56 protein-coding genes and 2 pseudogenes (2 of these 58 cut by a window edge) are annotated in these 54,580 nt (G+C 72.8%); 30 read left to right on the top strand and 28 right to left on the bottom strand.

Going from position 1 to position 54,580, the window contains the following annotated elements:
• The 5 genes and pseudogenes from ACH4TP_RS06345 to ACH4TP_RS06325 all read left to right on the top strand — a co-directional run.
• On the top strand, positions 1–238 hold the 3' end of the coding sequence (locus tag ACH4TP_RS06345; protein WP_398436073.1) for a ribulokinase. Its footprint begins 1,460 nt before the window's first position; 238 of the gene's 1,698 nt are visible here — the last part of the coding sequence; its start codon lies beyond the left edge, outside the window; the stop codon is at positions 236–238.
• On the top strand, positions 235–684 hold the full coding sequence (locus ACH4TP_RS06340) for a class II aldolase/adducin family protein (protein WP_398436071.1): 450 nt from the start codon (positions 235–237) through the stop codon (positions 682–684). Before ACH4TP_RS06345 ends, ACH4TP_RS06340 begins: the two co-directional genes overlap by 4 nt.
• A 54-nt stretch (positions 685–738) precedes the next feature.
• Positions 739–840 (top strand): annotated as a pseudogene (locus tag ACH4TP_RS06335) (hypothetical protein); the annotation flags it as partial.
• Positions 841–890: 50 nt separating this feature from the next.
• Positions 891–1,112 (top strand): annotated as a pseudogene (locus ACH4TP_RS06330) (L-arabinose isomerase); the annotation flags it as partial.
• Positions 1,113–1,173: 61 nt separating this feature from the next.
• Entirely contained in the window at positions 1,174–2,262 is a 1,089-nt protein-coding gene (locus ACH4TP_RS06325; protein WP_398436070.1) for an aldose epimerase family protein, read from the top strand.
• Between the two features lie 89 nt (positions 2,263–2,351).
• Here ACH4TP_RS06325 and xylA read toward each other — a convergent pair whose 3' ends face one another.
• Positions 2,352–3,524 carry a xylose isomerase gene (xylA, locus tag ACH4TP_RS06320; protein ID WP_389234276.1) on the bottom strand — a complete coding sequence of 391 codons (1,173 nt, stop codon included), beginning with the start codon at positions 3,522–3,524 and terminating at the stop codon, positions 2,352–2,354.
• A 96-nt stretch (positions 3,525–3,620) separates the two neighbouring features.
• On the opposite strand from xylA, the gene xylB reads away from it, so the two are divergent.
• On the top strand, positions 3,621–5,051 hold the full coding sequence (gene xylB / locus ACH4TP_RS06315; protein ID WP_398436067.1) for a xylulokinase: 1,431 nt from the start codon (positions 3,621–3,623) through the stop codon (positions 5,049–5,051).
• A gap of 71 nt (positions 5,052–5,122) precedes the next feature.
• Complete coding sequence (locus ACH4TP_RS06310; protein ID WP_398436065.1) at positions 5,123–6,295, top strand: ROK family protein; 1,173 nt, start codon at positions 5,123–5,125, stop codon at positions 6,293–6,295.
• Positions 6,296–6,466: 171 nt separating this feature from the next.
• Here ACH4TP_RS06310 and ACH4TP_RS06305 read toward each other — a convergent pair whose 3' ends face one another.
• The 4 genes from ACH4TP_RS06305 to ACH4TP_RS06290 form a co-directional block, all read right to left on the bottom strand.
• Complete coding sequence (locus ACH4TP_RS06305) at positions 6,467–6,955, bottom strand: universal stress protein (protein WP_398436063.1); 489 nt, start codon at positions 6,953–6,955, stop codon at positions 6,467–6,469.
• A gap of 21 nt (positions 6,956–6,976) precedes the next feature.
• The gene (locus tag ACH4TP_RS06300) at positions 6,977–8,233 is read right to left on the bottom strand and encodes an SLC13 family permease (RefSeq protein WP_398436845.1); all 1,257 of its coding nucleotides are present in this window, start codon (positions 8,231–8,233) and stop codon (positions 6,977–6,979) included.
• A gap of 149 nt (positions 8,234–8,382) precedes the next feature.
• Positions 8,383–9,663 (bottom strand): glycoside hydrolase family 6 protein, encoded by a 1,281-nt coding sequence (locus ACH4TP_RS06295; RefSeq protein ID WP_398436062.1) that lies wholly within the window; start codon positions 9,661–9,663, stop codon positions 8,383–8,385.
• Between the two features lie 107 nt (positions 9,664–9,770).
• Positions 9,771–10,736: a glycoside hydrolase family 6 protein gene (locus ACH4TP_RS06290; protein WP_398436060.1), complete on the bottom strand. Its 966-nt coding sequence runs from the start codon at positions 10,734–10,736 to the stop codon at positions 9,771–9,773.
• Positions 10,737–11,027: 291 nt separating this feature from the next.
• On the opposite strand from ACH4TP_RS06290, the gene ACH4TP_RS06285 reads away from it, so the two are divergent.
• From ACH4TP_RS06285 to ACH4TP_RS06265, 5 genes are all read left to right on the top strand, one after another.
• On the top strand, positions 11,028–12,041 hold the full coding sequence (locus tag ACH4TP_RS06285) for a LacI family DNA-binding transcriptional regulator (RefSeq protein WP_398436058.1): 1,014 nt from the start codon (positions 11,028–11,030) through the stop codon (positions 12,039–12,041).
• Between the two features lie 247 nt (positions 12,042–12,288).
• Complete coding sequence (locus ACH4TP_RS06280; protein ID WP_398180020.1) at positions 12,289–13,614, top strand: extracellular solute-binding protein; 1,326 nt, start codon at positions 12,289–12,291, stop codon at positions 13,612–13,614.
• Between the two features lie 121 nt (positions 13,615–13,735).
• Positions 13,736–14,740, top strand: a complete 1,005-nt coding sequence (locus ACH4TP_RS06275; RefSeq protein ID WP_398436056.1) for a carbohydrate ABC transporter permease — start codon at positions 13,736–13,738, stop codon at positions 14,738–14,740.
• Between the two features lie 13 nt (positions 14,741–14,753).
• Positions 14,754–15,662, top strand: a complete 909-nt coding sequence (locus ACH4TP_RS06270; protein WP_398436054.1) for a carbohydrate ABC transporter permease — start codon at positions 14,754–14,756, stop codon at positions 15,660–15,662.
• A 52-nt stretch (positions 15,663–15,714) separates the two neighbouring features.
• Entirely contained in the window at positions 15,715–17,154 is a 1,440-nt protein-coding gene (locus ACH4TP_RS06265) for a GH1 family beta-glucosidase (protein WP_398180029.1), read from the top strand.
• Between the two features lie 48 nt (positions 17,155–17,202).
• On the opposite strand, the gene ACH4TP_RS06260 is transcribed toward ACH4TP_RS06265, so the two are convergent.
• From ACH4TP_RS06260 to ACH4TP_RS06245, 4 genes are read right to left on the bottom strand one after another with little or no spacing between them, the layout of a single operon-like run.
• A complete protein-coding gene (locus tag ACH4TP_RS06260; RefSeq protein WP_398436052.1) occupies positions 17,203–19,593 on the bottom strand; it encodes a beta-glucosidase in 2,391 nt (796 codons plus the stop codon).
• Positions 19,590–20,408 carry a carbohydrate ABC transporter permease gene (locus ACH4TP_RS06255; protein WP_389234313.1) on the bottom strand — a complete coding sequence of 273 codons (819 nt, stop codon included), beginning with the start codon at positions 20,406–20,408 and terminating at the stop codon, positions 19,590–19,592. Before ACH4TP_RS06255 ends, ACH4TP_RS06260 begins: the two co-directional genes overlap by 4 nt.
• Positions 20,408–21,355, bottom strand: coding sequence for a carbohydrate ABC transporter permease (locus ACH4TP_RS06250; protein WP_398436050.1), 948 nt, complete (start codon positions 21,353–21,355; stop codon positions 20,408–20,410). Before ACH4TP_RS06250 ends, ACH4TP_RS06255 begins: the two co-directional genes overlap by 1 nt.
• A gap of 29 nt (positions 21,356–21,384) precedes the next feature.
• Positions 21,385–22,689, bottom strand: a complete 1,305-nt coding sequence (locus ACH4TP_RS06245; protein WP_398180041.1) for an ABC transporter substrate-binding protein — start codon at positions 22,687–22,689, stop codon at positions 21,385–21,387.
• Between the two features lie 151 nt (positions 22,690–22,840).
• Between ACH4TP_RS06245 and ACH4TP_RS06240 the strand changes: the two genes are divergently transcribed.
• Positions 22,841–23,875, top strand: coding sequence for a LacI family DNA-binding transcriptional regulator (locus ACH4TP_RS06240; protein ID WP_398180044.1), 1,035 nt, complete (start codon positions 22,841–22,843; stop codon positions 23,873–23,875).
• Between the two features lie 379 nt (positions 23,876–24,254).
• On the opposite strand, the gene ACH4TP_RS06235 is transcribed toward ACH4TP_RS06240, so the two are convergent.
• Complete coding sequence (locus tag ACH4TP_RS06235) at positions 24,255–25,406, bottom strand: P1 family peptidase (protein WP_398436048.1); 1,152 nt, start codon at positions 25,404–25,406, stop codon at positions 24,255–24,257.
• A gap of 99 nt (positions 25,407–25,505) precedes the next feature.
• Between ACH4TP_RS06235 and ACH4TP_RS06230 the strand changes: the two genes are divergently transcribed.
• On the top strand, positions 25,506–26,138 hold the full coding sequence (locus ACH4TP_RS06230; protein ID WP_398436046.1) for a TetR/AcrR family transcriptional regulator: 633 nt from the start codon (positions 25,506–25,508) through the stop codon (positions 26,136–26,138).
• Between the two features lie 76 nt (positions 26,139–26,214).
• On the opposite strand, the gene ACH4TP_RS06225 is transcribed toward ACH4TP_RS06230, so the two are convergent.
• The 5 genes from ACH4TP_RS06225 to ACH4TP_RS06205 form a co-directional block, all read right to left on the bottom strand.
• Positions 26,215–26,625, bottom strand: coding sequence for a nuclear transport factor 2 family protein (locus ACH4TP_RS06225; RefSeq protein ID WP_398436045.1), 411 nt, complete (start codon positions 26,623–26,625; stop codon positions 26,215–26,217).
• Positions 26,626–26,774: 149 nt separating this feature from the next.
• Positions 26,775–27,470 (bottom strand): type 1 glutamine amidotransferase domain-containing protein, encoded by a 696-nt coding sequence (locus tag ACH4TP_RS06220; protein ID WP_398436043.1) that lies wholly within the window; start codon positions 27,468–27,470, stop codon positions 26,775–26,777.
• Between the two features lie 188 nt (positions 27,471–27,658).
• On the bottom strand, positions 27,659–27,889 hold the full coding sequence (locus ACH4TP_RS06215; protein ID WP_389234336.1) for a ferredoxin: 231 nt from the start codon (positions 27,887–27,889) through the stop codon (positions 27,659–27,661).
• Positions 27,890–27,918: 29 nt separating this feature from the next.
• Positions 27,919–29,193: a cytochrome P450 gene (locus ACH4TP_RS06210; protein ID WP_398436041.1), complete on the bottom strand. Its 1,275-nt coding sequence runs from the start codon at positions 29,191–29,193 to the stop codon at positions 27,919–27,921.
• Positions 29,194–29,275: 82 nt separating this feature from the next.
• Positions 29,276–30,520 carry a sensor histidine kinase gene (locus ACH4TP_RS06205; protein ID WP_398436844.1) on the bottom strand — a complete coding sequence of 415 codons (1,245 nt, stop codon included), beginning with the start codon at positions 30,518–30,520 and terminating at the stop codon, positions 29,276–29,278.
• A 231-nt stretch (positions 30,521–30,751) separates the two neighbouring features.
• On the opposite strand from ACH4TP_RS06205, the gene ACH4TP_RS06200 reads away from it, so the two are divergent.
• The 3 genes from ACH4TP_RS06200 to ACH4TP_RS06190 are packed head-to-tail and all read left to right on the top strand — an operon-like array spanning position 30,752 to position 32,410.
• Positions 30,752–31,306, top strand: coding sequence for a heme-binding protein (locus ACH4TP_RS06200; protein ID WP_398436040.1), 555 nt, complete (start codon positions 30,752–30,754; stop codon positions 31,304–31,306).
• Positions 31,307–31,343: 37 nt separating this feature from the next.
• On the top strand, positions 31,344–31,937 hold the full coding sequence (locus ACH4TP_RS06195; protein WP_398436038.1) for an ankyrin repeat domain-containing protein: 594 nt from the start codon (positions 31,344–31,346) through the stop codon (positions 31,935–31,937).
• A gap of 35 nt (positions 31,938–31,972) precedes the next feature.
• Positions 31,973–32,410, top strand: a complete 438-nt coding sequence (locus ACH4TP_RS06190) for a glutaredoxin domain-containing protein (protein WP_398436036.1) — start codon at positions 31,973–31,975, stop codon at positions 32,408–32,410.
• A 4-nt stretch (positions 32,411–32,414) separates the two neighbouring features.
• On the opposite strand, the gene sigJ is transcribed toward ACH4TP_RS06190, so the two are convergent.
• Positions 32,415–33,368: an RNA polymerase sigma factor SigJ gene (gene sigJ, locus ACH4TP_RS06185; protein ID WP_398436034.1), complete on the bottom strand. Its 954-nt coding sequence runs from the start codon at positions 33,366–33,368 to the stop codon at positions 32,415–32,417.
• A 168-nt stretch (positions 33,369–33,536) separates the two neighbouring features.
• Here sigJ and ACH4TP_RS06180 point away from each other — a divergent pair, with 168 nt between their 5' ends.
• Together ACH4TP_RS06180 and ACH4TP_RS06175 are read left to right on the top strand one after the other, a co-directional pair.
• On the top strand, positions 33,537–33,956 hold the full coding sequence (locus tag ACH4TP_RS06180) for a hypothetical protein (RefSeq protein ID WP_389234354.1): 420 nt from the start codon (positions 33,537–33,539) through the stop codon (positions 33,954–33,956).
• Positions 33,957–34,054: 98 nt separating this feature from the next.
• Positions 34,055–34,720, top strand: coding sequence for a hypothetical protein (locus ACH4TP_RS06175; protein ID WP_398436032.1), 666 nt, complete (start codon positions 34,055–34,057; stop codon positions 34,718–34,720).
• 22 nt (positions 34,721–34,742) lie between these two features.
• Here the strand turns inward: ACH4TP_RS06175 and ACH4TP_RS06170 are convergent, their stop codons facing one another.
• The 3 genes from ACH4TP_RS06170 to ACH4TP_RS06160 form a co-directional block, all read right to left on the bottom strand.
• A complete protein-coding gene (locus ACH4TP_RS06170; protein WP_398436030.1) occupies positions 34,743–35,648 on the bottom strand; it encodes an MBL fold metallo-hydrolase in 906 nt (301 codons plus the stop codon).
• A gap of 309 nt (positions 35,649–35,957) precedes the next feature.
• Entirely contained in the window at positions 35,958–36,443 is a 486-nt protein-coding gene (locus ACH4TP_RS06165) for an SRPBCC family protein (RefSeq protein ID WP_398436029.1), read from the bottom strand.
• A 110-nt stretch (positions 36,444–36,553) separates the two neighbouring features.
• Entirely contained in the window at positions 36,554–36,940 is a 387-nt protein-coding gene (locus tag ACH4TP_RS06160) for a VOC family protein (protein WP_389234366.1), read from the bottom strand.
• 193 nt (positions 36,941–37,133) lie between these two features.
• On the opposite strand from ACH4TP_RS06160, the gene ACH4TP_RS06155 reads away from it, so the two are divergent.
• Positions 37,134–38,684 (top strand): serine/threonine-protein kinase, encoded by a 1,551-nt coding sequence (locus ACH4TP_RS06155; RefSeq protein WP_398436027.1) that lies wholly within the window; start codon positions 37,134–37,136, stop codon positions 38,682–38,684.
• 23 nt (positions 38,685–38,707) lie between these two features.
• On the opposite strand, the gene ACH4TP_RS06150 is transcribed toward ACH4TP_RS06155, so the two are convergent.
• Positions 38,708–39,331 carry a histidine phosphatase family protein gene (locus ACH4TP_RS06150; protein ID WP_398436026.1) on the bottom strand — a complete coding sequence of 208 codons (624 nt, stop codon included), beginning with the start codon at positions 39,329–39,331 and terminating at the stop codon, positions 38,708–38,710.
• A 199-nt stretch (positions 39,332–39,530) separates the two neighbouring features.
• On the opposite strand from ACH4TP_RS06150, the gene ACH4TP_RS06145 reads away from it, so the two are divergent.
• Positions 39,531–40,067, top strand: coding sequence for a hypothetical protein (locus ACH4TP_RS06145; protein WP_398436025.1), 537 nt, complete (start codon positions 39,531–39,533; stop codon positions 40,065–40,067).
• A gap of 40 nt (positions 40,068–40,107) precedes the next feature.
• A complete protein-coding gene (locus ACH4TP_RS06140; protein ID WP_398436023.1) occupies positions 40,108–40,641 on the top strand; it encodes a GNAT family N-acetyltransferase in 534 nt (177 codons plus the stop codon).
• 24 nt (positions 40,642–40,665) lie between these two features.
• Here the strand turns inward: ACH4TP_RS06140 and ACH4TP_RS06135 are convergent, their stop codons facing one another.
• Entirely contained in the window at positions 40,666–41,859 is a 1,194-nt protein-coding gene (locus tag ACH4TP_RS06135; RefSeq protein ID WP_398180093.1) for an MFS transporter, read from the bottom strand.
• 100 nt (positions 41,860–41,959) lie between these two features.
• Between ACH4TP_RS06135 and ACH4TP_RS06130 the strand changes: the two genes are divergently transcribed.
• From ACH4TP_RS06130 to ACH4TP_RS06115, 4 genes are all read left to right on the top strand, one after another.
• Positions 41,960–42,688, top strand: a complete 729-nt coding sequence (locus ACH4TP_RS06130) for a hypothetical protein (RefSeq protein WP_398436021.1) — start codon at positions 41,960–41,962, stop codon at positions 42,686–42,688.
• Between the two features lie 285 nt (positions 42,689–42,973).
• On the top strand, positions 42,974–43,852 hold the full coding sequence (locus tag ACH4TP_RS06125) for a hypothetical protein (RefSeq protein WP_398436019.1): 879 nt from the start codon (positions 42,974–42,976) through the stop codon (positions 43,850–43,852).
• 91 nt (positions 43,853–43,943) lie between these two features.
• Complete coding sequence (locus ACH4TP_RS06120; protein ID WP_398436017.1) at positions 43,944–44,483, top strand: ArsR/SmtB family transcription factor; 540 nt, start codon at positions 43,944–43,946, stop codon at positions 44,481–44,483.
• Complete coding sequence (locus ACH4TP_RS06115) at positions 44,480–45,754, top strand: MFS transporter (protein ID WP_398436015.1); 1,275 nt, start codon at positions 44,480–44,482, stop codon at positions 45,752–45,754. Before ACH4TP_RS06120 ends, ACH4TP_RS06115 begins: the two co-directional genes overlap by 4 nt.
• Before the next feature lie 27 nt (positions 45,755–45,781).
• On the opposite strand, the gene ACH4TP_RS06110 is transcribed toward ACH4TP_RS06115, so the two are convergent.
• Positions 45,782–46,126: an ArsR/SmtB family transcription factor gene (locus ACH4TP_RS06110; protein ID WP_389234397.1), complete on the bottom strand. Its 345-nt coding sequence runs from the start codon at positions 46,124–46,126 to the stop codon at positions 45,782–45,784.
• A 130-nt stretch (positions 46,127–46,256) separates the two neighbouring features.
• Here ACH4TP_RS06110 and ACH4TP_RS06105 point away from each other — a divergent pair, with 130 nt between their 5' ends.
• Positions 46,257–47,234, top strand: coding sequence for a zinc-binding alcohol dehydrogenase family protein (locus tag ACH4TP_RS06105; RefSeq protein WP_398436013.1), 978 nt, complete (start codon positions 46,257–46,259; stop codon positions 47,232–47,234).
• A 35-nt stretch (positions 47,235–47,269) separates the two neighbouring features.
• Here ACH4TP_RS06105 and ACH4TP_RS06100 read toward each other — a convergent pair whose 3' ends face one another.
• The 5 genes from ACH4TP_RS06100 to ACH4TP_RS06080 all read right to left on the bottom strand — a co-directional run bounded on the left by ACH4TP_RS06100 (position 47,270) and on the right by ACH4TP_RS06080 (position 51,786).
• Positions 47,270–47,860 (bottom strand): hypothetical protein, encoded by a 591-nt coding sequence (locus tag ACH4TP_RS06100; RefSeq protein WP_398436012.1) that lies wholly within the window; start codon positions 47,858–47,860, stop codon positions 47,270–47,272.
• A gap of 116 nt (positions 47,861–47,976) precedes the next feature.
• Positions 47,977–48,552 (bottom strand): GNAT family N-acetyltransferase, encoded by a 576-nt coding sequence (locus ACH4TP_RS06095; protein ID WP_398436010.1) that lies wholly within the window; start codon positions 48,550–48,552, stop codon positions 47,977–47,979.
• Positions 48,553–48,620: 68 nt separating this feature from the next.
• Positions 48,621–49,118 carry a hypothetical protein gene (locus ACH4TP_RS06090; protein ID WP_398436008.1) on the bottom strand — a complete coding sequence of 166 codons (498 nt, stop codon included), beginning with the start codon at positions 49,116–49,118 and terminating at the stop codon, positions 48,621–48,623.
• Between the two features lie 81 nt (positions 49,119–49,199).
• Positions 49,200–50,693 carry an IMP dehydrogenase gene (locus ACH4TP_RS06085; protein ID WP_398436006.1) on the bottom strand — a complete coding sequence of 498 codons (1,494 nt, stop codon included), beginning with the start codon at positions 50,691–50,693 and terminating at the stop codon, positions 49,200–49,202.
• Positions 50,694–50,934: 241 nt separating this feature from the next.
• On the bottom strand, positions 50,935–51,786 hold the full coding sequence (locus ACH4TP_RS06080) for a helix-turn-helix transcriptional regulator (RefSeq protein WP_398180120.1): 852 nt from the start codon (positions 51,784–51,786) through the stop codon (positions 50,935–50,937).
• 103 nt (positions 51,787–51,889) lie between these two features.
• Here ACH4TP_RS06080 and ACH4TP_RS06075 point away from each other — a divergent pair, with 103 nt between their 5' ends.
• Genes ACH4TP_RS06075 through ACH4TP_RS06065 form a run of 3 tightly spaced genes read left to right on the top strand, consistent with a single transcriptional unit; the run spans position 51,890 to position 54,357 of the window.
• Entirely contained in the window at positions 51,890–53,368 is a 1,479-nt protein-coding gene (locus tag ACH4TP_RS06075) for an MFS transporter (RefSeq protein ID WP_398436004.1), read from the top strand.
• 42 nt (positions 53,369–53,410) lie between these two features.
• Positions 53,411–53,794: a VOC family protein gene (locus tag ACH4TP_RS06070; protein ID WP_398436002.1), complete on the top strand. Its 384-nt coding sequence runs from the start codon at positions 53,411–53,413 to the stop codon at positions 53,792–53,794.
• Positions 53,791–54,357: a GNAT family N-acetyltransferase gene (locus ACH4TP_RS06065; protein ID WP_398436000.1), complete on the top strand. Its 567-nt coding sequence runs from the start codon at positions 53,791–53,793 to the stop codon at positions 54,355–54,357. Before ACH4TP_RS06070 ends, ACH4TP_RS06065 begins: the two co-directional genes overlap by 4 nt.
• Positions 54,358–54,385: 28 nt before the next feature.
• Here the strand turns inward: ACH4TP_RS06065 and ACH4TP_RS06060 are convergent, their stop codons facing one another.
• On the bottom strand, positions 54,386–54,580 hold the 3' portion of the coding sequence (locus ACH4TP_RS06060; protein ID WP_398180132.1) for an ABC transporter substrate-binding protein. 906 nt of this gene lie beyond the right edge of the window; only the last 195 of its 1,101 coding nucleotides appear in the window; the start codon falls outside the window, past its right edge; it ends in the stop codon at positions 54,386–54,388.

Here is a 54,580-nt window from a genome sequence, read left to right as displayed (position 1 = left end):
GATCCACGCCGCCGTCGCCGCCGGGGCGTACCCGGACGTACGGACCGCGGCCGACGCCATGGGCCGGGTGCACCGGGACGCCTACCAGCCGGACCCGGCCGCCGCCGACACGTACGACCGGCTCTTCGCCGAGTACCGCGCCCTGCACGACCACTTCGGCCTCGGCGCCGACAAGCTCCTGCACCGCCTGCGCGACATCCGGAACACCGCCCTCACCGCATCGGGCGAGGTCATGTGAACGCCGGCGTCGACCCCGTTCGCCGCCAGGTCGGCGACCTGCACCAGGAGCTGGTCCGCTACGGCCTGGTGGTCCGGACCGCCGGCGACGTCTCCGCCCGCGTCCCCGGCGAGGACCTGCTCGTGATCAAGCCCAACGGCGTCTCCTACGACGAGCTGACGCCGCGGAACATGATCGTCCGCGACCTGGACGGAACCGTCGTCGAGGGCGACCACGCGCCCTCCTCCGACACCGCCGCGCACGCCTATGCGTACCGCCACCTGCCCGAGGTCGGCGGAGTGGTCCACACCCACTCCACCTGCGCCCGGGCGGCCCGCGGCGAGGACGTCGCCCGCACCGTCCACCTCTCCCGCCGGTTCGGCGAGCCCCTGCCGATCGCCCAGGCGGACGTCGACAGCCCCGACTTCCGCTACCGGAACGTCTACGGCCGGCCCCGGGCCCGGTGAGGAGCCACCCCATGAAGAAGCCGCTGGAAGGCCGCCAGGTCCGGTTCCTGACCGATGGACTTCATGAACCTGAACCAGGCCGCCCACGGCGACCGCGAGTCCGGTTTCGTCCGGTCCCGCCTCGGCGTGCCGCGCAAGACCGTCGCCGGACACGTCACCGGCCCGGCCGTCTCCGCCCGGATCGGCGCCTGGACCCGCGCCGCCGCCGGCCGCGTCCGGACCTCCGTACCTCCACCGAGGCCTGGCTGGCGGCCGGAGCACCGCACCACACCGTGCTCTCCGCCGCGCTCGGGGTCGAGGAACCGGAGGACCTCGCCGAGATGATCGGCGTCGAGCTGCTGGTGATCGACGCCGACACGAACATCCGCCGGTTCACCAGGGAACTGCGCTGGAACCAGGTCTGCCACCGCCTGGCCCAGGGGTTCTGACCCCACCGTCGCCGCTTCCCGCAGTCGCAGTCCCACAGTCCCACGAAGAACGGAGCCCCCCGTGCCGAAAGAGGCACTCGTCTCCCATGGCGAACCGACGGTCACCCAGGAGGTCGCCGCGACCCTGCCGGACGGGCGGCGCGTCACCCGCTGGACCATCGGCTCCCCCGAAGGCGTCACCGCGGAGGTGCTCAGCCTCGGCGCCCGTCTCCAGGCGCTGTACGCGCCGGACCGGGACGGGCGGCGGGAGAACGTCGTCCTCGGCTGCGACCGCGTCGAGGACCTGCTCGGCGAGGCCGCTCACCTGGGTGCCACGGTCGGCCGCTACGCCAACCGGATCGCCCACGGCCTCGCGCCGGTGGACGGTACGACCCACCGGCTGGCGACCCAGGCGGGCGGCCACACCCTGCACGGCGGCCCGGACGGCTTCGCCACCCGGCTCTGGGACGGCGTGCCGGTCCGGGAGGGCCGGCGGGCCGGGGTGCGCCTGCGCCTGCACAGCCCCGACGGCGACCAGGGGTTCCCCGGAACGCTGTGCGCCGAGGTCACGTACCTGCTGGACCCGGCCGGTGAACTCCGGATCGGCTACCGGGCGACCACGGACGCCCCGACGGTGGTCAACCTCACCCACCACGCGTACTTCAACCTGGCCGGCGAGGGCAGCGGAGCGGTGCTCGACCACTCGCTCCGGGTGGAGGCCTCCGGATACCTCCCCGTCGACGGGGAGCTGATTCCGATCGGCCCGATCGCCTCCGTCACCGGAACGCCCTTCGACCTGCGCGAGGCGGCGGTGATCGGCGAGCGCGTCGTCGACGCGGACCCCCAGATCGGCCGGGCCGGTGGGGGATTCGACCACAACTGGGTCCTCGACGGGAACGGACTCCGGCGGGTCGCCGTGCTGAGCCACCCGGCCGGCGGCCGGCGCGTCGAGTGCCTGACGACGGAACCGGGGCTCCAGGTCTACACCGGCAACCACTTCGACGGCTCGCTGACCGGCCGCTCCGGCCGCCCGTACCGGGCGTACGCGGGCATCGCGCTGGAGACCCAGCACTTCCCGGACTCGCCCAACCGTCCCGAATACCCCTCCACCGTCCTGCGCCCGGGCGAGGAGTTCCGCTCGACGACGGTCTACCGCTTCTCGGCGGAGTAGCCGGGACTTCGCCGACCGACGAACGGCACCGGCACGAGGCCCCGCGCGCTCGCAGGAGCGCGCGGGGCCCCGCCTCTTTCCGTCCGGGGTCAGCGGGCGCCGAGGAGGTGTTCGAGGGCCAGCTGGTCCAGCTGCTCGAAGGCCATGCCGCGCTGTGCGGCGGCGTCGACGTCGAACTCCTCGAAGGCGGAGCGGTCCGCGAGGAGCCCGGTCAGGCCGTCCTGCGCGGTGGGGAGGGCGAGCTCGGGAAGCCGGGAGGCGGCGAGAGCGGCCTGCACCTCCGGGTCGGACCGGAAGGCACGGGAGCGCTCGGCCAGCAGCAGGTAGTTGCGCATGCAGCCGGCCGCCGAGGCCCAGACGCCGTCGAAGTCCTCGGTGCGCGGCGGCTTGAAGTCGAAGTGGCGCGGCCCGTCGTAGCCTGCCGACTCCAGCAGGTCGACCAGCCAGAAGGCCTGCCGGAGGTCTCCCGCGCCGAAGCGCAGGTCCTGGTCGTACTTGATGCCGGACTGGCCGTTGAGGTCGATGTGGAACAGCTTGTCGTGCCACAGGGCCTGGGCGATGCCGTGCGGGAAGTTGAGCCCGGCCATCTGCTCGTGGCCCACCTCCGGGTTGACGCCGACCCGCTCGGGACGCTCCAGCTCGTTGATGAACGCCAGGGCGTGGCCGACCGTGGGCAGCAGGATGTCGCCGCGCGGCTCGTTGGGCTTGGGCTCGATCGCGAACCGCAGGTCGTAGCCCTGCTCCTCGACGTACTCGCCCAGCAGGTCGAAGGCCTCCTTCAGCCGGTCGAGCGCGGTGCGCACGTCCTTGGCCGCGCCGGACTCCGCGCCCTCGCGGCCGCCCCAGGCGACGTAGACCGAGGCGCCGAGCTCCGCGGCCAGGTCGATGTTGCGGATCGTCTTGCGCAGCGCGTAGCGCCGTACGTCGCGGTCGTTGGCGGTGAAGGCGCCGTCCTTGAAGACGGGGTGGGTGAACAGGTTGGTGGTCGCCATCGGGACCTTCAGCCCGGCGTCGTCCAGGGCGGCGCGGAAGCGCTTGACGGTCGCCTCGCGCGTGGCGTCGTCCGCGCCGAAGGGGATCAGGTCGTCGTCGTGGAAGGTGACGCCGTAGGCGCCGAGTCCGGCCAGTCGCTGCACGGTCTCGACCGGGTCGAGGGCGGGGCGGGTCGCGTCGCCGAAGGGGTCGCGCCCCTGCCAGCCGACGGTCCACAGGCCGAAGGTGAACTTGTGCGCGGGGGTGGGGACGAGCGGGGCGCTGGACATGGAGCGGCTCCGGATCCGTGTCGAGGGGGTGTTTGTCATGGCACTTAACAAATTAGTATGCGGGGACGTCAGAAGGAACCCCCAGGGGAGGAACGCATGACCGAGCAGCGTGTCGTGATCGGCGTCGACAGCTCGACCCAGTCCACCAAGGCCCTCGCCGTCGACATCGACACGGGCGCGGTCCTGGGCGAGGGACGCGCCCCGCACACCGTCAGCGAGGGAGCCGGCCGCGAGAGCGATCCCGAGCAGTGGTGGCGGGCGTTCGAGGAGGCCGCCGTACGGACGGGCTGGGCCGAGCGCGCGGCCGCCGTCTCGATCGCCGGCCAGCAGCACGGCCTCGTCACCCTCGACGCGGCCGGAGCACCGGTCCGCCCCGCGCTGCTGTGGAACGACGTCCGCTCCGCCCCCCAGGCCGCCGAGCTGCGGGCCGAGCTCGGCCCGACGGAGCTCGTCCACCGCACCGGCAGCCTCCCGACCGCCGCCTTCACCGCCACCAAATGGGCCTGGCTGCGCGCCCACGAGCCCGCCGCGGCCGACCGCGCCGCCGCCGTCCGCCTCCCGCACGACTTCCTGACCGAGCGGCTCACCGGAGAGGCGGTGACCGACCGAGGTGACGCCTCGGGAACCGGCTGGTGGGGCCCGGACGGCTACGACAAGGACGTCCTCGACCGCATCGGCCTCGACCCGGCCCTGCTGCCGCGGGTCCTCGCACCGGGCGCGCCCGCCGGCGAGGTCCGCCCGGGGACGGCGCTGCGCGAAGGGGCACTGGTGGCCGCCGGAACCGGCGACAACATGGCCGCGGCCCTCGGCCTCGGCCTGCGCCCCGGGCAGCCGGTGCTCAGCCTCGGCACCTCCGGCACGGTCTACGCCGTCGGCCGGACCCGGCCGGTGGACCCGAGCGGGACGGTCGCGGGCTTCGCCGACGCCCTCGGCGGCTGGCTGCCGCTCGCCTGCACGCTGAACTGCACCCTCGCCGTCGACCGCTTCGCCGCCCTCCTCGGACGCGGACGCGAGGAGGTCGAGGACGGCGGTTCCGCGGTGGTGCTGCCCTACCTCGACGGCGAGCGCACCCCCGATCTCCCGGGCGCCTCCGGACTGGTCCACGGACTTCGTCACGACACCACACCGGGACAGCTGCTCCAGGCCGCCTACGACGGCGCCGCCCACGCCCTGCTCACCGCCCTGGACGACGTCCTGCGCGCGGGCGGCGAGGACCCGGCGGGCGACGAGCCCCTGCTGCTGATCGGCGGCGGCGCCCGCGGCCGCGCCTGGCAGCGCACCGTCCTGCGGCTCTCGGGCCGGGCCGTCCGGGTGCCCGGCGCGCGGGAACTCGTCGCGCTCGGCGCGGCCGCCCAGGCCGCCGCACTGCTCACCGGCGAGCCCGCCGACGCGGTGGCACGCCGCTGGCGCACCGCAGAGGGCCCGGTCCTCGAGCCCGTACCACGGGACACGGACGCCCTCGAACGGATCGGCGATACCCTGCGTCGGGCCGGGGCCTTGCAGGGAGCCCCGGCCAAGAACCGGTAAGAGGGGCGCGCGTGGCAGTGGTCGGCAGAGCGAGGAACAGCCAGGGGAGCGGGCCCGCGTCGCAGCAGGACATGCGACGGCGGAACCTCTCGGTGGTCCTGGGCGCGGTCGCCGCGCACAGCACGCCCACCCGCCCGCTGTCCCGCGCGGACGTCGCCGGACGCGTCGGTCTGACCAGGGCGGCCGTCTCCTCGCTGGTCGACGAACTGATCGGGCGGGGCGCGCTGACCGAGGCGGAGACCGCGTCCGGCGGACGGGTCGGCCGCCCCGGACGCGCGCTGTCGGTGAGCGACGAGGGCCCCGCGGGCCTCGGCCTGGAGATCGGCGTCACGCACCTCGGCGCATGCGTCGTGGACCTGCGCGGAGAACCCCGGGTGTGGCGCCGGGTGGAACGGGCGAACGCCGGCCGCCCGCCCGGGCGGGTGCTGGCGGAGATCGCCGCGCTGGCCGCCGAGGCGGAGGCCGAGGCCCGCGACCTCGGGCTGCGCGTCGAGGGCCGGGTCCTGGCCGTGCCCGGAGCGGTGCCGAACGAAGCGGGCGGACGGGTCGAGCGCGCGCCCAACCTCGGCTGGCGCTCCGTCGGCGTCGCCGACCACTGGCCCGACCGGGACACCGTGCCCGAGCCGGAGAACGAGGCCAACCTCGGGGCCCTGGCCGAGTACTGGAACGCCGAGCAGGCCGAGGAGACCTTCGTCCACATCTCCGCGGAGGCCGGGATCGGCGCCGCCCTGGTCATCGACGGCCGGTTGTTCCGGGGCGCCCGGGGCTTCGCCGGCGAACTCGGCCACATCCCCGTCCACCCGGACGGCGTCCGGTGCGCCTGCGGCGCGCGCGGCTGCCTGGAGCAGTACGCGGGCCAGGCGGCCGTGCTGCGCGAGGCCGGCCTGGAGCAGCACGCCCGGCAGGACGACCCGGTCGCCCTGCTGGCCGAGCGGGCGGGCGCCGGGCATGCCCCGACCCTGGTGGCGCTGGACCGCGCGGGCCGCGCCCTGGGCCTCGCCCTCGCGTCCGCCGTCGACCTCATCGACCCGGACGGACTCGTCCTCGGCGGCACCTACGCCGAACTGGCCGAGTGGCTGCTGCCGTCCGTCCGCGCCGAACTGGCCGACCGGGTCATGGTCCGGCCCTGGGCCCCTGAGGCACTGCGCCCGTCCGCCCTGGGCCGGCGCGGACCCGTCCTCGGCGCCGCGCAGACCACGATCCGCCGGATCATGGCGGACCCCACCCTGCTTCCGGCGGGGTGACCCGCGGCCCGGGCGCGAAGGCCCGCCCGTCCTGACCGACCACGAGGGCCGGCCGGTCACGGCCGTCGCGGTCCCCGGCGACGCACGGCGCTTCCGGGGCCGCCTGTCGGCAGGCGGCCGGTACCGGCTCTCCTGCCCGGACCCGGACACCGGGCACTGAACGGGGCACCGCTACGGCTGGTCGGGCGGGGGAGGGATCGTGGCGGTGTCCGGTGCCGGTTCCGGCCAGACGAGCAGGACGGGACACGGCGCGTGGTCGACGACGAAACGGGTCGCGGGGCCGAGGCTGTGCGGTCCGAGGCGGGTGCGGTCGCCGTCGCGTGCGAGGACGAGCAGCTCGGCGCCCTCGGCCGCCGCGACGACCTCGCGCTCGACGCGCCCGGTGCGCTCCACATGGGCGCAGCGCCGGCCCAGGCGGTCGGCCGCGGCGTCCAGGAGGTGCTGGGCGGAGGCCGCCGCCAGGGTCTCCACCCGGGTGCCGGGGTCCCTCTCGCGGTGGCCGCGGCCGAGCAGCCCGGCGAACGCGCCGTGCGCGACGCCCGGCACCTCCTGGCCGCTGACGTGGAGCAGGACGATCTCCGCGTCCTGCGGCGCATGCGTACGAGCGGCGTCGACACAGGCGGGCCAGGTGCCTTCGGTGATCCAGACGACGACGGTCACGGGCTCATCCCCTCGGGCTTCTCATGCTCCGATGATCTGCAGTGAACCCCACAGTGCCACCACGGCCACTGCCAGGGCGGCGGGCACGACGAGCAGTCCGAGGCGGGTGAACTCGCCCAGGCCGATGTCGGTGTCGTGCTCGCGGACGATGCGCCGCCACAACAGGGTGGCCAGGGACCCGGCGTACGTGAGGTTGGGGCCGATGTTCACCCCGAGCAGCACCGCCAGGACCGCCCCGGCGCCGGACGGGACGGCCAACGGCAGCAGTACGAGGGTGGCGGGCAGGTTGTTGATGACGTTCGCGAGGACCGCGGCCAGCGCCGCCGTGCCGAGCAGCGCGGGCAGGGAGGTGCCGTCGGGGACGAGGTGTCCGAGCGCGGAGGCCAGTCCGTTGTCGACGACGGCCCGGACCACGATGCCGAGCGCCAGCACGAAGGCCAGGAACGGCACGGCGGCCGAGCGGACGACCGCGACCGGTGTGGTGCGGCGTCGGACCAGGGCCCGGACGGCGAGCGCGAGCGCGCCGGCCAGGGCCGCCCAGGCGGGATCGACACCGATGACCGAGGTCAGGACGAAGCCGGCGAGCGTGCAGGCGACGGTGACGAGGGCGAACAGCGGCATCTCCGGTGCCGTCACCTCGGCCGCGGGCGGGGCCCCGGCGTCCAGGTCGGCGGCGAAGAACCGGCGCAGCACCACGTACTCGACGGCGATGGCCGCCAGCCACGGGAGCGTCATCAGCGCGGCGAACCGGGTGAAGGTCAGCCCGCTGGCGGCGAAGGCCAGCAGATTGGTGAGGTTGGAGACCGGCAGCAGCAGCGAGGCGGTGTTCGACAGATGGGTGCAGGCGTAGACGTGCGGCTTGGGCCGGGCGCCCAGCCGGGCCGCGGTGACGAACACCACCGGGGTGAGCAGCACCACGGTGGCGTCCAGGCTGAGCACCGCCGTGATCACGGAGGCGACCGCGAACACCTGGGCGAGCAGCCGCCGCGGACTCCCGGCGGACGTCCGGGCCATCCACGCCCCGCAGGCGCGGAACAGGCCTTCGTCGTCACACAGCTGGGCCAGCACCAGGACGGCGGCGAGGAACCCGATCACCGGCCCGAGCCGTTCCGCCTCGGCCCAGGCGTCCGAGGGCGAGATCGCGCCGGTGGCGACGACCAGCCCGGCCGCGGGAACCGCGACCGCGGCCTCGGGCCAGCCCCATGGCCGCACCACCGCGCAGACCAGCACCAGTACCAGCAGTCCGATGGACAGAGCTTCCGCGAACGACGTACTCAGGGTCCCGCTCCTTGCGACCGACGATGAGGGCGCCGACCATCGAACCAGAACCCCGAGGCCGCGGCGCATCGGCGCGGCCCCACGATACGCCCTGGTCACCGGCGTCTCCGCGAGGCCGGGCGGACGGGGCGGAGCCCAGCGGTCGAACGTCAGCGGTTGAACGTCAACCGCGGCGCCGCGTTGCGGGCGAGCGAGTGGGCCTGCTCCGGCCACCAGGTGCCGGCGGGCGGGTCGACGATGCCGTACTCGGGATCGATCGTGCCGCCGGTGTTGCGGGTGCAGCTGCCGTCGGACTCGCCGGGGATCTTGATCCACAGGTAGGCGTCGACGAGCGGGACGCCGGTGTCGGCGGTGGGGCGCGGACCGAGGCCTCGGCCGGGCGCGTTGCACCAGATCTCCGGGTCCCCGCTGTACTTGCCGGGCTCCGGGGCCCAGGCCCCCAGACCGTTGCGGCTGGTGTCGATGACGAAGTGGTGCAGAGCGTCGGCGGACGGGGTGCCCGCGTTCCGGTCGAACCAGGCGTCGGTCCAGCGCCAGGTGGAGGGATCGGCGGAGTCGACGGCGTTGCCGGGGGTGCCGTCGTTGGGCGCGGCGGAGGAGTAGTACTGCGTGGCGCACCAGTCGGTGTGGCCGCGCGCCGCCTCGGGGCCCTCGGTGGCGTACCACATGCACTTCGCTATCCAGGTGCCGTACCTGGCGTTGTGCTCGGTGGGGTGGGTGTTGGACACGTTCAGGGAGAAGCCGTCGCCGTACTCGACGCCGGCGTCGAGGAGCCGCCGGGCCATGTCGCCGACGGGCCGCCACAGGACGTTGCCCGCGTCCAGGTAGACCGCGCTCCGGGTCTTGGACTTGAGAGTCCTGACCGCGTAAGCGAGATCGGCGACGCGGGCCGCCGTGAGTTCGCCGGTCGGGTCCACGGTCGGCCCGCAGTCCCGGGGGAGGAGGGCCAGGCCGTCGGGCTCGACCACCACGACCGCCTTGCCGTCGCCGATGCCGGCGGCGAAGGCGTCGATCCACTGCCGGTAGGCGGCGGAGGAGGCGGCCCCGCCGCTGGAGTACTGGGAGCAGTCCCGGCCCGGCACGTTGTAGGCGACCAGGACGGGGGTCCGGTTCACCGCGCGGGCCTCGCGGACGAGACCCTTGACCTTGAGCCGTACCTGGTCGGGCGTGCCCTCGGTGAACCACTCGGCCTGCGGCCAGCTGGCGAGCCTGGCCATGTTCACGGCGTTCGCGAAGTCGCCGTTCCCGAGGTCGGCGAGCGCCTGCTTGGCGGCCTTGCTGTGCGGGTCCACGTAGAACCTCGTGGTGGGGGCGATCCCGCCGCCGGCGGGGGCGGCCTGCGCCTGCCCCTGCGTCGCGGTGAGGGCGGCACAGGCCACGAGCGCCGCGAGGGCTGCGGTCGCGCGGCGCCGCAGGCTGAATGGCTTCATGATGCTCCTGGTCGAAAGGACGGTCGAAAGGACGGGGGACGGGCGGGTGGGTGGTGCCTGTGGCCCGGTCGCGGGGCGGGGAGGTACCGGGCCACAGGAGTCCGAGCTCAGTAGCCGTAGATCATCTTGTAGGCGACCTCGGGGAGGAACTGTCCGGCCGTGGATCCCGTTCCGACGCCGCAGTTGCCGTCGGACTCGCCCGGGGCCTTGATCCACAGCAGCATCTCGGCTCCGCCTCCCAGCTGGGTGGGGGTGCCGATGCGGCGGCCCGCCGCGTTGCACCACTCGCCGTTGGCGCCGTTGCCGTTCCGGCTGGTGTCGACGACGAACGGCTTGGTGTAGCCGTAGCGGGCGGCCAGTTCGCCGTTGACGGAGTTGCCGTACGCGGTGTTCTGCGCGGTGGTGTAGTAGTTGGAGATGTTGAGGGAGAAGCCGTGGGCCCGCTGGAGGCCGGCTTCGTGGAGGCGCTGGGCCATCGTCGCCGGACTCACCCAGCCGGGGTTGCCGGCGTCGAGGTAGACCCAGGTGTTGGGCGCCTGGCGGTTGAACTCGGTGACGGCCCCGCTGATCATGCCCTGGCGTTCGCTGATCTGCGTCTGGTTCATGCAGCCGTAGTCCGCGAGGGAGTCCGGTTCGAGGACGACGACGGCCGGACGGCCCGCGATCCCGCCGGCGAACTGCGCGATCCAGCTCGCGTACGCGGACGGGGAGGAGGCGCCGCCTCCGGACTGCCCGCCGCAGTAGTCGCGGTGGTAGATGTTGTACGCGACGAGGACCGGCAGCTTGTCCGCGTAGTCCGCCGCCCCCACGTACGAGCCGGTGGCGGTGCCGATGGTGCCGCTCCAGGAGCCGAACCAGTGGGCCATGGGGGTGTTCGCGAGGGACGCGTTGATCGCGGACGCCCGGCCGTCACCGGGGTTGGCGGCGACCCACTGCTTCGCGCTGGAGTTGGGGTCCACATAGAACCCGCTGGTCATGCCGGTCGGATCCGCCGCGTGGGCGGACGGCGCGACGGCGAGCGCCAACGGCAGTGCGGAAAGGGCTGCCACGAGGGTGCGGATTCGGCGGCGCATGGCTGTACCTCGGTTTCCTGACGGCGGACGCGCCGCCCGCTCTCGTCCGGAGCGGGCGGCGCACGGGGACCTCGGACCTGTGGAGTGATTGGAAGCGCTCCCACTGGAAGCGGTCCCAGTACACACTCCGTACGCTTGGGGTTGTGGCCGGTATCGTGTGATGCCCTGTTCAGCCTGTCAAGTGGTCCCGTTTAACTTGCACTTCACATGGCGGAAAGAAAGCTTTACAGTCCTGGAACTGGAAGCGCTCCCAGACTTCCGTGCGTTCAGCCCGTGACAGGAAGGCAGCTCATGGCCGAAGGTGTGCCACGCCGTCAGTCGACGCTCGACGAGGTGGCCGAACTGGCCGGCGTCTCGCGGTCGGTGGCCTCGCGGGTGCTCAACAACGCCCCGCACGTCAGCCGCGCCAAACGCGAGGCCGTCGAACGGGCCGTCCACCGGCTCGGCTACGTACCGAACCCGACCGCACGCGCGCTGGCGACCCGTCAGACCGGTGCGGCCGCCCTGGTCGTCTCGGGGGAGGATCCGTCGATCTTCGCGGATCCGTTCTTCGCCCAGGTGATCGTGGGGGCCTCGGCCGCCCTGGAGGACGCCGACCTGCACCTGATGCTGTGCCTGGCCGCCTCCGAACGGGGGCGCAGGCGGGTGGAGCAGCTCCTGCGGTCCAAGGGGGCCGACGGCGTGATGCTGATGGCGCTGCGCGAGGACGATCCACTGGCCCGCATGGCCCAGGAGGCGGAGATGCCCGTCGTGTTCGGCGGGCGCCCGGTCGGTTTAGACCCCCGATGGTACGTGGACGTCGACAACGTCGGCGGAGCGCGCGCGGCGACCGAGCACCTGATCTCCGCCGGCCGGACCCGCGTGGCCACGATCTGCGGACGCCTGGACACCGAGGTCGGGCGCGCCCGGTACCGCGGATACCAGGACGCCATGCTGGCGGCGGGCCTCGAACCGTACCCGCCGGAAGCCGGCGACTTCACCGAGTGCAGCGGGGCCGACGCCATGGCCGCCCTGCTGGTGAACCGCCCTGATGTGGACGGGGTGTTCGCCGCCAGCGACAACATGGCCGTCGGCGCGCTGCGCGCGCTGCGCGAGGCCGGCCGGCCGGTGCCCGGTGACATCGCCGTGGTCGGTTTCGACGACCTGGCCGTGGCCCGGATGGCCGACCCGCCGCTGACCACGGTGCACCAACCCATAGAGGGTCTCGGACGGGAGATGGCGCGCATGCTCGTCGCGCTCATCAACGGACAGGACCCCACCCCGCTGATCCTGCCCACGCGCCTGGTCACCCGCGCCAGCGCCTGACGGGCACCACCGCGAGAAGCGCCCGGCCGCCCCCTGATCACCGGCCTTGACAGGCCGCCGAAGGGGCGGCAGGGTTCCGGTCGCCACCTTTTGGGAGCGCTCCCAGTCCGGGAGGAAGCCCGCGGAGCGCGTTCTCCCCGGGCCTGCGAAGGCCGCCCCCGCACCCCCCCCCGCGCCGACCGCCGTCGAGGCGAGGCCGTGCCGCACCCCTCCCCCCTCACCCCCCTCAACGCATCGAGGAGATGCCATGTCCCGCTCGTCCGTGCCGCGTGTCCGCATCCGCTCCACCGTCCTCCGCCCCGCCGTCCTCCTCTCGGCGGCCACGGCCCTGACGCTCGCCCTCACCGGCTGCTCGTCCTCCGGCGGCGACTCCGTCTCCGCCGACGGGAACATCACCCTGACCGTCGGCACCTTCGGGACCTTCGGGTACAAGGAGGCCGGTCTGTACGACGCGTACATGAAGCAGCACCCCGGGATCACCATCAAGGAGAACCCGACGACCGTCGAGGGCAACTACTGGACCGCCCTGCAGACCCGGCTCTCCGGCGGCGGCCTCGACGACGTCCAGGCCCTCGAAGTCGGCCGCATAGCCCTGGCCACCTCCGAGGAACTCGCCGGCGCCTTCGCCGACCTGTCCGACGCCCCCGGCGTCGACAAGAAGGACTACCTGCCCTGGAAGTGGGAGCAGGCCACCACCGCCGACGGCAGGACGATCGGCCTCGGCACCGACGTGGGCCCGATGGCCATCTGCTACCGCCAGGACCTGTTCAAGGCCGCGGGCCTGCCCTCCGACCCCGCCTCGGTCGGCAAGCTGTGGGCGGGCGACTGGGCGAAGTACGTCGAGGCGGGCAAGCGGTACCAGGCCAAGGCGCCCAAGGGCACCTTCTTCATGGACAGCGCCAGCGGACTGTTCAACGCCGTCGTCTCCAGCAGCCCCGTCCAGTACTACAAGGACGGCAAGCTCGCCTACAAGGACTCGGCCGGCGTCAGGACCGCCTGGGACCTGGCCGTCAAGGCCGTCCAGGGCAGGACCACCCAGGGCCTGAAGATGTTCGACACCCCCTGGCAGACCGCCTTCTCCAAGTCCACCTTCGCCACCACCGTCTGCCCCTCCTGGCAGCAGGCCAACATCCAGCAGTTCTCCGGCCCCGCCAACAAGGGCAAGTGGAACATCGCCCAGCCCCCGGCCGCCGGCAACTGGGGCGGCTCCTTCCTGGCCGTGCCCGCCTCCGGCAAGCACGTCGACGAGGCCAAGAAGCTCGTGGCCTGGCTCACCGCACCCGAGCAGCAGGCGAAGGTCTTCCGGAAGGTCGGCAACATCCCCGCCAACCAGGCCGCCTACGGCCTGCCCGGCGTCGTCGACTACAAGAACGCCTACATCGGCCCCGACGCCGCCACCGGCCAGATCTTCTCCACCGCCGCCAAGGCCATCCGGCCCGCCGAGACCGGACCGCACGCCCAGGACCTGACCGGCGCGTTCGGCACCGGCGTCCAGCTCATGGAGCAGAACGGCAAGAGCCCGGAAGAGGCCTGGAACTCCACCGTCCGCCAGATCGACAGCACCGTCCAGTAACCCTTCCCACCCCTCCCCGGCCGTCGCTCGCGGAGGAGAAGAGGCGGCCGGTCACCGGGGGGCCGGCCGCCCCTTCCCCCGTACCGACGCGACCGGCCGTGACCACCGAAGGAACCCGCCCGTGGCCTCCACGACCGCATCCAGCCGCACCGGCCCCGCAGACCGCCAGGACACCCAGCCGCCCCCGGCCCGCCCCGCCGGACCCTCGGCCTGGCGCAGCCGCCTGCACCGCTGGGACACCAAAGGCACGCCGTACGCCCTCGTCGCGCCCTTCTTCCTCGTCTTCGCCGCCTTCGGTCTCTTCCCGCTGCTCTACACCGGCTGGCTCTCCTTCCACCGGGTGAGCCTGTACAACGTGGACCGCGCCGAATGGATCGGCCTCGGCAACTACACGGACCTGTTCACCGGCCAGGTCAGCCACTACTTCTGGAACGCGCTCCTCAACACCTTCACCCTCGGCGTCCTGTCCACCGTCCCCCAGCTCCTCATGGCACTGGGCCTCGCCCACCTGCTCAACTACCGGCTCCGCGCCCGCGGGTTCCTGCGCACGGCGCTCCTCGCCCCGTACGCGACGTCCGTCGCCGCCGCCACCCTCGTCTTCGCCCTGATCTTCAGCCCCGAGGGCGGCATGGCCAACTGGTTCCTCGGACTGTTCGGCGCCGGGCCCGTGCACTGGGAGGCCGGCCGCTGGAGTTCGCAGTTCGCGATCTCCGTCATCGTCACCTGGCGCTGGACCGGCTACAACGCCCTCATCTACCTCGCCGCCATGCAGGCCGTACCGCGAGAGCTGTACGAGGCCGCAGCCCTGGACGGCGCCAACCGCTGGCAGCAGTTCGTGCACGTCACGATCCCCGCCCTGCGCCCCACGATCCTCTTCACGGTCGTCGTCTCGACCATCGGCGCCACCCAGCTCTTCGGCGAGCCCTACCTGTTCGGCGGCCAGAGCGGTCACCAGGGCGGCACCGACCACCAGTACGAGACCCTCGGGATCCTCATGTACGACCAGGGATTCCACTCCAGCATGCTCGGGCGCGCCAGCGCGGTCGCCTGGACCATGTTCGGCCTGCTGCTGCTCATCGGGCTCGTCAACGCGCTGATCACCCGCCGCCTGCGCGCCTCCCAGTGACGTGGAGTACGACATGACCACCACCGCATCCGTCCCCGACCGCCGTCACCACGCACCGGCGGGGCCGTCCGCCCGAGCCGGCCGGGCCGGTGGCCAGCACCGGGCCGGGCGACTCGCCCACATCGTCCTCGGACTCGCGGCCCTGGCCTCGCTGTTCCCGCTGTACTGGACGCTGGTCGCCGCCTCCACCGACAGCCACGCCGTCGTCTCCAGCCCGCCGCCGATGGTGCCCGGCGGCAACCTCTTCGACAACCTCGGCTACGTGTGGCACAACGCCGGCGGGCGCGGCATGGGCGTCGCCCTGCTCAACTCCACGCTCGTCGCCGGGGCCGTGACCACCAGCACGGTGACCTTCTCCGTCCTCGCGGGCTTCGCCTTCGCCAAACTCCGCTTCCGGGGGAAGAAGGTCCTGCTCGGCCTGGTCCTGTCCACCCTCGCCGTGCCCGCGCAGCTCAGCGTCGTACCGCTGTTCATCCTCACCAAGAACCTGGGGCTGGGCAACCACCTCGGGGCGCTGATCCTGCCCGTCCTGGTCACCGCCTTCGGCGTCTTCTTCATGCGCCAGTTCCTCTCGCAGGCACTGCCCACCGAACTCCTGGAAGCCGCCCGCGTCGACGGCGCCAACTCCCTGCGCGTCATCTGGCACGTCGTCTTCCCCGTCGCCCGCCCGGCGATGGCGGTCCTGGGCATGCTCACCTTCGTCCAGTCGTGGAACGACTTCCTCTGGCCGATCATCGTCATGAACGGCTCCACCAACCCCACCGTCCAGGTCGCCCTCGCCGGCCTCGGCACCGGCTGGTCCACCGACTGGTCCGTCATCACCGCCGGAGCGCTCATGGGCACCCTGCCCCTGCTCCTGGTCTTCGCCCTCTTCGGCCGTCACATCGTCGGCGGCATCACCCAGGGCGCCATCAAGGGCTGACCCGCTTCCCCCTCCTCATCTCCGACCGCCTCCGCCCAAGGGAGACTCCGCCATGCCCGCAACCCCCGTCACCGCCCCCGCCGCCGTGGAGCGACTGCACTTCCCGCCCGGCTTCCTGTGGGGCGCGGCCACCGCCGCGTACCAGATCGAGGGCGCGGTGGCCGAGGACGGCCGCACCCCCTCCATCTGGGACACCTTCTCCCACACCCCCGGCAAGGTCGCGAACGGCGACACCGGCGACCTCGCCTGCGACCACTACCACCGCTACCGGACCGACGTCACCCTGATGTCCCACCTCGGCATCCAGGCCTACCGCTTCTCCCTGTCCTGGCCCCGCGTCCAGCCCGGCGGCCGGGGCCCCGCCAACCCCGCCGGCCTCGACTTCTACCGCCGGCTCGTCGACGAACTCCTCGACGCCGGCATCCAGCCGGTGGCCACCCTCTACCACTGGGACCTCCCCCAGGCGCTCGAAGACGAGGGCGGCTGGACCGTACGCGAGACCGCCGAGCGCTTCGGCGAGTACGCCGCGCTGGCGGCCGAGGCCCTCGGCGACCGGGTCGCGCTGTGGACGACCCTCAACGAGCCCTGGTGCTCGGCCTTCCTCGGCTACGGCTCCGGCGTCCACGCCCCCGGCCGCACCGACCCCGCCCACGCCCTGCGCGCCGCCCACCACCTCAACCTCGGCCACGGCCGCGCCACCGCCGCCCTGCGCGCGGCACTGCCCGCCCACGGCCAGGTCGCGGTCTCCCTCAACCTGCACCAGGTCCGCCCGCTCACCACGGATCCCGCCGACCTCGACGCGGCCCGCCGCATCGACGCCGTCGGCAACCGGATCTTCACCGGACCGATGCTCTCCGGCGGCTACCCGGCCGACCTCCTCGCCGACACCGCCCACGTCGTCGACTGGAACACCCTCGTCAGGCCGGGGGACGAGGCCGCCATCGGCGCTCCCGTCGACCTCCTCGGCATCAACTACTACACCCCCGCCGTCGTCTCCGCCCCCGCCCCCGGAGCCGCGGCGGTCGCCCACGCCCACGGCGCGAGCGACCACTCCCCGTGGCCCGGCTCCGAGGACGTCAACTTCCACCTCCCGCCCGGCGACACCACCGACATGGGCTGGGCCATCGACCCCACCGGCCTCTACGACCTCCTCATGGCCACCTCCCGCGCCCACCCCGGCCTCCCCCTGGCGGTCACCGAGAACGGCGCCGCCTTCCCCGACATCCCCACGGCGGACGGCCAGATCCACGACCACGACCGGATCGACTACCTCCACCGCCACCTCGCCGCCGTCCACCGGGCCCTCGCGGACGGTGCCGACGTACGCGGCTACTTCCTCTGGTCCCTCCTCGACAACTTCGAGTGGGCGTACGGCTACGAGAAGCGCTTCGGAGCCGTCCACGTCGACTACGCGACCCAACTGCGCACCCCGAAGCGCAGCGCCCGCTGGTACGCCAGGACCATCGGCGCGAACTCGGTCCCGGGCCTCTGAGAGGCCTCGAAGGTTTCACCGGTGCCGGCGCGGCGCGGGCCTTCCGGTTCAGCCGGAGGCCTGCGGGAGGACCTTGAAGTCGGCATGCAGACGCCGGCGGTGGTCCACCTGCCGCACCGGGCCGGTGAGACGCACCCGGGCGGTCAGCCGCGGGTCCGTGCTGGAGGCGCTGAGCCGCAGCTCCAGCTCGCCGGGCTCCACGACGCGCGTCCCCGTCCGGCCGGTGAAGGACGCGAGGTCCGCGGGGACGACCGCGTGGACCCGCTTCCTCTCGCCGGGGGCCAGGTCGACGCGTACGTATCCGATGAGTCTCCGCACGGGCTGGACCACGGAGGCCACCGGGTCGTGCAGATACAGCTGGACGAGTTCGGTGCCGGGGCGGTCGCCGGTGTTCGCGACGGTGAGGGCGAGTCGTACGGCTCCGTCCGTGGGCACCTCGGTGGCCTCGACGGCCAGGTCGCTCCATGCGAAGGCGGTGTAGGTGAGGCCGTGTCCGAAGCCGAAGGCCGGCGTCGGGTCGATGCTGGAGACCTCGCTGCGGTGGCCGAGCCGGGCGGCCAGGTACGTGGACGGCTGGGCGCCCGGGTGGCGGGGCACACTGACCGGCAGCCGGCCGCTCGGGTCGGTCCGCCCGCTGAGGACCGAGGCGATGGCCGCGGTCCCGGCCTCGCCGGGGAAGAAGGCCTGCAGGATCGCGGCGGACTCGTCGGCCGCGCGGCCGAGCGCGTAGGGCCGGCCGGCCAGCAGGGTCGTCACGACCGGTGTCCCCGTGTCGAGGAGCGCGTCGAGGAGCTGCTGCTGCGCCCCGGGGAGGACGAGGGACTCGGCGTCGCAACCCTCGCCGCTGGTGCCCCGCCCGAAGAGCCCGGCGCGGTCACCGAGGGCCGCCACGACGACGTCGGCGCGGCGGGCGAGCGCCAGGGCCTCGGCGAAGCCCTCGGTCCCGGCGTCGTCGATGCCCGTTCCCCGCGCCATGAGGATCTCGGCGCCGGGGAACTCCGCCACGAGGGCCTCGTACAGGGTGGGCAGGTCGATGCCCGGGGGGACGTCGGGGTGCTGTCCGCCGACGTGGACGGGGAAGGAGTAGCAGCCCAGGACTGCCGTGGGGGCCTCGGAGTTGGGGCCGATCAGGGCGATCCGGCGCGGGGTCCGGGGGTCGAGCGGCAGCGTGCCGTCGTTGCGGAGCAGGACGACGGCCCGTTCGGCGATGCGGCCCGCCAGCTCGCGGTTGGCGGCCGGGTCCAGGTCGAGCGTGCCCCGCAGGCGGTCGGGGCCCGCCGTGGTGTCGGCGCCGCGCAGGGCCGGGGGGACCGGGCTCCAGTCGGGGTCGAGCAGCCCGAGACGGACCTTCTGCAGCAGGACCCGCCGGACCGCGCGGTCCACCAGCTCTTCGGGGACGTGTCCCTGCCGGACCGCGTCCAGGAGCGGGGCGCCGAAGGTCTTCACGGTGGGAAGTTCCACGTCCACGCCGGCGGCGAGGGCGGCCCCGGCCGCCTCGCCGAACGTGCCGGCGACGCCGTGCAGGGTCTTCAGGAACGCGATGCCGAAGTAGTCGGCCACGACGGTTCCGGTGAAGCCCCAGGTGTCCCGGAGGAGTCCGGTGAGCAGCCGGTCGTCGGCGGCCGAGGGAACGCCGTCGGTGTCGGTGTAGGCATGCATCACCGACCGGACGCCGCTCTCCCGGACCGCCATCTCGAACGGCGGCAGGATCACGTCGGCCAGCTCTCTGGCGCCCATGCCGACCGGGGCGAGGTTGCGGCCGGCCCGGGAGGCGGAGTAACCGGCGAAGTGCTTGAGCGTGGCCACGATGCCGGCGGACTCGAGGCCCTGGACATAGGCGGTGGCGATCGTCCCGACGAGGTACGGGTCCTCGCCGATGGTCTCCTCGACGCGCCCCCAGCGGGCGTCGCGGACGACGTCGAGAACGGGGGCGAGTCCCTGGTGCACACCGACCGCGCGCATGTCGCGGCCGATGGCGGCGGCCATCTCCCGTACGAGCGCGGGGTCGAAGGTCGCTCCCCAGGAGAGCGGGACGGGATGGGCGGTGGCGCCCCAGGCCGCGAAGCCCGCGAGGCACTCCTCGTGGGCGACGGCCGGGATGCCGAAGCGGTTCGCGGCGGCGATCCGCGCCTGTGTCCGCATCAGGGAGAGGGCACCGAGCGCGGGGTCGACGGGGACGGTCCCGAAGGGCCGGGTGAGCTGGCCGAGACCGTCGGGCAGCAGCTCGTCGAGGTCGACCGGCTCCTCCATGTCGTGCTGGTGCGGGGCGACTTCGGCGCCCTCGTCGGAGGCGCCGACCCACACGCCGTACAGCTGGGCGGTCTTCTCCTCCAGGGTCATCTCACGCATCAGCGCGTCGACTCGGGCTTCCGCGCTCAGCGCGGGGTCGCGCCAGGCGGGGTACGGGGCTTGGGTCTTGGCGGCCACGGTGTCGGTCACTTTCCTCCGACCCCCATCAGACCCTGGACCAGGGCGCGACGGGCGAACAGATAGACGAGCAGGATGGGGAGCATGGACAGGACGACGGCCGCGAGGAGGCCGGGAATGTCGACGCCGTGTTCCGTCTGGAAGTCGTAGAGGCCCATGGTGATGACCTTGTTCTCCGAGGACTGGGTGAGCACGAGCGGGAACAGGAAGCCGTTCCAGGCCTGGAGCGAGGAGAACACGACGATGGTGGAGAGACCGCTCTTCGACAGGGGCAGCACGAGCCGGCGGAAGATCGTCCAGGGGGAGGCCCCGTCGACGGTCATGGCCTCGTACAGCTCGGGCGTGATGTCCCGCATGACGCCGGTGAGGATCAGGGCGCAGACGGGCATGGCGAAGGCGGCGGTCGGCAGGATGACGCCGAGCAGGTTGTCGTAGAGACCGGCCTCGTTGATCAGGTAGAACATCGGGACGATCACGGCCTGGGACGGGATGGCGAGGCCGAGGAGGAAGAGCCGGAAGACCCGGCCGGTGGCCTTGCCGTCGTTGCGCACGATGGCGTACGCGAGCGGCGGTACGAGGAGCAGGACGAGGCCGACGACCGCGGCCGTGACGACGACCGTGTTGAGGAAGTACTGCGCGAAGCCGCTGTCGAGGTCGTTGACGTAGTTGTCGAGGGTGAAGCGCTCGGGGAGGGCGAGGGGGCCGTTCGCCGCGTAGTCCGCACGGGACTGGAAGGTGGCGACCAGCATGGCGTACAGCGGCAGGCCGACCACGAACAGCCAGATCAGCGAGCCGAAACCGGCGAGGACGTTGGGACGGGTCTTCATCACACGCCCTCCATGGTGCTGCGCATCCTGTCGTAGCCGGTCAGGCGCACCATGACCAGGGAGACGAGGGTGGCGACGAGGACGAGGAGCAGCGCGATCGCGGAGGCGGAGCCGAAGTCGAAGCTCTTGAAGGCCTTCTGGTACATGTAGTAGGCGCTGTTGGTGGTGTCGGTGCCCGGACCGCCCTGGGTGAGGATCAGGATGGTGTCGAAGGTCGTGAGCCCGCCGACCACCATCAGGATCATCGAGGTCACGACGGTGTTGCGCAGCTGCGGCAGCGTGATGTGGAAGAACTGGCGGACCGTGCCGGCGCCGTCGATCCGGGCGGCCTCGTAGAGGACCGCGGGGACGGCCCGCGCGGCGCCCTGGTAGATCAGCGTGTGCAGGGGTGTGAACTGCCAGGTGCTGACGAAGACGAGGACGCCGAGGGCACCGGTCTGCGTGCCGAAGAGGTTGCCGTCGCCGAAGAGCCACTTCGCCTGTGAGGGGACCCCGAAGTTGGGGTCGAGCACCGCGCGCCACAGGACGGAGACGGCGGTGATGGACAGCAGGAGCGGGACGAAGTAGATCGCGGAGAGCACGGCGCGGTTGCGCTGCCGGCCGGCGGCCCAGACGCCGAGCAGGATGCTGATCGGCGTCTGGACGACGACGCCGAGGGCGGTGAGGAGCAGGCTCAGCCAGAGGCTCTTCACCATCACCGGGTCGTCGAGCAGCCGGCTCCAGTTGTCCAGGCCGGCGAACTCCGGGGAGCCGAGGCCGTTCCAGCGGGTGAAGGACAGGACGACGACCAGGACGAGTGGGACGAGGGCGAAGAGACCGAAGAAGACGGCGGCGGGTGCCGCCCAGGCGAAGCCCGGGCGGCCCACACCGGTCGCGGAGCGGCTGGACCGCCCGCGCCGGACGCTCTTCTCGGTGCCGTCCGCGGTGGGGACTGCGACAGTGGTCATGTCAGGCGTTCCGGAGGTCGGGCCGCGCATCAGGCCGCGGGCAGGCTCTGCATGGCGGCGATGAAGGCGTCGGGGCCGGTCTGGCCGTTGAAGAACTGCTGGACGGCCTGGTGGATGGTGGTGGTGGCCGCCGGGGGATAGGCCTGGTCCCAGGAGAGCTGGAAGTGGGGGGCCTTCTTCACCAGGTCGTACTGGTACGTCGAGTAGGCGGGGCTGGCGGAGCCGGCCAGGAACTCGGGGGTGTTGGTGGTGGTGGGCAGGTTGCCGATGCCCAGCTGGCCCTTGACGAACCCGTCCGAGTACATGAGCTTCAGGAACTCGGCCACGGCCTCGGGGTGTTCGGTGTTCTTCAGGACCGAGTAGTAGTTGTTGGTGTTGCCGGCGAGGTTGCCCGGGGCGCCCTTGCCGCCCTCGACGGTCGGGAAGGTGCCGTAGCCGAGGTCGCTCTTCACGAAGTCCGGATAGGCGTCCTGGAGCGTGGAGTACTCCCAGGAGCCCATGAGCTCGAAGGCGGCCTTGCCGGTGGCGAGGAGGGCGGGGGAGCCGCCGTCGGTGAACTTGACCGAGTCGTAGTTGGTGCCGAACGCGCCGGCGTCGATCAGCTCCTTGAGCAGGCCGAGGGCCTTCTTGCTGTCGGCGCTCGCCCAGACGCTCTTGTCCCCGTTCACCGCCTTCTGGAAGAGCTCGGGTCCGGCCACCCGGTCGTAGACGTACTGGAACCACATCTGGGTGGGCCACTTGTCGCCGCCGCCGAGGGCGACGGGGGTGACGCCCTTGGCCTTGAGGGTCTTGACCGCGGCCAGGAGCTCCTCCCAGGTGCGCGGTGCGGTGACGCCGGCGTCCGCCAGGACCTTCTTGTTGCTGAACAGCAGGACGGGCTGGGTGCCGCGCATGGGTACGCCGTACGGCTTGCCGCCGACGACCGCGGTGTCGAAGACCGACGGCAGGAAGTTGGACTTGAGGCCGGGGTCCTTGGCGATGAAGTCGTCGAGCGGCATGAGGAGGCCCGCGTCGACGAAGGGCTTGATGCTGCCGCCGCCCCAGTTGAAGAACACGTCCGGCGCCTGCTTGCCGCTGATGATCGTCTGCAGCTTGGACTGGTAGTCGGCGCCGGGGATGGTGTCGAGGACCGCCTTGACCTTCGACGTCTTGTTGAACGTGTCGACGAGCTGCTTCTCCACCTTGTTGGTGGCATCGCCGTACACCAGGACGTGGATCTCGTCCGAGCCGCCGGCGGAAGCCCCCGAGCCGCCGCAGGCCGCCAGGGAGAGGGCCATGGCCAGCGACGCCCCACCGACGACAGCGGTTCTGAGGAGCCTTGTGTGCAGCTTCATCGCCCCACCTTTCGAAAGAGTTTCGATCCTGACTTCGAAACTTCCTGGCGTCGGACGCTAGGGTGGGCGTGGCGAACCGGTCAACCCCCCGGTGTGGAGTTATCAAAGCGTGACTATGTCGCTGCGTGGAGTGGTGCTTTATGCTGCTCAGATGCGAGATGGCGAGGAGAGCCGGCGAATCACGCTGGCGGAGGTGGCCCAGCAGGCCGGGGTCTCACTGTCGACAGTTTCGAAAGTCCTCAACGGCCGGCAGGACGTCTCGCCCGCCACGCGCGTCAAGGTGGAGCGGCTCCTCGAAGAGCACGCGTACCGCCGCACCACTCGCGTCGCCAGGGAGGCGCCTCTCGTCGAACTCGTCTTCCACGAGCTCGACAGCGCCTGGTCGATGGAGCTGATCCGCGGAGTGGAGAACCTCGCCAAGGCCCACCAGGCGAGCGTCGTGCTCACCGAGAGCGGCACCCGCCACGCCCCCGCGCCGGACTGGATCGAAGGAGTGCTGCAGCGCCGGCCGATCGGCGTGGTCCTGGTGTTCTCCTCCCTCCCCGACGCCGTCAAGCGGCAGCTCGACGCGCGGTCGATCCCCTTCGTGATCGTCGACCCGGCGGGCGACCCCGAACCCGACGTGCCCTCCGTCGGCTCCGCGAACTGGTCCGGCGGCGTCGCCGCGACCCGCCACCTCGTCGACCTCGGCCACCGCCGCATCGGCATCATCACCGGCCCCGAGGACATGCTGTGCTCCCTGGCCCGGCTCGACGGCTACCGGTCCGCCCTGAGCATGGCCGGCCTGGACCACGACGCCGCCCTCGTCCGGTTCGGCGACTTCCACGTCGAGGGCGGGTACGAGCGGGCCATGGAGCTGCTGCGGGCGCCGGAACGGCCCACCGCCATCTTCGCCGGGAGCGACATGCAGGCGCTCGGCGTCATGGAGGCGGCCCGGGTGTGCGGGCTGCGGGTCCCCGAGGACCTGTCCGTCGTCGGCTACGACGACGTGATGATCGCGCGATGGTCGAGCCCGCCCCTCACCACGGTCCACCAGCCGCTGCGGGAGATGGGCGAGGAAGCCGTCCAGATGCTGCTCCGCCTCCGCGCCGGGGAGCCCTCGGTGACGCGCATGGAACTCGCGACCAGCCTCGTCGTCAGGAAGAGCACCGCCCCGCCGCCGGCGCGGAAGCGCTCCCCCAGGTGAGACGGACGACGACGAAGGGGAGCCGGGACCGCCCCGGCTCCCCTTCACGGTGCGGGCGCGCTGTGGCGGGTCAGGTGCGGATCCAGTGCTGGTCGGCGCGGTCGTTGCGGTCCCACAGGTTGACCCGGGTGCCCTCGACGGTCTCGGACCGACCGCCACCGCAGCCCGACCTTCGACGGCTACTCGCCGGAGAACCTCGAACTGGGTTCCTACGGATGGCGCGCCGGCCGCGTCCGGGCCGCGGGAATCGCCCTGCGGGAGGGACTGCTCGGGGTGGCGCTCGCCGACGTGTGACCACGTGACGTGGAGATCGGTCCACGACGGCCGACGGCCCCGGGCGTGCTGGACAGCACGCCCGGGGCCGGTCCGTGTTCTGGTGTCAGGCGAGACCGAGGAGGGCGCGGACGCGGTCGTGGGGGAGGGCGGGGGTGTGGTGTCCCTGTCGGCCGGTCATGGGTTCGTTGGTGACGAGGGCGTTGAGGACGGCTTCCTCGACGCACTGCACGGCCGCTTCGTAGAAGGGGTCGATGCGGCCCCAGGGGACGAAGCGGAGGTGGTCGTAGTCCTTCTCGGTGGGTTCGCCTTCGGGGAAGGTGCTGTTCAGGGCGCCGGCGTTGGCGGTGGAGAAGGCGAGGAAGATGTCGCCGGAGAAGTGGCCGCCGCTGGTGCCGGTGCGGCCCAGGCCGAGGGCGGCGCGGCGGGCGAGGGCCTTGCACTGGCCGGGGAGCAGGGGCGCGTCGGTCCCGAGGACGACGATGACGGAGCCCGCCCCGCCCGGTGCGCGGCCGGGTGCGCCGGCCAGGTCCCGCTGGAACCATCCGTCGTCTTCCAGCGGGTTGTCGTCGAGCAGGGAGCGGCCCACCGCCGTTCCGGCGATGACGAGTTCGCGCCGCTCGCCGAAGTTGGCCTGGACGAGGGCGCCGACGGTCCACGTGTCCGGCCCGTACGCGACCGTACGCGAGGAGGTTCCCGAACCGCCCTTGAAGCCGTAGCAGTTCATGCCGGTGCCGCCGCCGACCGAGCCCTCCTCCAAGGGGCCGGAGGCGGCCGCGTCGAGGGCGGCGACGGCGTGTTCGGGGCGGACGTGGCGGCCGTTGATGTCGTTGAGGTAGCCGTCCCAGGTCTCGGCGACCACGGGGAGCATCCACTGCGCGGCGAGCCGCGGGCGGTTCTCGGCGACCCACTGGTCCACGCCGGTGTGGACCGCGCCGACGGCGTGGGTGTTGGTGAGCGCGACCGGCAGGTTGAAGCCGCCGGACTCCTCGATCCAGGTGGTGCCGGTCATCTCGCCGTTGCCGTTGAGCGAGTACCAGCCGGCCGCGCAGGGCGTGCCGACTCCGTCACGGCCTCTCGGCAGCAGGGCGGTGACGCCGGTGCGGACGCCTTCGCCCTCGATCAGGGTGACGTGCCCGACCTGGACGCCGGGGACGTCCGTGATCGCGTTCCAGGGGCCGGGGGTGCCGTCGAGCGGGATGCCGAGGGCACGCGCCCGGGGACGGCCGGAGGGAGTGTGGTGGGCGGGGAGGGGCATGAGCGGGGCTCTCTTCCGAGAGGTGGCCAACTTGTTAAATCGGAATTTAAGAACTGCTCCACAAGGCTGTCAAAAGAAGGATCACGCTGTTTTAATGGAGTGATACTTCGCAAGGCGATCGAGAAGGCGGTGCTCGTGGGGAGCGGCAGGGGCAAGGGCAAGGAAGCCCGCATGGCGGAACTGGCCGGGGCGGTGGAGCGGGCGCTGCTCACGCGGGGGCTCGCATCGCTTCGGCTGCGGGACGTCGCGGAGGAGGCGGGCGTCACCCCGGCCGCGCTGTTGTACTACGGCGATCTGGACTCCCTGGTCCACGAGACCTACCAGCGGGCCATCGAGCGCTTCGCGCGTGAACGCGAAGAAGCCGTCGAGGCCCACCCCGACGCGCGGGACCGGCTGCGCGCCTGCATCGACAAGGGAGTGGCGACCGGACCGGACGACACGCTCACACGGCTGCTGTTCGAGTACTGGCCGCGCTGCCTGCGCGACGTCAGGGCCGCCACGCTCGACAGCTCCCTGACCGAGCGCCAGGTCGCGATCTACTACGGCATCCTGCTGCTCGGCCAGGCCCAGGGCCACTTCACCCTCCAGGACCCACCGCTCCAGCTCGCGGCCACCTTCCTCGCCCTGGAGGACGGCTTCCAGATGGAGGTCCTCGCCGGCCGCCGCTCCCGCACCCAGGTGATCGCCGCCCTCCACGCCTACACCCGGGCGGTCACCGGCTGGACCCCCTGAGGCCGGATCCGCCCTGCCCCGCCGTATGCCGGTCCCGTCGGTGAGGGGACTCCGGGAGCGGGGTCGCGCGTGCTGGTCACGCCTCGTCCGGCCGTGCCGCTCCGGATGCTTCGGCGGCGATGCGGTCGAACTGGGCCCCCATCGCCTCGGCCAGTGCCTGTGCGGCGGAGAGGGGGCGGACCATGACCATGAAGTCGTCGATGAGGCCCTGCTCGTTCACGTGGAGGAAGTCGCAGCCGGTGATCGCGCGGTCGCCGACCCGCGCCTCGAAGACGAGGGCGTGGTCGCGGCCGTCCTCGCCGGTCGTCGCCCGGACGTAGCGGAAGTCGGTGAAGACGCGGGAGGCCGCGCGGAGGACGGCCGCGGTGACCGCCTTGCCGGGATAGGGCTTGAAGGCGACGGGGCTGGTGAAGACGACGTCCTCGGCGAGGAGTGCCTCGATCGCCGCGTGGTCGTTCGCCTCGACGGCCTGACGGAAGGACTTCATGAGCATCTCCGCAACTAGTCAACTAAGTGAGTAGGTGAGGAGGAGGCTAGTGGTGGGGGACGGCCGCGTCCAGCCCCGACGGAAGGGCGGCCGACCGCCGGGCCCGCGCGCGTGCCCGGTCGTACGGGCGCGCGGCGGGCCGATCGGGGTCAGGACAGCTTCTTGAGGAGCTCCGCGGCGAGCGGGGCGGAGGAGGACGGGTTCTGGCCGGTGACCAGGTTGCCGTCCACGACCACGTGCGGCGCCCACGGCTCGCCGACCTGGACGTCGAGTCCGGCCTCGACGAGCCGGGTCTCCAGGAGCCACTTCGCCCTGCCGGCGAGACCGGCCTGGGTCTCCTCGGCGTTGGTGAAGGCGGTGACCTTGCGGCCGGCGAAGACGTTCGAACCGTCGGCGTCCGTGGCGGCGAGGAGCGCGGCCGGGGCGTGGCAGACGACGCCCAGCGGCTTGCCCGAGCGCAGGGTGTCGACGAGCAGCCTGCCGGAGGTCGCGTCGACGGCCAGGTCCTCCATGGGGCCGTGGCCGCCCGGGTAGAAGACGGCGTCGTAGTCGGCCAGACGGACGTCCTTCAGGTCGACCGGGTTCTTGATCTCGTCGATGGAGGCGAGCGCCGCGGCGACCTCGTCCGCGCCTTCCTGGCCGCCGTTGGCCTCGGGGCTGAGGCTGCCCGCGTCGACGGTCGGGACGACCCCGCCCGGCGTGGCGACGACGACCTCGTGGCCGGCGGCCTTGAACGCCCGGTACGGGGCGACCGCTTCCTCGGCCCAGAAGCCGGTCGGGTGCTTGGTGCCGTCGGCCAGCGTCCAGTGGTCGACACCGGTCATCACGAAGAGGATCTTCGACATGCGTGAGCTCCAGGGAAGGTGGGCCTGTGTGGCGATGTCTTCGACCCTAGGCAGGGAACCCATAGGTTTCCAATGAAGAAGCCAATGCCTCCCATAGGGAGGTCAATGGGTCCGGCGCCGGCCCGACCCTCCGCGGAGCGTGGAGTCGGCACCGCGGGCGCGGTGGTGCGGGCGGTGCCGACCCCTCGTCACGTACTCGCCCGGTCGGCGCCGTCCCGGAGGGTGATCGCCCGTACGGGGCAGGCGCGTACCGCCTCGCGTACCAGCGTGCCCGAGCCGTCCTCCCGGCCCGGGACCACCATCCCGAAACCGTCGTCGTCCTGGGTGAAGACGTCAGGGGAGGTCAGCGCGCACTGCCCCGCTCCGATACAGACGTCCGCGTCGATCGACACCCGCGTCCGCACCGCTTCCTCGGCCATGTTCCGCACCTCTCCTCTTGTCGGGTGACTCACCATGCGACGGGGAGCTCGAGCATCCCCTGAATCGTGTCGCCCGGTTTGAACGGGATCTCCTCGGCGGGCACGGCGAGCCGCAGCCCCGGCAGCCGGCGCAGGAGCGTCCCGAGCGCGATCTCCAGCTCCGCGCGGGCGAGGTTCTGCCCGAGGCACTGGTGGATGCCGAAACCGAACGCCACGTGGTGGCGGGCCGGCCGGTCCCAGTCGAGGGTGTCCGGATCGCTGTAGGCGGCCGCGTCCCTGTTGATGACCGAGGTCGAGAAGACCACGCCCTCACCCGCGCGGATCACCGTCCCGGCGACCTCGATGTCCTCGCATGCGATCCGCAGCAGCCCGTCGGCGATCGACAGGAACCGCAGCAGCTCCTCGACCGCGGCGGGCAGGAGCCCGGGGTCCTCCCGCAGCTCGGCCAGCCGCTCCGGGTGGCGCAGCAGCGTGTACGTGCCGAGCGAGATCATGTTCGCCGTGGTCTCGTGGCCCGCGATCAGCAGGATCGAGGCGAGCTGCACCAGCTCCTGGCGCCCGGGACCGCCGTCCTCGGACGCGCGTGCCACCAGGTCGTCGAGGACGCCCTCGCCGGGCTTCAGGCGCTTGCGGTCGATCAGGTCGCCGAGATAGCCCTCCAGCTGGTCCAGCGCGTCCCGGGTGTCCGCGCCCGTCGGGCCGCGCAGCAGCCGCCGCGACTGCTCCTCGAAGAACTCGTGGTCCGCGTACGGCACGCCGAGCAGGTCGCAGATGACGATCGAGGGCACGGGCAGCGCGAACGCGCTCACCAGCTCGGCCGGCGGCCCCTGCGCCTCCATCGCGTCGAGGAGCCGGTCCACGGTCTCCTGGATGCGGGGACGCAGGGTCTCGGCCCGCTTGAGGGTGAAGCTCGGGATCAGCATCCGGCGCTGGACGTTGTGCTCGGGGTCGTCCCAGCCGAGCAGCGCCGCGCGCCGGTTCCTGCGCGTGGCCGTGGCGCGTTCCGTGGGCATCGGGAAGCCGTCACGGGTGGAGTCGGTGGACAGGCGCCGGTCCGCGAGGAGCGAGCGGGCGGCGGTGTGGCCGGTCACGAACCACACCTGCTGCCCGTCCCAGAGGGTGACCCGCGACAGCGGGCGCTCCTCCTCGGTCCGGGGGTAGGCGGTGGGCGGGTGGTAGGGGCAGGTTCGGTCCTGGGGGAACGCCACGGCTTTCGTCACGGGGGCCTCGCTGGTCCGAATAGGTGGCAGGGGCGGTGGTGCGGTCTCCACTACATGCCTCAGGCATCTATTCGGTCTACACATAGTTCGGCCATTCCACCGGAACGGACGCATCCCCTACGACAGGGGCGTCACCCCCTCCCGCGACAGCGGCCGGAGTCCGGCGTCAGGACGGTGGCGACAGCGGGATGACGGCGGTCAGGACCGTCCCCTCGCCCGGTGCCGACTCGATGGTGAGGGTGCCGCCGAGCTGCCGGGCACGCGCGCGCATGGCGGGCAGACCGTGCCCGCGTACGCCGCCGGGCTTCTCGACCGGGTCGAAGCCGCGGCCGTCGTCGGCGATGTCCAGGACGACCTGATCGTCCAGGTGGCTGAGGGTCAGGGCCGCGGCGCCGGCGTCCGCATGCTTGCGGATGTTGGCCAGCGCCCCCTGGGCGATCCGCAGCAGCGCCGCCTGGACGCGGTCGGGGAGCGCGGTCGCGGGCGTGCCGTCCTGGTGGAAGCGGACCTGGAGGGTGTCGGAGGACTCCCGTTCGGCGAGGGCGCGCAGCGCCTCGGCGAGACCGCCGCCCCCGGCGAGGTCGGCGGGCGCGAGGTCGTGGACGAAGCGGCGGGCCTCGGCGAGGTTGAGCTCGGCGATGGACTCGGCGGTACGGATGTGCCGGCGGGCCGCGTCCGGGTCGCTGTCCCAGAGCCGGTCGGCGGCCTGGAGCAGCATCTGCTGGCTGGACAGGCCCTGCGCGAGGGTGTCGTGGATCTCCATGGAGAGCCGCTGGCGCTCGGCAAGGGTGCCCTCGCGCCGCTCGGTCGCGGCCAGTTCCCGGCGGGCGCGGACGAGGTCGATGATGACGGTCCGCAGCCGGTCGGCCTGCCGCTGGGAGTAGATGAAGACGGCGGTGGCGACGGCGGCCACGGCGGGCGGCGCGAACACCAGGTTCGGGTCGAAGCCGAACCGCAGCCGCAGCTTCACCTGCGCGCCCACGACGATCGCGGTGAGCAGGGCGACCAGGATGATCGCGGACCGGGTGCGCAGGGACCGCAGGCCCGTGTAGAAGAGCGGCACCGCACACCACCCGAAGCTCGGCGCCAGGGCCACGAGGGTGAGCCAGGCCCCGATGACGGCCGCCAGCCAGAGCCCGTGGGCCGTGGTGAGGGCGGTGCCGCGCCCCTCGGCCCGACCGCCCCGCCCCTCGGTCTGGCGGGGGCCGAGCACCGGACCGAGTACGTACAGCAGGGCCAGTACGACGGCGAGGGCGATCACCCACGGGGTGCCCGGGGCGCCGGGGTGGACGAGCAGGTACCGGGTCAGCGAGGAGCACAGCAGGACGAAGAACGCCACGTGCATCACGGTCGCGAGCCAGCCGGCGTCCGGGTCGGCCGCCTCCGTGTCGACCGGCGACCGCCTGTCCATCCGCACCGTCCGCTCCTCGCCACCGACTGTTCTTTTCTGGGCCCAGGCTAGTCGGACGCACCCGTTCCGCATCGACCGATCGGTTGACCCCCGTGTCGTCCGCCGGGTGCGCCGACCCCAGCCTGCAGGCCGACCGGAGAGGGCCGTGACCGGCACCAGGATGGATGTCAGAGCGGGAACGCGGAGCTTCCCGAGCCCCCGAGGGGGGTGATGCCCAAGGAGCTGATGATCGTGAAGAAGACGACCCTGCGCACCCGTGTCCTGACCGGTACCGTCGCCGCCGGCGCGCTCGCCGCGGGCCTGTTCGGCACCGTCTCCGCGAACGCCGCCGCCCCGGCCGCCGCTCCCGCCGCGGTCATGGCCGACGCGGACAACGGCAACACCATGACGTCGACGCACCTGACGATCGAGGCCGCCACCAAGGCCGCCCAGGCGACCCTGCACGCTGCGGAGAAGGAGAACCAGCGGGTGTCCGTCGCGGTCGTGGACCGCAACGGCAACACGATCGTCACCCTGCGCGGCGACGGCGCGGGCCCGCAGTCCTACGAGTCGGCCGAGCGCAAGGCGTTCACCGCCGTCTCCTGGAACGCCCCGACCTCGGTCCTCGCCGGCCGCCTGGCCAACGCGCCGACGCTGAAGGACATCCCCGGCACCCTGTTCCTCGCCGGCGGCGCCCCCGTCACCGCCAAGGGCGCCCCGATCGCGGGCATCGGCGTCGCCGGCGCCCCGTCCGGTGACCTGGACGAGAAGTTCGCCCAGGCCGGTGTCGCCGCCCTGGCGAAGTAACCCCCGATCGGCACGGATCACGAAGAGGGACGACAGGATGGACGACCCCAACAGCCGACTCCTCGCAGCTGCCCGCCGAGGCGACGCCGACGCGGTCCGGGCCGCCCTGGAGGAGGGCGCCGGGGTGGAGGCCCGCGACGAGGAACTGCGCTCCCCGCTGCTCCTCGCCGCGCTCGGCGACCATGTGGAGGCCGCCCGGGTCCTCGTCGAAGCAGGCGCCGACCCGAACGCCCAGGACCGCCGCCACGACAGCGCCTGGCTGGTCACCGGTGTGACCGGCAGCGTCGAGATGATGCGTACGCTGCTGCCGGCCGGACCGGACACGAGGCTGCGCAACCGCTTCGGCGGCATCTCGCTGATCCCCGCGAGCGAGCACGGCCACGTCGCGTACGTACGAGCGGTGCTGGACGAGACCGACACCGACGTCGACCACGTCAACGACTTCGGGTGGACGGCACTCCTGGAGGCGGTGATCCTCGGCGACGGCGGACAGCCCCACCAGGAGGTCGTGGAACTCCTCCTCGCCGCGGGCGCCGACCCGGACCTCGCGGACATGGACGGCGTCACGCCCCTGCGGCATGCGGAGCGACGCGGCTTCGACAGGATCGCCGCCCTGCTGAATCCCCGCTGAACCTCGACGAGTTCCAGCCGGTAACCTCCTGCCTCATGATGCGCGCCTGGATCTTGCCGGTACTGCTCGTCCTCAGCGGCTCACTCGTCGCGGCGGGTCAGATCGCCAGGGGCGGCCCCGGCGCAGGCGCCGTGCTGCTCCTGGTGTTCCTGCTGCTCGCGTGGATGAACTCGCCGCTGGTCTTCCCGAAGTCGATCGGCGCGCTGGAAGCGCGGCGCCGCAGCGCGGCCGACGGCCGGCCGATCGTCTTCTGGCGGCCGGGCTGCAAGTACTGTCTGCGGCTGCGCATTCGCCTGGGCCGCAGTGCCCGTCAGTTGTACTGGGTGAACATCTGGCGCGATCCGGACGGTGCGGCGGTCGTGCGGGCGGCCAACGACGGCAATGAGACCGTGCCGACCGTCGTCGTGGACGGCCGGCCGTTCACCAACCCCGATCCCGGATGGGTGCGCGAGAACCTCTCGCCCTCCGTGTGACGGGTCAGCTCGGTCCGTTCTCCGTCCACGGGCGGAGCTTCTCCGGGTTGCGGACCGCCCAGATGCGGGTGATCCGGCCGTCGGTGAGGTCGAACGCCGCCACGGTCGCGGTGACGCCCGCGTTCTGCGCGACCAGACCGGGCAGGCCGTTGACCGTCCGCTCCAGGAGGGTGAGCCCGGGGGCCTTGTCGGCGATGTGGACGAGGTACTGGGCGATGAGCCCGCTGCCGACGACCGGGCGGAGCGCGGCGCCGATCAGACCGCCGCCGTCGGCCGTCATCGTGGCGTCGGGGTCGAGCAGACCGACGAGGGCCTTGATGTCCTTGGCCTCCCACGCCTCCTTGAAGTGCCGTACCAGAGCGGCCTGTCCGGCCACCGGCACGGTCGGGGTCCGGGAGGCGTCGACACGTCGGCGGGCCGAGGAGGCGAGCTGCCGGCAGGCCGCCGGGGACCGGCCGACGATCTCGGAGACCTCGGCGAAGGGGTACCGGAAGACGTCGTGCAGGATGAACGCCACGCGTTCGGCCGGCGTCATCGACTCCAGGACGACGAGGAACGCCATGTTCACCGACTCGTCCAGGGTGACCCGGTCGGCGGGATCGTCCGGTTCGGATGCCGCACCGTCGGCCCGCACGCTGGACCACTCCGTACGGTCGGGCAGCGGCTCGGGTATCCACGGTCCGACGTAGCGCTCGCGCCGGACCCGCGCCGAGCCCAGCATGTCCAGGCAGACCCGGCCGGCCACCGTCGTCAGCCAGGCCCCGGGCGAGTCGACGGCCTTCCGCTGCCGCGGCGACATCGCGTACCAGCGGGCGTACGTCTCCTGTACGGCGTCCTCGGCCTCGGCCAGCGAACCGAGCAGCCGGTAGCCGATGTTGATGAGCCGGCGCCGCTCGCCGACCACCACGCTCAGGTCCGGCTCCGACCGGTCGTGCCCCGGCTCGGTGATGGTGCTCATGATGGCGACTGCCCCCTGGTTCGTCCCGCCTCGTCCGATCCGTCCCGTCGACGAACACCGCACCGGAGATCCGGGGCGGCCCCCGCCTCACATTTCACGGGCCTGTGTCGTCGGACGGACGAGACACTATCGAGCCACCGCCGCGAGGCAGAACAAGAGGACCGAGTCATGGCCACCACCGCACAGACCACGGCAGTCCGGAGCACCGGCAGCCGCACCTTCGTCCAGGTCTCGATCGCCCTGCAGACCCTCACCCTCTTCTTCCAGGCGACCACCGCCGGACTGCTGCTGGCCTCGCCCCACACCGAGGTGCTGCACAGCGTCGGCGCGCGCGTGACGTACGGCGCGACCATGCTGTACGTGCTGGCGGCGGTCCTGGCCTGGCGGCCGGGCGGCGGCTCGCCCCGCCCGATCCTGTACTCGACCGGCTTCCTCGTCCTCTCCTCGGTCCAGGTCGTGCTGGGCATCGCGCACAAGCCGGCCCTCCACGTCCCCCTGGGCGTCCTGATGTTCGGCCTGAGCGTGCTGGCGCTGGGCCAGACCCTCGTCACCCGTCGGCAGGAACGATCCGGCGCGGGACAGCGGTAGAGACCGCCCGGACCGCGCCCCGGCCGTCCCCACCCGCGCGGAGCCGCTCTACTGTGATCCACATGTCTGCCCCTGCCCCTGCCCCCGCCTCTGCCCCTGTGCCTGTTCGTGCCCTCGCCCACCGGCCGTTGACGACCGAGGCCGTCGCCGAACTCGTGGAGCTGCCGGCCGTACCGCCCGTCCCGGACGACTCCGACGCCGTCGACGAGGAGGTGGAACGGCGGGGTTGGGTCTGGGAGGACGGGCTCGTCTGCGAGTCCTTCCGCACCGCGCACGGCCATGTGCTCTGCACCGACGTCGTCAGCCCCTTCGGGTGCCCGGAGGCCAGGACCTTCCTGGTCTTCGGGGAGGTGTACCCCGTCGACCCGCACGACGAGGACATGGCCAACGCCTCGTGGCTGTACGGCCTCGTCGACCGCTGGCGGGAACAGCCCGGCTGGATCGGCAGCAGGCCGAGTACGGCCGAGGAGTGCGAGGCCGTACTCGCGCGGGCCGCGCGGGTGGTGACCGAGCACCTCGGCGCGGCGCCCGAGAGGACGGCCCCGTCCGCCGAGAGCCTGGTCACCGGGCCGCCCCTGACGCACCGCGTCTGGCGCACCGCCACCCACGCCCTGGTACTGGGACCGGCGCCCGACAACGGCCCGTACGGCTACCTCACCCACCTCCAGCTGTCCTCCACCCCTCTCGACTGCGGTCCCGAACTCCCGCCCGCCGAGGACGAGGACGGCCTGGCCGCGTGGATCGCCGACCACATCGACTGGTGATCCCGCAGCGGGCCTCCGGGCGTCAGCGGGGCTCCGGAGCCGGCCAGGCGCGCGGGTAGGGCACGCGCAGCGACTCGGCCGCCACGGGGGTGTGGTCGGCCGCCGCGCGCAGCCGCCCGTCGCGTCGGACGATGCCGCCGCCGGCGAGCATGGACGTCACCAGCTCGGTGGCGAGCGCCTCGGGCGTGAGGCGCAGGAGGCGTGCGGCGTCGGTGAGCCACGCGCGCGCATGGAGGTACGGTTCGACCTCCTCGGAGGGGATGCCGTCGCGGATCATGAGGGCGAAGGCGAAGATCCGGCGGATGCCGTACCAGACGGCCCCGTCGGGGTCGTCGACGAGCCGTCGGCCCCGGCGCAGGGCGGCGGCGAAAGCGGCCCCGGGGTCGGTCGGGACCGGCCCGTGGGACGGCAGGACCACCCGTGGACCGAGAGCGGCCATCCGCTGGAGCGAGGCCAGCGCGGTGGCGGCCGCGCCGGGCCCGTCGAGGGCGAGGTTGACCCAGCCGACGTCGTGGTCCGACAGCGCGTCGCCGACCACGAGCAGCCGTTCCTCCGGCTGCCACAGGGCCAGATGGCCCGGCGTGTGACCGGGCGTGCGGACGACCTCCCAGTCGGTGTCGCCGAGCCGGAGGACCTGCCCGTCGTCGAGCGGCACGTCCACGGTGTACGGGGCGACCGGCTGGTCCAGGTACTCCGCCGCGCAGCAGCAGGGGTCCCGGCGGGAGAGCGCCTCGGCCTCGGGGGCCCCGGCGGCGATGCCCGCGCCGGAGGCCTGGAGCAGGGCGTTGCCGCCGACGTGGTCGGAGTGCCAGTGCGTGTTCACGACCAGGTCGATCCTCCCGGCCAGGGCGCGGGCCCGGTCGGCGGTCTGCCGGGCGTGACCGACGAACCCGGAGTCGACCAGGGCAGGTCGCTTCCCTGGGAGCACGAGCGTGTGGGCATCGGGGAACGGCCTCTGCCACCAGATCGCCCAGGACGGCAGCGACGGAGGGGAGGAAGGCCGCCGACCCACGGGTCGGGCGGCTCCGGTCTGCGGGCTCACTGCTCTGCTCCGTTCACGTGGATCGGCGTCTGCCGCCCGGGGCGGCGACGGGTTTCCGTCCGCCGGACCGCACATCGGCCCGGCGGCGACGGGTTTCCGTCCGTCGGACCGCGCATCGGCCCGGCGGCTACGAGCTTCCGTCCGCCGGACCGCGCATCGGTTCGGTGGCGGCGGGTTTCGGCCCGCCGCCGTCCCTCAGCTCCCGGAGGTGGCGGTCCGTGCGATGCGTGCCAGGGTGGTGCGCATCCCGGCCCGGTTGAGGGCGACCCGGCGGGCGGGGTTCGACCCGGCGAAGACCGTTCCCAGCAGTTCGGCGACCCGGCCCCGGGCCCCGCCGGTCCGCAGGTCCTGCCAGAACTCGGTGATCCGTGTCCCCGAGCCCTCCGGTTCGAACCGGTAGCCCCAGCGGGCGATCGGCAGTCCGAAGACGCCGATGTCGAAGACGAACTCGCTGTCCGGGCGCATCCGGGTGACACGTCCGATGGTCGGCCAGAGGAACGGCCCGCGCCGGTTGAGGCCGACGAACCGGGTCCCGGTCCGCGCCGGAGGCCGCAGCACCCACACGGACCGGCACTCCGGACTCCAGCGCCCCATGTTCCGCAGGTCCGACACCAGCCGGTAGACGACCGCCGGCGGCGCGTCGACGACCGTGCTCTCCTCCAGGCTCCACTGCCGATCCATCGCCCGCTCCCCTCGCACCGCCCGACTGTTACCGGTCGGTACGTTAGCGGGAGCGCGGACCGTCTGTCCCCGGATCCTCCGTCATGATCGACGGGAGGCCTCCCGGCGGCTCAGGCCTCGACGTCCTGCGGGTACCAGCGCAGTTCGACCGTGTTGCCGTCGGGGTCCTTCACGTAGACGGACTGGGCGGAGCCGCGGGCTCCCCAGCGCGGCACCGGGCCCTCGAGGACGTCGAACCTGCCCGAGTCGATGACCTCCTGCCAGTCCAGCGGGTCCACGACCAGGCAGATGTGGTCGACATTGGACTCGCCCCGGGGGCGGGAGAAGAGGTCGATGACGGTGCTCTCGTCTATGCGGACGGACGGGAACGACACCTCGCCGGCCCGCCACTCCTCCACCCGCTCGGGCGCGAGGCCCAGGAGGCCGGTGTAGAACTCCAGGGCCTTGTCGACGTCGGTCACGTTGAGCACGAGGTGGTCGAAGGCTTTGACTCGCATGGTGGGTTCGGCACCTTTCTGGGTTGCGTCTCGGCCAGACGATCATGTCACTGCGGGAGCCGTGATCAAGGGACCCGGCCGACCGGAATCCGGACGGGACGGCTCCGGCCCTTGATCCGGGACCGCCTTGCCTCGCGCGACGCGACAGTGCTCTCATGCTCGCTGACACGCAGTCTCGCTGAGCGGGGGCACAGTGACAGAGGGGGCACGGGCGGGCGAAGTCGTCGGCGGCCGCTACCAGTTGGTCCAGTCGATCGCCGCGGGCGGCATGGGCCGCGTCTGGAAGGCGTACGACGAGCGCCTCCAGACCGAGGTGGCGCTCAAGGAGCTCTGGCTGACCGGCCCCCTGGCACCCGGGCAACGAGCCGAACTGCTCAAGCGCGCCGAACTGGAGGCGCTGAACGCGGTGCGGCTCCGCGACCACCCGAACATCGTCACCGTCCACGACGTCGTCATCGAGAACGGCGTCCCCTGGATCGTGATGCAGCTGATCTCCGGCGGGACACTGGAACAGCGCCTGAGAACGGGACCGTTGCCCGTCGCCGACGCCGAGGCGATCGCCTCGGCCCTGCTCGACGCCCTCGACGCCGCGCACCGCAACGGCATCGTGCACCGCGACGTCAAACCCGCGAACGTCATGATCGGCCAGGACGGCAGGATCCTGCTCGGCGACTTCGGCATCGCCGCGCCCGAGACCGGCACCGGCCTCACCTCCACCGGGGCCGTCATCGGCTCGGCGCCGTACCTCGCCCCCGAGCGGGCCGCCGGGCTGCCCGGCAGGGCGAGCAGCGACCTGTTCTCGCTGGGAGTGACCCTGTACGAGGCGGTGGAGGGCGTCTCCCCGTTCCTGCGGGACACCTGGGCGGCCACCGCCGACGCCGTCCGCTTCGAGGAGGCCCCGCCGATGCGCGGCGCCGGCCGCCTCGAACCCCTGATCACCGCCCTCCTCGTCAAGGACCCGGCGGCCCGCCCGACGGTCGCGGAGGCGTCGCTCCTCCTCAAGGGGCAGGGCCCCTCGCGGCCGAGGACCCCTACGGAGATCGTGGCGCCGCCGCAGGCCTCCGGGGCCGCGTCCTCCAAGGCGACGCTCAAGGTCACCAACAACGGGGACGACCCGATCCGCCTCCACCTGGGCACCGATCACCTCGGACTGGTCCCCGGAGGCCGGACCGTCAGCTTCGCGACCGAGCCCACCAACGCCCGCAGGCTGCGGGTGAGCACCGGGGACCTGGCCGGCGCGTCCCACGTCCTGCGGCTCCGGCCCGGCCATCCCGTGCACCTCACCGTGACCGTGGAGGACGGCAAGCCGGTCGTGACCGGCGACGGGATCGTGCGACGGCCCGCACAGGTGCGCGAAACACCCCGACCGGCGGTGCGCCCCGCCGCCCCGGCCGTCCAGCGCCCGAAGCCTGCGACCACGTCGAAACCGACCTCCGACGACGGCGTATGGGGCGGCTTCGTGTTCTTCGCGCTGCTCCTCGCCGCCCTGGGGTACTTCAACAGTGCCGCCTTCTCCGGCTGGGTCAGCCACTACCTGCACGGCTCCACGACCTCGTTGGAGAGCGGCGACTGCGTCTATGACGACACCCGCGAGCAGCGGCCCGGGTATGTGGTGGTGCCGTGCCAGGCGGCTGCCGCAGAGTACGAGGTGCGCGACAAGATCGGGTACGTGGGCCAGCCCTGTCCGGAGCCGATGAAGGTGGTGTGGATCGCGCCGGACAGTTGGTGTGCCGAGAAGAAGTGATCCTCAGGGCACCCGCCACCGCGTCAGACGTGCAGCTCGGGCGGGAACCCGGTCCAGCGCAGCTCGGCGGGGAGGTGGCCCGTGTCGTTGAAGAACAGGACGGCCGGGGCCCGGCCGGGCGCGTAACGCAGGACGGTCAGGGCGGCGTTGGCGTGGTTGATGCCCATCCAGCGGGCCTTCGGGGCGTCGAGGGCCTCCCGGACGAGCCAGGCGATCAGGAAGTTGTGCGTGATGACGAGTTCGTGGCGCGGCTGATCGCCGTCGACGGGGCCGGTGAAGCGGGCGACGGCCTCCGCGGCGAGACCGGGGCCCTGTTCGCGCTCCTCCGCCGGGAACCGGGCCAGGAACCCGAGCAGGGCGTCGGCCGACTCCGCCGGCAGCTCCTCGCGGCGCGGCACGTACGGGATGTAGTCGCCGGCCGCCGGGGACATCCGCAGGGGAACACCGTCGAGCTGCTCGTGGACGAGCCGGGCCGTCTGCTCCGCGCGCGGGAGCGGCCCGTGGTGGATCGCCGCGAGGGGAGCCTTCCGGAGCCGCTCACCGAGCAGAACGGCCTGGCGGCGGCCGCTCTCCGTCAGCGTGCTCTCGTCCTCGGACGCCTCACCGTGGCGCGCCAGGTACAGGTAGCGGGCGGCGGTTTCCGTCATGCTCGGCTCCTTCGACAGGCTGGTGATCTTGCGAACGTCGGGAGGGACGTGGCCCGGCACGGCGCGGTTCCCCCTGGATGCTTCCTCGGCCCGTCGCCTAATGTCCCGTGTGGAAGGCGACCGGATGCCGACCAGTGGACTGCAAGCGACTTCGAGGGGTGTTGTGGATCTCGGTTCTGTGTTCATCGCGGTGGCGGGCGTGGCGGGAACGCTGGGGGGATCGCTGCTGACCCAACGCGCCTCCGAACGGGCGAGACGCCGGGAGATAGAGCTGGTGCGGGACCACGAGGAGGTCAGCGAGAGCCTGGCTCTCCGCCGCACCTGCTACGTGGAGCTCAACCGGGACGCACGTCAGTTCACCACCGCGATCAGCCAGTTCCTGCACGTCATGCAGGAACGCCGGGTGGAGGAGGCCGATCGCGCGGAGCTCGACGAGGCGAAGAGAACCCACCGCGACACGTACTCCCAGGCCCAGTTGATCGTCCCCGACGACGTGCTCTCCTGCGCGAGTGCGGTCAACAAGGCCCTGAACAGGGTGTACGGCCAGGTCAAACGCCTCGACCGGGAAGAGCCCAAACCAGGGGAGACGATCGCCGGCGCGTTCAGCGCCCAGGCGGAGGTCTGGGAACTGCTGAAGGTCCTGAGGACCTTGATGCGCCGAGACCTCGGAGTGGCCTCCGCGAGCGACGACGCGCCGGCGCGTCTCCCCGCGCAACTGACCGATCCTCGAAGCTGACGTGGGCGCGCTCGCCGACACGAAGGGAACACGAACCACGGTGACAGACCGTCACTCTCCCGATGCGCCGACCGTGGTGCGGCTCACGGGCTACACGAAGAGCGACCAGGCCGAGATCCTCGGCGACGGTGCCGATCCCTTCGGCGTGGCGGACGCCGGACTGACCTGGCTGCCCAAGAAGGAGCACTTCGGCATCAGGCGGAACGGCCGCCTCGTCGCGCACGTCGGTCTGCTGGAACTCCCCCTGTCGATCGACGGCGTCGGGACGCGGGCGGTGGGCGTCGGCGGCGTGGCCGTCGCACCGGACCTACGGGGGCACGGGCTGGCGCGGGCGGTCGTGTCGGCGGCCCTGGACCACGCGCGGGCGATGGGACCGCGGTACGGGCTCCTCTTCTGCCGCCCACCGCTCGTCCCGCTCTACCGGCGGCTCGACTGGCGAACTGTCGAGCGGGACGTCCACGTCGAACAACCCGAGGGAGCCGTGATCATGCCGCTGCGGACCATGTGGACGCCGCTCCACGACGATGCGACCTGGCCGGCCGGGGAGGTCCGCCTCCTCTCCCTCCCCATGTGAGGGATCCCCTCCCCGTGTGAGGACTCACCGGCTTTCCGTTCCCACCGGTCTGCGCAGCAGGTACGCGGCGGCCGAGGCGACCAGGAGCAGCATGCAGCCGGTGAACGCCAGGCCGGCGTGTTCCAGGCCGAGGGGTTCGGACAGGAGGCCGACTCCGATGACCGGGATCGAGATGCCGGTGTAGGCGACCACGAACAGGGCCGAGATCACCGCCGCGCGCTGCTCCACGGGCGCGGCCGCGGCGACGGCGGACAGGGCCGCGCGGAAGGAGAGGCCCTGTCCGACCCCGCCGACGAGGGCGGCGAGGACCACGAGGGCGAGGAGTTCCGCGGAGAGCGCCACCGCCAGGAAGACCAGGCCGGCGAAGAGCACGGCACAGCCCAGCGGCAGGGACCGGGACACCCCGAAGCGGCCGACGGCGAGCTGTCCGGCGGTGGAGGCGAAGAAGGCCAGGGCGACGATCAGCCCGCTCACCGCGTGGTTGTCCACGTGCAGGAACCGGGCGAGGAAGGCGGGACTGACCGAGGTGAACACCCCGAACAGGGCGAACCCCGCGAACGAGGCGATCGCCGCCGGCACGAACACCGGGCGCACCCGGGCGGGCAGGGCCGGCCGCTGGGGACGTACGGCGGTCAGGGGCCGCGGCTCCCGCACGGTCTCCGGCAGCCGCAGCAGGACGAGGGCCGACACGGCCACCAGGGCGAGGTGCACGGCGAACGGAAGCAGCAGAGGCTCGGGGGCGTACTCCGCGAGCAGTCCGGCGAGCAGGGGCCCGCAGCCGAGACCGCCCATGTTGGCGGCCGTCGCCACGAGCGTCGCCCGCGACTGGCCCCCGGGCGGGGCGAGGTCCATGACGTACGCGGTGGCGGCCCCCGTGAACAGGCCGGCCGACAGGCCCGAGAGCAGCCGACCCGCGTACAGCCAGCCCAGCCCGTCGGCGGACAGGAAGCAGATCGCGCTCGCCGCCGCGAACCCGAGCCCCCACAACAGCGTCGGCCGCCTGCCGACCGTGTCCGAGGCGTTGCCCGCGAGAAGCAGGACGCCGATGACCCCGAAGGCGTACACGGCGTACACGACGGTCACCGTCAGCTCGGAGAAACCGAACTTCTCCTGGTACAGGGGATAGAGCGGCGTCGGCAGCGTGGTGCCGGTCATCCCCACGACGAACACGGCACCGGCCAGCAGACACCGGAGCCACCCTTGACGATCACCCACCATGCCGCCGACCGTAACCCCGCCACCCGCCCCCGCCCGGCAACGCGACGCCCGCGATCGGGTCATCGACCGTGCCGGCCCAATGCCGGGGCAGACTGTGCCCATGCATGGATGGATCTGGGCGGGCAGCGAACCCGGCCCCGCACTGTACGGACGCCTGCGCGTCGAGACCGAGGACCTCGGGCCGGCGCACTGGCTCACCGAACGCCGCCCCGGGCACGGTGACTTCGGTACCGTCGCCGATATCGCCGCCCCCGGTTTCCCGGCGTACGCGCGCGTACTGCACCCCGCGGCTCTCGACGAGGCCCCGGTCCGCTGGGACACCGTCGCCGCCGCCCACGGACGACGGGTCGAGGCGCTGACGGACTGGCACGAGGTGATCGGCGCGGAGCGGTTCTACCAGAACATGGGGGAGTACGGCCTGCCCGGCGTATGGGACGAGCACCCCGGCGAAGGCCCCACGCCCGGCGGCGTCGCGCGCGCCCTGATCCCCGTCCTCGCGCGGCACACGGCCACGCCGGAACGGTGCTGGTACGGGCTGTGGGACGGGTACGGCCGCTGGGACTGGCACGGCGTCCCCACCTTCCCGACCCCCGAGAGGGAGGAGATCCTCCTGTCCGGAACGCTGGCCGACGCCGTGTCCCCCGAACTCCTGGACGAGTTCGCCGAACTCCCCGACCTGTGGTGGCCGCAGGACCGCGCCTGGTGCGTGGGCGGCGACGTCGACCTGGTCAGCACCTACGTCTGCGGCTCCGAGGACCTGATCGCCGACCTGCTCGCCACGCCCGACCTGGAAGCCCACCGGGTCACGGCGACCGACCGGGTCGGCTGACACCCCCCGGCCGACGCCGCCCGGACGTGTCGGTCGTCGATCGCGGTCGTCGCCGGGCGGCTCGGGAGCTCCGCCGGGGCGGTGGAGAAGCGCGTCGGGAACGTCTTCGCCGAGCTCGGCCTCCCGCCCGACGGGGCCCGTCACCTTCGGGTACTCGCCGTCCTCGGCCAGCTGAGGGGCTGACGGCGCCCCGTCGCACGCTTCCCGGGGGTGGTGCCCGCCCCACCCCCGGGCCTGTGGCCTGCTCCAGTGACCTCGCGGCGCTCATGCGCGACGGTGGTCGGCATGACCACGGCATCACACCGCACGGGCCCCGCGGCCCCGTCGCGACCGGCGACCGTCCACGGCCGCGCCCTTGCCCTGCTCGGTGCCGCGGCTGCGGCCCTCACCGTCGCGTTCGTCCTCCTCCCGCGCACACTGGCGGCACGCGGGACGGGCGGCGGACTCGGCGAGAAGGAGGCCCTCGCCGCGGCCCTGCGGGAGGCGTTCGTCGCGTACTGGCGCTCCGGTGAACGGGGGTTCCCACCGGACCTGGACCGGGTCGTCACGTACTGGTTCCGCTATCACGTCGCCAAGGCCGTGATCGCCGCGCTCCTGCTGGCCGTTCTCGTCGCCCTCGGCGTTCTGCTCTGGAAGGCCTTCCTGAAATCCCCCCTCGGCGCGGGAAAGGGCTTCGCGTTCGCGACGGCAGGCGTTCTCGCCACGGCGCTCGCGCTGCTCTCGCTGGCTGCGGTGACGGCCAACGTCCAGGGTGCGGCGGCGCCCTTCGCCTCCCTTCTGCCGATGCTGCCGACCGGCGCGACCGAGGGCGAACCCGCCGACGCGCTCGACCGGATCCGACAGAGCCTGGCCGCCGCTCCGGGCGCCGGTGACCAGGTCTCGCCCGCCCTTGACGTGATGATCGGCGACTTCGCCCGCTACCACGAGGCCATGGCCGTGATCGCCGCGGCCGTGGCGGTCGGCCTCATCGCGCTGAGCGCGCTGTCGTGGAGGCGGTTCAGGAGGACGGCGCCGGCCGATCGGCGGACGAGGCGCGCGGTCGGGGCGCTCGGTGTCCTCTCGGTGCTCTCGTCGCTGCTCGTCATCGTCGTCGCGATGGCGAACACGACCACCGCGGCGGACCCGCGTCCGGCGCTCCTGGCCTTCTTCGAAGGAGGCTGGTGACCAGGGGAGTTCGGGTCGGTTCCGTGCCGGACGGCGACTCGTGTGCGGAATCCCCTTGCGCAATGGTCAAGAGTCGTTGACCATTGCTCACATGCCTACCGACGATCTTCCCGAGACGTTTCGCGTCACCACGGACGAGCAACTGCGCGCCGTATCCAATCTCACGCGCCACCGGATCATGGCCGTGCTCCGCTTCGAGCCGGCGACGATCACGCAGATCGCCGAGCGCGTCGGCCTCGCGAAGGGGAGCTCCAGCTATCACGTGCGCCTGCTGGAGCGGGCCGGCCTGGTGAAGGTGGTGCGGACGAGGAAGGTGCGGGGGGTCACCGAGCGGTACTACGCGATGGCCGCACGGTCGATCGTGCTGCCCGATCCGGGCGAGGGAGGGCCGGACGTGCTGATGCGGCACGCGGTGGCGGACCTGGAGGCGGCGCCGACGGATGCCGAACGGCACGTGGGAATGATGCATCTGCGCCTCACCGAGGAGCAGTTCGCGGAGCTGGGAGCGCGGCTCGAAGCGCTGGCGATCGAGTACCGGGAGCTGTCCGATCCGTCGCTTCCGGACGCCTCGCTCGTCTTCGCGCTGTTCCACCCGGCACCGATCCGCCAGACCGAAGGGGACGCCAAGTGACCTCGGGAATCCAGAAGCTGCCGACCGGGTTCGGGCGGCTGTGGACCGCGCAGACGGTGTCCTCGCTCGGTGACGGGGTGACACATGCCGCGCTGCCGCTGCTGGCGCTGACGCTGACGCGGGATCCGATGGCGCTCGCCGTCGTCACGGCGGCGGGGACGCTGCCGTGGCTGCTCTTCGGGGTGCTCGGCGGTGCGCTGGTGGACCGCTGGGACCGCCGGCGCACGATGTGGGTCGCGGACGCGTCACGCGCGGCGTTGCTCGGGATCCCCGCGGCGGCGGCCGTGCTCGACGGCCTGAGCATCCCGCTGCTCGCGGCCGTCGCCTTCTTCCTCGGCCTCGGCGGACTCTTCTTCGACACGGCCGCCACGGCCTATCTGCCCGATCTGCTCCGCCGCGACCCCGCACTCCTGGAGCGCGCCAACTCCCGTCTGCGCGGGGCCCAGACCGCGATGTCCGGTTTCGCGGGGCCGCCTGCGGGCAGTGCGCTGCTCGCGCTCGGGCGGGCGGTTCCGCTGCTCGCCGACGCCGTGTCGTTCCTGCTCTCCGCACTGCTCGTCCGCACGCTGCCCGTCATGCCCCGGCCCGTTCCGGAGGCCCGCGAGTCGCTGCTCCGGCAGGCGCGGGCCGGGGCCTCGTACGTCTTCCGGGACCGGGTGCTGCTCGGCCTCGCGCTCCGCCCGGCGGTCGGGAACGTCGCCTTCCTCGCCGTGGAGACCGTCCTCGCCCTCTTCGCGCGCGACCGCCTCGGCATCGACACCTACGGCTTCGGTCTGCTCCTCACGGCGGAGGCCGCCGGCGGCCTGCTCGGCGCGGGCATCGCCTCCTCCCTCGGCCGACGACTCGGCACCGGCACCGCGCTGACCTGCACGGCCGCCGTCGAAGGGCTCGCCATCCTGGGTCTGGCCGCTGCCCCGAACCCGTACGCGGCCGGGCTGGCGCTCGCCGTCTGCGGGGCCGCCATGGGTGCCACGATGGTGCTCGCGCCCTCCCTCCGGCAGGCGATCGTCCCCGCCCACCTCATGGGCCGGGTCGCCTCCACCTCCCGCATGCTGGCCATGTGCGCCGCCCCCGTCGGTGCCTTCCTCGGCGGCTGGCTGGCCACCGCCTACGACATCCGCACCCCGCTCTACGCCGCCGCCGTGCTCCTCCTGGCGATGACGGCCGTCACGGCGTCCATGACCAGCAACCGCCGCGTCGAAGCGGCCCTGCGTGCCGCCGCCCCGGCGGCCGAGGAGCCCGCCCGGGAGAGCGCCTCCGGCGTGGCGTGACGCCCGCCTCGCCCGTCGGCGCGTCCCTCAGTCCGACTCGTCGGCGCGCAGGGTGAGCGCGAGGAGACCGGGGAAGCGGGCGTCGAACTCCTCGCGGCGCAGCCGGTTGAGCCGCTTCGGCCCCTGGTCGCGCTGTTCGACGAGGCCGGCGCCGCGCAGGACGGTGAAGTGGTGGCTCTTGGCGGCCCTGCCGACGGGCACGTCGAAGTTGCTGCAGCTGAGCGTCCAGTCGGGCTGCGCGGCCAGTTCGCGGATCAGCTGGATGCGCACGGGGTCCGCGAGCGCGGAGAGCGCGGTGAGGAGGGCGACGTCGTCGGGGTGCGTGTGCACGGGAGCCGCACGGTGCCCCGCGCCCCCGGTCTGCTCCGGCATTCCGTCCACTCCTCCGCCGAGATCCGCTTGCCCATTGTTCGATGACCATCATACAGTGCGAGTGTTCGCTTCCCGTTGAACACTCAGTCCGGGCCTCCCGTCCGGGCTCTCCTCCGAAGGTGGTTCGTCCATGCGTGCGATCGAGTTCCACGAGTATGGCGCTCCCGAGGTCCTGCGACTCGTCGAGGCCACGGCGCCGCTGCCGGGACCGGGCCAGGTGGCCATCGACGTCGCCTGGGCCGGAGTGAACTTCGCCGACGTCAAGGCGCGAGCGGAGGGATACCGGGTCGACGAACTGCCCTACCGGCCCGGCCTGGAGGTCTCCGGGCACGTCCGGGCCCTCGGTGAGGGAGTCGACGGTCTGGAGGTGGGCCAGGAGGTCGCCGCCCTCGTCGCCGGCGGCGGATACGCCGAGGTCGTCCTCGCCGAGGCCCCGGCCGTCTTCCCCCTCCCCGAGGGCCTCGACCTGCGGACCGCGGCCACCCTCCCCACCGTCCTGCCGACCGCGCACGCCCTGATCCACGAGGTGGGGCGGCTGCGGGCGGGGGAGAGCGTGCTGGTGCACGGGGCGGCGGGAGGCATCGGCACGGCCGTCGGCCAACTGGCCCGGGCGGCGGGCGCCGGAGCCGTCTACGGAGTGGCCTCCACCGAGGCGAAGGCCGCGTACGCCCTGAAGTACGGCTACGACGAGGTCTTCCGGCCCGACACCTTCGCCGAGGACGTCCGGCGGGCCACCGGCGGCCGGGGAGTCGACCTCGTCCTCGACCCGCTGGGCGGTGACACGCTGCGCCGCGGCCTCGGCGCCCTCGCCGTCTTCGGACGCCTGGTCTCCTTCGGCAACGCCGGCGGCGAGACGCCCTGGCAGGTCGGCCAGACCGAACTGTACGGCCAGGGCCGTTCCGTCGCGGGCTTCTCCGTCCTGTCCCTCGCCCAGACGGCACCCGCCGCCGCGCGCGCCCTGACCGAACGCGCCCTGCGCGCGGTCTCCGAGGGGGCGGTGACCCTCCCCGTCACCGCCGAGTTCCCCCTGTCCGAAGCGGCCGCAGCCCATGAACTCCTGGGCGGCCGCGGTTCCACGGGCAAGCTGCTGCTGCGTGTGAAGGACTGACGACGACCGCCGGACCGTCCGTCCGGGGTACGGATTCACAACTGGTGGATCCAGGCGATGACGAACACGGTGCCGGCCACCGACGAACCCAGCAGGGCCAGGGCGGGCCACGGTCCCACCCTGAGCCCCCACATCCCGCCCGCCAGGCGGGCGTGCAGCCGGTTCAGCAGCCAGAGGACCCCCAGGGCGGCGGCCGCGAACGGCAGGGCGACGAGGAAGTGCACGACCCACGCCCCGTCCCAGGTCGGCCCGCCCCAGGAGTGGTCGTAGGGTCCGTGGTCGACGAGGGGGTAGAGCACGCCGCGAAGGACGAACAGCACCTCGATGCCCACGGGGACCAGGGCCACCAGCCCGAGCGGCACGCACAGCAGCGCGTGCGCGAGCAGTCGCCACGGGCCGGGCTGCCGGGGCGACGACCGCGCCGCCGGTTCCTGCTCACCGGCACGTGCCCACCAGGCGCGCGCCCTGTCCGTACGCCCGACCGCGACCGCAGCCGGCGTCAGCACGGCGGCCGGCAGCAGCGCCGCGGCGTACCCGACCCGGCGCGCGAACCGCGCCGGGAGGACACGTGAACCGGATCCCGAAGGCCGCTCGTCGCGGGCGCGCCGCGACGCGAGAAATGACATGACCGTCCCCGTTCTCGTGAGCGTCGGCCGTTGCCGACGCCCGGAACGGTAGGGAGGGGACACCGGCCGGCACGTCACACCACGGTGCCGGTCCGACCCCGTACCCGAGTAGGGGGTCAGTCCCGGCGGCGGAGGTCGAGCATGCAGAGGACCTTGTCGTAGCGGCGTTCGCCGACGGCGACGAACTCGGGCAGACGGCCGTACTCGGTGAAGCCCAGCGACCGGTAGAGGCGCAGGGCGTGGGTGTTGTCGCCCCGGGCGTCCAGGGTGAGGACCTCGATCCCCGCCTCCCGGGCGTCGCCGATCAGGGCGGCCGTCAGCGCCCGGCCGACGCCGAGACCCTGGACGGCGGCGTCCACCGCCACCTTCTCGAGGTCGGCATGCGGGCGATGGGTCGGCCGGGCGTAGCGGAGCCAGTACCCCAGGCCCACGATCCGGCCGTCGAGGCAGGCGACGCGGAGGGACGCGTCCCCGGCGCGCACGGCGGAGACGACGTGGTCCAGAAGCTCCGCCACCTCGTCCCGCGAGGGCGGCTCGACCCAGCCGAGCGCCGCACCCCCGCTCACCAGCTCCGCCAGGATCCGGTGGGCCGAACCGGCGAGACGCGCGTGCAGATCCGGGTCGGACAGGAGGCCCGGGGCGTCGAGGACGACGGGCTGAGCGGTGGCGTCATGAGGGAGGGCCGAAGTCATGATCGTCACCCTATCCACCCGGGGGCGGGGCCGGTCGTGAGGTCCGAGGCCGGTCGGACACGCGCGGATCAGCGCTGATGCCGGCGCTTGCGGTTCGGCCGGTGCGGGCGGACGAAGGCGTCGAGACCGCCCACGGCCGCGCGGATGTGGGCCGGTTCGCGCGGGACCGTCCCGCCCGCGCACCACCAGGACACCTGCCCGTCCGCCTCGTGCGGATGCATGCCGATGCCGTGCTCCCCGCAGAGGGGCCACGCCTGCCAGAGGAGCTCGGTCACCGTCTCCTGCGCGGCGTCGGCGACGGCGGCCAGGGCCCGGGCGGGGTCGTCCGCCGACCACGGGCCCAGGGAGTTGCCCTGCCACTCGCCGTTCGGCATGGCGACGTAGACGTACTCGGTCTCGTCGCCCTCGTCACCCTCGTCCGCGGGAAGTCCCAGCAGCTGCAGGGGTTTCCGGTCCGGCAGGGTCGCCGCGAGATCCCGGTTGACGAGCGCGAGGGCCTCGTCCCACAGCGGGTAAGCACCGAGAGGCACCTGCCGGGGCCGGGACGCTTCGAAGAAGGGGCTCATGGACCCCATTCTGCCCGGCGGGCGCCGAGGCCCGGCCCCGCGCCCCGGCCCTCACCGGGGCCGGGGCGCGGTCCGGTCAGGTCACTCGCCGGAGTCGATGGTCGGCCGGCGCAACTGCACCTCGGCGCCGGTCTGCTTGAAGGACTCCGCCGACACCGGGACGAGCACCGCGTCGCGGTGGAAGTCCCGCAGGTTCGTCGACCCGCAGCTGATCATCGTCGACGTGAGCTTCGCACGGGTCCGCTCCACGTTGTCGTACAGGCTGCCCGCGTAGGGCACGTAGCCGTCGACGCCCTCCTCGAAGACCATCTGGCCGCGCTGACCGTACCGGGCCGCGTTCTGCGCGCGCCGCGAGCCCTCGCCCCAGTACTCCTTGTACCACTGGCCGCCGATCTGCATCTTCCGCGACGGGCTCTCGTCGAGCCGGGCGAAGTAGCGGCCGAGCATGATGAAGTCCGCGCCCATCGCCAGCGCCATCGCCATGTGCGAGTCGTTGAGCAGACCGCCGTCGCAGCACAGCGGCACGTACACCCCGGTCTCCTGCGCGTAGGCGTCGCGGGCCTCGACCACGTCGAGCAGCGCGGAGGCCTGCCCGCGGCCGATGCCCTTCTGGGCCCGGGTGGTGCAGATGGCCCCGCCGCCGATGCCGACCTTCACGAACGCCGCGCCCGCGTCGGCCAGATAACGGAAGGCCCGGCCGTCGACGACGTTCCCCGCGCCGACGTGCACGTCGTCCCCGTACGTCTCCCGGGCGAACTCCACGGTCCGCGCCTGGTACACGGAATAGCCGTCGGAGGAGTCCAGGCACAGCACGTCCGCACCGGCCTCCACCAGGGCGGGGATGCGGTCCTTGAAGTCACGGGAGTTGATGCCGGCGCCGACGCGCAGCCGCTTCTCGCCGTCCACGGTCGCCCGGTGGTACGTCTTGTGGGCCTGGTAGTCCCGCTTGAGGACCAGGGAGACGACCCGGTCGTCCTCGACCACCGGGAGGACGTCCAGATGGTGCTGCCAGATCAGCTCGTTCGCCTCGGACAGCGAGACCGCGGCCGGCGCGGTGACCAGGTCGTCGCGGCCCCGCATCCGGTTGCCGGCGGTCTCGTACGCCCCGTGGCGCTCCAGGTGGAAGTCGTCGAGGCTGATGATCCCGAGGAACGCGCCGTCGGCCTCCCCGTTCCGCGTGACCACGGCCACGCCCTGCTCGGTGTCGGTCAGCCGCCGGGAGACCTCGCCGAGGGGCGTCGTCGGCGCCACGGTGACCTCGCTGGTCCGGAAGCCGGCCTTGTGCCGCTTCACGGCCAGCACGTCCGCGGCCTGCTCCTCGATCCGCTGGTTCTGGTGGATGAACGAAAGGCCGCCGACCTGCGCGAGCGCCACCGCCAGCGTCGGCGACGACACCGCCTGCATGATGGCGCTCACCATGGGGGTGGCGATCCGGATTCCCGCCTCCTCGCCGACCCGGTGACGCACCAGCGGCGCGCTGAGATCCACGTTGTCGGGTGTGCAGTCTTCGGTGGTCAGGCCGGGAATGAGGAGGTACTCACTCAGCGTACGAGAGATCTCGGGAAGGATTTTCACATCGTCTCCAGCAAGGAGCCTGCGCGCCGGGTCGCGGCGGGTCGGCGAGGCTCGAACGGGCAGTGCGGATCGATGCCGGCCGGTTGCGCACGGGTGGAAGGAGGCGCTCTGTACGTGTGGAGAGCGGGCGCGCCCGGCGGGGCAGTGCTCGCACGCGCGGTCGCATCGACGACGAAGGCACGACAGATCCGAACCCGGCTGTGCTGCACAGGCGTTGACTTCCATGACGCCATACGTGATCTTAGCGCACCGCTCGTACGGGCCCGTCGGCGAGGATCCGCAACGCGTCGGCGGACGCGGTGTCGTTCGGCGTGTAGACCTCCAAGCGGTGGTCGGGGCTGTCGGGTTGGAGCCAGACCTGGTACGCGACGTCCACGGCGCCGATGACGGGGTGCCGCAGACGCATGTCGCCGATCGTGCAGTCGGCGACTTCGCCGCTCGCCCACATCGCGGCGAACCGATCACTTCTCATGGTCAGTTCACCGATGAGCCCCGCCAGGCGCGCGTCCGTCGGGAACCGTCCGGCCGTCAGCCGGAGGTAGGCGACGTGGACGCGGGCGAGCTCCTCCCAGTTGCGGTACAGATCCCGGGTCAGGGGGTCGAGGAAGAACATCCTCGGAATCGAGGGGCGGGTGTCCGGGCGCAGGGGCGCGGCGAAGTCGACGTGCTCGAAGAACAGGGCGTGGCCGGTGCGGTTCCAGGCGAGCACGTCCCCGCGCCTGCCGAGCACGACCGCCGGCGTCGCCTCCGCCAGCGAGGCGAGGAGGGAGAGGACACGCGGATGGGGCTCCTCCCGCGGCGGTTCGGCCAGAGCGGGACGGGAGGGCTGCCGGGCGAGGTCGTGCAGGTGCGCGGTCTCCACCTCGTCCAGTTCCAGTACGCGCGCGAGGGCGCCGAGCACCTGCGCGGAGGCGGTCTCGGCCAGCCCCTGTTCGAGGCGCGTGTAGTAGCCGGCGCTGACCCCCGCCAGATGGGCGAGCTCCTCGCGGCGCAGCCCCGGAACGCGGCGGGTGGTCCCGTACGTGCGAAGTCCGATCCGGTCGGGGGTGATCCGGTCGCGTCGGCTCTTGAGGAACGCTCCGAGGCTCTGCATGGCGTCGAGCCTAGGCAGCCCCGGGTCCGGGTGGGTGCACCCGTCAGGTGTACCCACAGCGGGTGGATGGCTCGGGGAGGCGCCGGGCCCGAGCGTGGCAGGCATGACGCGACACACCTCAAGCGGCAGCGACGTCCGGGCGTGGCTCGGGCTGCTCGTCGTCCTCGGCCCCGTGCTGCTGGTCTCGATGGACGGCTCCATCCTGTTCCTGGCGATGCCGGGGATCGGCCGGGCGCTCGCTCCCGGCGCCGACCAGGCACTGTGGATCCTGGACGTCTACGGCTTCGCCGTGGGCTCGCTGCTCATCGCCTTCGGGAACATCGGCGACCGGTACGGGCGCCGCAGGCTCCTCATGACCGGCGCGGTCCTCTTCGGCGCCGGCTCGGCCGCCGCCGCGTCCGCGCCGACGGCGGAGCTGCTCATCGCCGCCCGCGCCGTGATGGGCATCGCGGGAGCGACCCTCCTCCCGTCGGCCCTGGCCGTCCTCAGCGAGCTGTTCACCGACCCGAGGCAGCGGGCGCGCGCCATCGGCGTCTTCGCCGCGGCGTTCGCGGCGGGCTTCGCGATCGGACCGGTCATCGGCGGTCTGCTCCTGGAGCACTTCTGGTGGGGTTCGGTGTTCCTGGTCAACCTCCCCGTCATCGCCCTGTTCCTGTCCTTCGCGCCCCGCCTGCTCGGCGAGGTGCGCGCCACCCGCCCCGGACGCGTCGACCTCGCCAGTGTGGTGACCTCCGCGGCCGGTCTGCTGCTGACGGTCTACGGGGTCAAACGCACCGCGGCCGAGGGCCTGACGGGACCGGCGGCACTCGCCGTACCGGCGGGCGTCGCCGTACTGGCGTGGTTCGTCCTCCGCCAACGGCATCTGGACCACCCGCTGATCGACTTCACGCTCTTCCGCGACCGGGTCTTCACGATCGCGGTGATCACCGGCCTGCTGCCCCTGGCCGCGTGGTCGGCCGCCGCCTACCTGGCCGGCGTCTACCTGCAGTCCGTCCTCGGCGTCCCCGTCCTGACGGCCGCCCTCCTCGCGCTGCCGGGCGCGGTCGTCCTGACCGTGAGCTGCGTCGTCACACCGGCCCTGGTCGACCGCGTCGGCAGGCGCACCGCCCTGCTCGTCTGCCACTTCTCCGTCGCCGCCGGACTGCTGCTGCTCCTGCCCACCACCGCCACCGGCGGAACCGGCTGGTACGTCGCCTCCACGGCGGTCGCCGGCCTCGGCTACGGCATCTCCTTCGCCGTCGTCGCCGACACCGCCGTCGGCGCGGTCCCGCCCGAACGGGCCGGCTCGGCGGGCGCGATCGCCGAGACCAGCAACGAGATCGGCAACGCCCTCGGCATCGCCCTGCTCGGCTCGCTCGCCGCCCTGCTGTTCCGCCTCCGGGGCCCCGGCCTCGCCCCGACCCTCGACGAGACGCTGCGACTCCCGGGCCTGACGGGCCCGACGGCCGAAGACGCCAGGTCCGCCTTCGTCACCGGCATGCACGGGGCAGCGGCCGTGGCCGCCCTGCTGCACCTCGTCCTGGGCCTGGTGGCCCGCCGCCGGCTGCCCCGCCCCGCCGGGAACGGCGGCCGGTGGACGTGACCCGTTGGCGTCCGGCCCGGAGATCGGGAAAGATCACCCCTCATGGTCTCGGTATTGCAGAATGTGGCGATCGACTGCGCGGACGCCTACGAACTGGCGCGGTTCTGGAGCGAGGTGACGGGCCGTCCGCTGGACCCGGAGGACAGGCCGGGCGCCCATGAGACGCAGGTGCTCCTCGCGGAGGGGTTTGTGCTGTACTTCAACCAGGTCTCCGAACCGAAGACGGTCAAGAACCGGCTCCACCTGTGCCTGCGCCCCGAGACCTCGCGCGATCAGGAGGTGGAGCGGATCCTCGGCCTCGGCGCCACCTTCGTCGCCGATCACCGGAACGCCGACGGTTCGGGCTGGGCCGTGCTCGCGGATCCCGAGGGGAACGAGTTCTGCGTGCTGCGCAGCGATTCCGACCGAGCGGCCGTGGCCTCGTGACCGCCCCCGTCGTCCTTCACGCGCCCGCGACGCCCGCCTCTCCCGCCCTCGTCCTCCGCCCCTGGCGGACGGAGGACGCCGCCGCGCTGGTCGAGGTGAGCGGGGACCCCGGACTGCGCCTGTGGGCGGAGCCGGGCGTGGACGACGACGCGCACGCGGCGCGGTGGGTGCGGGCCCAGCAGCAGGGCTGGGTGACGGGGGACCGGCGCGGTTTCGCCGTCCTGGAGGTGCGACCCGGTCCGGTTCGGGAACAGTTGGCGGGCAGCGTGGTCCTCAAGGGAGCCGCCCCCGGCAGACCGGCGGCCGAGGTGGGCTACTGGACCGCGGCACGCGCGCGGGGGCGGGGAGTGGCCCCCCGCGCCCTGGAGGCCCTCACCGCCTGGGCCTTCGACACCTTCGGGGCCGACGGTCTCGAGCGTCTCGAACTCCTGCACCAGGTGGACAACCCGGCGTCGTGCCGGGTCGCGCAGAAGAGCCGGTACGACTTCGACGGCATCCTGCCCGCGTCGCCGCCCGCCTTCCCCCACGACGGCCACCTGCACGTCCGGCGCGCGAGCGCCTGAGGCACTCCCTTCCGGCCGCCGCGCCCGCTCAGCCGGTGTGGAGGACGCGGAAGCGCTCGGGGGACAGGGGGTCCCGGTCGACGACCTGGACGGGGGCCCAGGTCCACTGCCACACGCCGATGCCCGGTGTGCGGGAGAAGCGGATCGGCCCGCGCGTCCCCTCGACCGCCACGCGCGGCCAGGACCCGGCGACGGCCGTACGGTCCGGGCCGTGGGAACGCAG

Origin of the sequence: Streptomyces sp. NPDC021012 (assembly GCF_044333355.1) — a bacterium.
GTDB lineage: Bacteria > Actinomycetota > Actinomycetes > Streptomycetales > Streptomycetaceae > Streptomyces.
Note: the sequence above shows the minus strand (reverse complement) of the source record. Positions and strands in the feature narration are given on the sequence as shown.

Excerpts from the sequence above, each read along its gene's own strand:
- xylA (WP_389234276.1), bottom strand. The coding sequence starts at position 3,524 with ATGTCCAGCGCCCCGCTCGTCCCCACCCCCGCGCACAAGTTCACCTTC.
- xylB (WP_398436067.1), top strand. The coding sequence starts at position 3,621 with ATGACCGAGCAGCGTGTCGTGATCGGCGTCGACAGCTCGACCCAGTCC.
- ACH4TP_RS06310 (WP_398436065.1), top strand. The coding sequence starts at position 5,123 with ATGCGACGGCGGAACCTCTCGGTGGTCCTGGGCGCGGTCGCCGCGCAC.
- ACH4TP_RS06295 (WP_398436062.1), bottom strand. The coding sequence starts at position 9,663 with ATGAAGCCATTCAGCCTGCGGCGCCGCGCGACCGCAGCCCTCGCGGCG.
- ACH4TP_RS06290 (WP_398436060.1), bottom strand. The coding sequence starts at position 10,736 with ATGCGCCGCCGAATCCGCACCCTCGTGGCAGCCCTTTCCGCACTGCCG.
- ACH4TP_RS06285 (WP_398436058.1), top strand. The coding sequence starts at position 11,028 with ATGGCCGAAGGTGTGCCACGCCGTCAGTCGACGCTCGACGAGGTGGCC.
- ACH4TP_RS06280 (WP_398180020.1), top strand. The coding sequence starts at position 12,289 with ATGTCCCGCTCGTCCGTGCCGCGTGTCCGCATCCGCTCCACCGTCCTC.
- ACH4TP_RS06270 (WP_398436054.1), top strand. The coding sequence starts at position 14,754 with ATGACCACCACCGCATCCGTCCCCGACCGCCGTCACCACGCACCGGCG.
- ACH4TP_RS06265 (WP_398180029.1), top strand. The coding sequence starts at position 15,715 with ATGCCCGCAACCCCCGTCACCGCCCCCGCCGCCGTGGAGCGACTGCAC.
- ACH4TP_RS06255 (WP_389234313.1), bottom strand. The coding sequence starts at position 20,408 with ATGAAGACCCGTCCCAACGTCCTCGCCGGTTTCGGCTCGCTGATCTGG.
- ACH4TP_RS06250 (WP_398436050.1), bottom strand. The coding sequence starts at position 21,355 with ATGACCACTGTCGCAGTCCCCACCGCGGACGGCACCGAGAAGAGCGTC.
- ACH4TP_RS06245 (WP_398180041.1), bottom strand. The coding sequence starts at position 22,689 with ATGAAGCTGCACACAAGGCTCCTCAGAACCGCTGTCGTCGGTGGGGCG.
- ACH4TP_RS06240 (WP_398180044.1), top strand. The coding sequence starts at position 22,841 with ATGCGAGATGGCGAGGAGAGCCGGCGAATCACGCTGGCGGAGGTGGCC.
- ACH4TP_RS06235 (WP_398436048.1), bottom strand. The coding sequence starts at position 25,406 with ATGCCCCTCCCCGCCCACCACACTCCCTCCGGCCGTCCCCGGGCGCGT.
- ACH4TP_RS06225 (WP_398436045.1), bottom strand. The coding sequence starts at position 26,625 with ATGAAGTCCTTCCGTCAGGCCGTCGAGGCGAACGACCACGCGGCGATC.
- ACH4TP_RS06220 (WP_398436043.1), bottom strand. The coding sequence starts at position 27,470 with ATGTCGAAGATCCTCTTCGTGATGACCGGTGTCGACCACTGGACGCTG.
- ACH4TP_RS06215 (WP_389234336.1), bottom strand. The coding sequence starts at position 27,889 with ATGGCCGAGGAAGCGGTGCGGACGCGGGTGTCGATCGACGCGGACGTC.
- ACH4TP_RS06210 (WP_398436041.1), bottom strand. The coding sequence starts at position 29,193 with ATGTGTAGACCGAATAGATGCCTGAGGCATGTAGTGGAGACCGCACCA.
- ACH4TP_RS06205 (WP_398436844.1), bottom strand. The coding sequence starts at position 30,520 with ATGGACAGGCGGTCGCCGGTCGACACGGAGGCGGCCGACCCGGACGCC.
- ACH4TP_RS06195 (WP_398436038.1), top strand. The coding sequence starts at position 31,344 with ATGGACGACCCCAACAGCCGACTCCTCGCAGCTGCCCGCCGAGGCGAC.
- ACH4TP_RS06190 (WP_398436036.1), top strand. The coding sequence starts at position 31,973 with ATGATGCGCGCCTGGATCTTGCCGGTACTGCTCGTCCTCAGCGGCTCA.
- sigJ (WP_398436034.1), bottom strand. The coding sequence starts at position 33,368 with ATGAGCACCATCACCGAGCCGGGGCACGACCGGTCGGAGCCGGACCTG.
- ACH4TP_RS06180 (WP_389234354.1), top strand. The coding sequence starts at position 33,537 with ATGGCCACCACCGCACAGACCACGGCAGTCCGGAGCACCGGCAGCCGC.
- ACH4TP_RS06165 (WP_398436029.1), bottom strand. The coding sequence starts at position 36,443 with ATGGATCGGCAGTGGAGCCTGGAGGAGAGCACGGTCGTCGACGCGCCG.
- ACH4TP_RS06160 (WP_389234366.1), bottom strand. The coding sequence starts at position 36,940 with ATGCGAGTCAAAGCCTTCGACCACCTCGTGCTCAACGTGACCGACGTC.
- ACH4TP_RS06150 (WP_398436026.1), bottom strand. The coding sequence starts at position 39,331 with ATGACGGAAACCGCCGCCCGCTACCTGTACCTGGCGCGCCACGGTGAG.
- ACH4TP_RS06135 (WP_398180093.1), bottom strand. The coding sequence starts at position 41,859 with ATGGTGGGTGATCGTCAAGGGTGGCTCCGGTGTCTGCTGGCCGGTGCC.
- ACH4TP_RS06130 (WP_398436021.1), top strand. The coding sequence starts at position 41,960 with ATGCATGGATGGATCTGGGCGGGCAGCGAACCCGGCCCCGCACTGTAC.
- ACH4TP_RS06125 (WP_398436019.1), top strand. The coding sequence starts at position 42,974 with ATGACCACGGCATCACACCGCACGGGCCCCGCGGCCCCGTCGCGACCG.
- ACH4TP_RS06120 (WP_398436017.1), top strand. The coding sequence starts at position 43,944 with ATGCCTACCGACGATCTTCCCGAGACGTTTCGCGTCACCACGGACGAG.
- ACH4TP_RS06110 (WP_389234397.1), bottom strand. The coding sequence starts at position 46,126 with ATGCCGGAGCAGACCGGGGGCGCGGGGCACCGTGCGGCTCCCGTGCAC.
- ACH4TP_RS06105 (WP_398436013.1), top strand. The coding sequence starts at position 46,257 with ATGCGTGCGATCGAGTTCCACGAGTATGGCGCTCCCGAGGTCCTGCGA.
- ACH4TP_RS06100 (WP_398436012.1), bottom strand. The coding sequence starts at position 47,860 with ATGTCATTTCTCGCGTCGCGGCGCGCCCGCGACGAGCGGCCTTCGGGA.
- ACH4TP_RS06095 (WP_398436010.1), bottom strand. The coding sequence starts at position 48,552 with ATGACTTCGGCCCTCCCTCATGACGCCACCGCTCAGCCCGTCGTCCTC.
- ACH4TP_RS06090 (WP_398436008.1), bottom strand. The coding sequence starts at position 49,118 with ATGAGCCCCTTCTTCGAAGCGTCCCGGCCCCGGCAGGTGCCTCTCGGT.
- ACH4TP_RS06080 (WP_398180120.1), bottom strand. The coding sequence starts at position 51,786 with ATGCAGAGCCTCGGAGCGTTCCTCAAGAGCCGACGCGACCGGATCACC.
- ACH4TP_RS06075 (WP_398436004.1), top strand. The coding sequence starts at position 51,890 with ATGACGCGACACACCTCAAGCGGCAGCGACGTCCGGGCGTGGCTCGGG.
- ACH4TP_RS06070 (WP_398436002.1), top strand. The coding sequence starts at position 53,411 with ATGGTCTCGGTATTGCAGAATGTGGCGATCGACTGCGCGGACGCCTAC.